Source organism: Gelatiniphilus marinus (assembly GCF_042684345.1).
GTDB classification, from domain to species: Bacteria; Bacteroidota; Bacteroidia; order Flavobacteriales; family Flavobacteriaceae; genus Gelatiniphilus; species Gelatiniphilus marinus.
This window is the reverse complement of record NZ_JBHULK010000001.1, coordinates 288,357-346,027: the sequence shown is the minus strand read 5'-3', so window position 1 is coordinate 346,027 and position 57,671 is coordinate 288,357. Positions and strand designations below refer to the sequence as shown.

The window sequence follows — 57,671 nt, the reverse complement described above, 5'->3', positions numbered from 1 at the left end:
ATTAGAAATTATGTATTTTAATTCGGTATCAAATTGCTCTTGTGTAATCATGTTTTAAAATTGTTTCTGCTAAAATAATAAAATGAAAAGTAAAAATTTAAAAAAACAAATTCCAAATTTTTAAAAAACCGGTATTAATGCCCAAGGTATAGAATTTTAAAGCAAAACATGTAATTTTGTTGCATGACCATAAAACTACTTGCTATAGGCAAAACCGACAATGCAGCACTGCAAGCGTTAATTAACGATTACAGCAAACGACTTGGGTTTTACATTAAATTTAACTTAGAGCTTATCCCAGATATTAAAAACTCTAAAAACCTTAGTGAAGCCCAACAAAAACAGAAAGAAGGCGAACTTATTTTAGCAAAACTAAAAGCCACAGATGTTTTAATTGTTTTAGATGAAAAGGGCAAAGCATTCGATTCTGTTGATTTTTCGAATTATTTGCAGAAGCACATGAATTCTGGCATCAAACAGCTTGTTTTTGTTATTGGAGGACCTTACGGTTTTTCTGAAGCTGTTTACAAAAAAGCGAATGGGAAAATATCGTTATCTAAAATGACATTTTCCCATCAAATGATTCGCTTGTTTTTTATTGAGCAACTCTACAGGGGCTTTACTATTTTAAGAAACGAGCCTTATCATCATAGGTAATTGTGAATTCAAAATTTAGAATTCCGAATTTATTAATGCGTTTTATAAACTTCTTTGCGCTTTTTAAGTTGGCGCTCTAAATCGCTTATGGTTTCTCTTACAGAAACCTCGAAATTATGCTCATTTGAAGTGGCAAAAATACGTGGCCCGGGCAAACTTAGCTCGATATTACAGATTTTACCTAAATCGTGCGCTTTGTCATCTTGTTTAAAATACACTTTGGCACTTATTAAAAAATCGTATCTATTAAATAATTTTTGTAGTTTTTCTTCTGTGAAAGCCGATAGGGTTTCACTTACATCTACATCTACATACTGAAAGTTAACTGTCATAGTCATTGGTTTTAATGTTCATTCAAATTTAAAAAAGATTTTAGTTTATAAATGTGATATTTATCATAATAAAATGATAAAAAATGCGGTATCATTCAAAAATCACTTTTTCGCTCATTTCAAACCAAGATGCATAAAAGGGTTGGTGGATTTTTTCTATACTATTGCGTTTTACCTTAAATGATGGTGTAATTAAATTGTTATCAACTGTCCAATCTTCTTTCATAACAATTACTTTTTCAATTTTTTCGTGTTTTTCTAAACTGGGGTTTGCGGTTCTTAAGGTTTCAATCAATAAATTAGATAGAATGTGCTTGGATTTTGCCCTACCAAGATCTGATAAGGTAACCAAAGCAATAGGCTGCGGAATACCGGTACCAACTACGCATATTTGCTCGATAGCTGGGTTTTTAGATAACAACAATTCAATATGCGAAGGCGAAATATACTTGCCTTTATCGGTTTTAAACTCATCTTTTGCACGACCCGTAATGGTTAAATACCCATCGTGGTCGTACTCGCCCTTGTCGCCGGTTTTAAAATAGCCTGCATCGTCGAAAACGCTGGCCGTTAGCTCTGGTGCTTTGTAATAGCCTGTCATTAAACAATTGTTTTTTATTAAAATCTCGCCTTGCGATGAAAACTTCACTTTAACGGTTTCCAGAGCCTTTCCAACAGTTCCTATTTTATTAACTCCCGGTCTTGTGGCATGCGAAATAATACAGTCTTCGGTCATGCCGTAAACCTGAAAAATCTCTATGTCTATTTTTTTAAACCAATGTATTAAGCTCGCCGATAATGGAGCTGCTCCAGAAACAATAAACGTTGCCGCTTTAAGGCCTAATTTTTTCTTTAGTTTGTTTTTAACCAAAAGGTTTACAAAAGGGATGTTTAATAAGATGGTTAATTTTTTCTGCGGAAGGTTCTCCAAGATTTTTTCTTGAAACTTGGCCCAAATTCGGGGTACTGCAAAAAACAAATGCGGCTGGCAAGCCTCTAAATCTGAAGCAAAGGTTTCCAAGGATTCCGGAAAAGAGAATTCTGCGCCAATAACAATACCGTGGGCACCAATACCTACCCGTTCGGCAACGTGGGCCAATGGCAAATACGAAAACAAACGTGGTGTCTCAGGCAACTTAATAACAGATTTAATTACCTGCATGCTTTCCATTATATTACCAACAGTATGCATAACGCCTTTTGGCATGCCCGTTGTGCCAGATGTGTATATAATGGTATGCAATTGGTTGGCATTAATGGTTGGCAGGCTTGCCAAAGGGTTTTGGGTTTTTACTATATCTTCCCATAAATCGCCTTCACCCTCACCAAAAAGCGATATACTTATTTTGTGAATATTGGGAATCCCAGATTTTTGTGACTCGTAATCGTCCAACTTCCCTATTATGATAGCTTTAGATTCGCTATGCTCTAAAATCTGACGGATAGATGTCGCGTTTAAAGTAGGGTAAATAGGAATGGAAACACAGTCTGCCATCATAATTGCCAAATCAGACAACAACCAATGGGCACAGTTTTTTGAGAGCAAAGCAATAGGGCTACGCTCTGGCAAATTATACGATTTTAGTTTGGAAGCGATTTTGCAAACCTCGTCTTTAGCTTCCTTAAAAGTATAGGTTAAAACCTTTCCGTTAACGGGCTGCTTTAAAAAAATACGATTTGGTGTTTTGTTTGCCCAATGCAAAAAGGCTTCGAGGGGCGATTTGAATATTGTCATATAAATTTTGGTTAGATTTTAAAGATATGAAAAAGCTATAAACCTAAATTAGTTTACTTTTGATTATTAATTATTTACACCAACATTTATGCAACTCGTTTTCGCAACAAACAACTTAAATAAATTAAAAGAAGTTCAAGCTTTAATACCGGCGCACATTAAACTTTTAAGCTTAAAGGATATTGGCTGTTTTGAGGAAGTGCCCGAAAACCAAAACACCATTGAAGGCAATGCCAAACAAAAAGCCACTTACATAAAACAACATTATGGTTACAATTGTTTTGCAGACGATACGGGCTTAGAGGTAGATGCCCTAAATGGTGCTCCCGGAGTATATTCGGCCCGATACGCTGGCGAGCAACGAAATGCCAACGACAATACCAACAAATTACTAAACGAGCTAAACCAGACAAAAAACCGAAGCGCCCAATTTAAAACCGTTATCTCTTTACAGCTAAATAACAAACAGCACACGTTTACCGGTATTTGCAAAGGCGAAATAACACATACCAAACAGGGCGAAAAAGGATTTGGCTACGACCCCGTTTTTAAACCCAACGGCTATAGTGAAACATTTGCCCAAATGGACCTAAACCTAAAGAACCGCATCGGGCATCGTGGAAAAGCCATAAAATTACTAGTAAATTATTTAAATTCGTAAAAGTTAAAAGTTCTGCTATAAAAATTTAAAATCTTGTTGTTTGTTAATTTTCTTTATGCTATTTTTAAGTTATGACAGAGGAAGCCATAGAAAAAGAAAACATAGCCATTGCCAAAGCCTACAAAGAGCTGCTAAAAGTAAGTTACCGTACACTATCCAACGAAGACAAAAAACTAATACGCAGCGCTTTTGATGTTGCTATCGATGCCCACAAAGACCAGCGTCGCAAATCTGGAGAAGCCTATATTTTCCACCCGCTGGCCGTAGCCAAAATTGTAGCCCAAGAAATTGGTTTGGATGCCACATCAATAGCAGCGGCCTTACTGCACGACGTGGTCGAAGATAGCGAAGATTATTCTATAACCGACATAGAGGGCATGTTTGGCGAAACCGTTGCCAAAATTGTAAACGGCCTCACTAAAATTTCGTCGCTAAAAAAAGATTTGGATGTATCGCTTCAAGCAGAGAATTTCCGTAAAATGCTGCTAACACTTAACGACGACGTACGGGTTATTATTATAAAAATCGCCGACAGGCTTCACAACATGCAAACCATGGATGCCATGCGCGACGATAAGCGGGTTAAAATAGCCTCGGAAACCTTATACATTTACGCCCCTTTGGCCCATAGAATTGGCTTGTACAACATTAAAAGCGAACTTGAAGATTTAGGCCTAAAATATATTGAACCCGAGGTTTACCTCGATATTCTAAACAAAATAAAAGAAAGTAAAGAAGACCAAGACAAGTACATAGCAGAATTTAGCGCGGTTTTAAAAAACTCGTTGGATAAAGAATTAAGCGATTACACCATTAAAGGACGGCCAAAATCCATTTTCTCAATTCGCAGGAAGATGCAAAACCAAGGCGTATCGTTCGATGAGGTTTACGATAAGTTTGCCGTAAGGATAATTTACAAAAGCGATGAGGCCAACGAAAAGTTTCTGGCGTGGAAAATCTACTCGATAGTAACCGACCACTTTAGACCCAACCCCATTCGCCTGCGCGATTGGATTTCTTCGCCCAAAACAACAGGTTACGAAGCACTGCACATTACAGTAATGGGACCCAAAGGACGCTGGGTAGAAGTACAGATTCGCAGTGAACGCATGAACGAAATTGCCGAAAAAGGTTATGCGGCACACTATAAATACAAACAAAACGACGAAAAAGAAGACAGTCTAGAAGCCTGGATAAACAAACTACAAGAAGCATTGGAAAACCCCGACACCAATGCCGTAGATTTTGTTGAGCAATTTAAACTAAACCTTTATTCCAAAGAAATATTTGTATTTACACCAACCGGAGAATTAAAATCCTTGCCCAAAGGCGCCACTTCTCTAGATTTTGCTTTTAACATACATACAGAAGTTGGCATGAAAACCCGTGGTGCCAAAGTAAACGGGAAATTAGTACCTTTAAGCCACGAGCTGCAAAGTGGCGACCAAGTACATATATTAACCTCTGAGTCTGCCAAACCCAATGCCAACTGGCTAGATTATGCAACAACCGCTAGAGCCAGAAGCAAAATTAAATCGGCTCTAAAAGAAGACAGAAAACGCATTGGAGAAGAAGGCAAAGAAATTTTAAGGCGCAAATTAAAACAGCTTAAAGTTACCCTAAACGAAGCCTCTGTTAACGAGCTAGTAAACTATTTTAAGCTAAAAACAAGTCTCGATTTATTTTACAGGGTAGGCATTGGCACTATAGACAATGCCATGCTAAAAAGTTACGCAGCGTCAAGAAGCAATGCTTTAATGAGTTTTATAAAGAATAAAATCTCGCGGAAGCAGCCCATAAAAAAAGAAGATTTAGAAAAAGACGAAGTTACCGCCAAATACGATTCGCTTGTATTTGGAAAAGAAGAAGAAAAACTGGACTATAAACTATCTAATTGCTGCAACCCTATCCCGGGCGATAATGTATTTGGCTTTTTAACCGTTTCCGAAGGCATTAAAGTACACAAAAACAATTGCCCCAATGCGGTAAGCCTACAATCTAACTATGCCTACAGAATCATGCCTGCAAAATGGATAGACGCATCGCAACAAGAATTTATGGCAAAAATTACACTTTCTGGAATAGACCACATTGGATTGGTTAACGAAATAACGAACATCATCTCCGAGAACATGCACGTTAACATGAAAAGCATAAGTTTTGAAAGTAACGACGGCCTGTTTTCGGGTAAAATAAACGTTGTTGTAAAAAACAATACCATTATAAAAAGACTAATAGATAAGCTTAAAAAAATTAATGGTATAGACAAGGTTATCAGGGTTTAAGCCTCTTAAACAAAACCACCAACCGTTTTAAGCAACTTCCTTATTTTTTGTGTTTTACCATTTATAATTCCAAAGCAAACAGCAGTTAAATTATTGTAAAAAAAATCCACCCACTATTTCTAAACAATCATTAAAAAAAGTGTAAATTTGCCATCTACGTTATGGAAACAAAAGCAGACACCAAAAATCAGGAAATAGTTAAAAGCGTATTTACCAGCTTTTTAGAAAACAAGGGCCACCGAAAAACCCCCGAACGTTACGCCATACTTAAAGAAATTTATATTTGTAACGACCATTTCGATATAGAGTCTTTGTACCTAAACATGAAAAATAAAAACTATCGCGTATCGCGCGCCACACTTTACAACACCATAGAACTGCTCTTGGAATGTGGCTTGGTAAGAAAGCACCAGTTTGGGCAAAGCCATGCACATTACGAAAAATCGTATTTCGACAGACAGCACGACCATGTAATCTTAACCGATACGGGTGAAGTAATCGAGTTTTGCGACCCGCGTATTCAATCCATAAAAAAAACCATCGAAGAAGTATTTGATATCGAAATAAACAATCATTCTCTTTATTTTTACGGAAACAGAAAAAAACCTGAATCAAATCAGGATAAATAAACAACAAATAACATATTAAAAATGGCAGTAGATTTACTACTAGGGTTACAATGGGGAGACGAAGGCAAAGGAAAAATTGTTGACGTACTTACAACCAACTACAATATTATAGCACGTTTTCAAGGTGGCCCAAACGCTGGACACACTTTGGTTTTTAACGGAAAAAAACACGTGCTGCACACCATTCCGTCTGGGATTTTTCACGACGAAGCCACAAATTTGGTAGGCAACGGCGTGGTTATAGATCCGGTTATCTTTAAAAAAGAGCTGGACAAGTTAGAAGAACAAGATATCGATTATAGAAAATCGCTTCTTATTTCCCGCAAAGCACATATTATCTTACCAACACACCGCTTATTAGATGCTGCAAGCGAAGCCTCAAAAGGAAAAGCCAAAATTGGCTCAACCTTAAAAGGTATTGGTCCAACTTATATGGATAAAACAGGACGAAACGGTATTCGTGTGGGCGATCTAGAATTAAGCGATTGGAAAAAACGCTACCGAGCTTTGGCCAATAAGCACGAATCGATGATTGCTTTTTATGATGCCGATGTTCAATACGATTTAGACGAACTTGAAAAAGAATTTTTTGAAGCTATCGAGGTTTTAAAATCTTTAAAACTCATGGATTCTGAAGAATATATATATCAAGCACAAAAATCTGGACAAACCATTTTAGCCGAAGGTGCTCAAGGCTCGTTATTAGATATTGATTTTGGCACCTACCCGTTTGTAACCTCAAGCAATACTACGGCTGCTGGAGCATGTACCGGTTTGGGCGTATCTCCAAATCAAATCGGTGAGGTTTTCGGGATTTTTAAAGCCTATACAACCCGTGTGGGTTCTGGCCCGTTCCCAACCGAATTGTTTGATAAAGACGGGGAAACCATGGCCAAAGTAGGCAACGAATTTGGAGCCACTACTGGACGTGCAAGACGTTGCGGTTGGCTCGATTTAATTGCCTTAAAATACGCCTGTCAAGTAAACGGGGTCACCCAACTTATGATGATGAAAGGCGATGTACTTTCCGGTTTTAAAACCCTGAAAGTGTGTACCGCTTATAAATACAAAGGTGATATTATTCATCATTTTCCGTATAATATCGACCCAGAAAACGTACAACCCGTTTACACAGAATTTAATGGTTGGGCTGAAGATTTAACCGAAATGTCTGAAGCTTCACAATTACCAAAAGCGTTAAACGAATACATAGAATTTTTAGAAAAAGAACTGGAAATCCCTATTACCATAGTATCTGTTGGCCCTGATAGAAAACAGACTATTTTTAGGAAGCAGTTGGTTTCTTAAAAAACATAAGATTTTTTTTTAAAACGCTTCAATCCTTTTAGAAATAAAGTATTGAAGCGTTCTTCATTTCACCATAAATCATAAAAAAAACACAACAGATAATTAAACCTCATTATTATCGTTATTTTTGCTACAAACAAATATTACTTTGAAACTATCACATTTCTTTTATATCCTACTTTTTATTGGCTTTGGCAACTCTAAATTTTGTCAAGCTCAAAAAAAAATAAAAATAGAATACGCAGGTTTTTTCGATATAAATGAAGAGAAATACCCCGGTGCAACCATTCTTACCCGTAACGATCAACAGCAAGTACACATTATTCACGGTGGCATAAACATGTGGTGCGACCAAGCCATACATTTTAAAAATGAAGACTTTGTAGAAGCCTACGGAAGCGTTATTGTAAAACAAGGCGACACTATTAATATGACCTCTAAATATGTTGAGTACAGCGGCAAAACACAATTAGCATTTGCCAGCGGCGATGTGGTTCTAGAAAACCCAGATTCTAAAATCTCATCAGACACCCTGTATTTCGACCGTGTAAAACAACAAGCATTTTACAGAAATGGTGGCCACGTGCAAATCGATTCATCGGGAACCATTACCAGTAAAATTGGACGTTACTATATGGACGCTAAAAAATACCAATTTGTTGAAGATGTGATTTTAACCAACGATAGTACCGTGGTAAAATCTAATTATTTCGATTTTTATGACGAAACCAAACATGCTTATTTATTTGGCCCTTCAACCATAACCACGCCCGAAAGTGTAACCTATTGCGAAAAAGGTTTTTACGATACCGAAAATAAAATTGGATACGCCGTAAAAAAAGCCAAAATAGATTACAACAATAGAACCATAAAAGGCGATAGTCTGTACTTTGATAATAACACCAGTTTTGCATCGGCAACCAACAATATTACCGTAATCGACACCTTAAACAAAAGTGTGGTAAAAGGCCATTACGCCGAGGTTTTTAAAGCAAAAGATTCCATGTTTATTACAAAACGTGCGTTAGCGATTACGGTACAGCAAAAAGACTCGATTTACATACACGCCGATACGCTTATGGTTACGGGCAAACCCGAAAAAAGAATTACCAGGGCCTTTAGAAATGCGCGCCTTTATAAAAGCGATATGAGTGCCAAGGCAGACTCCATACACTCCAACCAAGAAACTGGCTTAACGCAGCTTATAAACATCTCGAAATTTGATAGCAATGATGCCTTTTCGGTAAAACGAAAACCCATTCTTTGGAATATTGAAAACCAAATGACAGGGGATACCATTCATTTAAAATCGAATCCAGAAACCGAAAAACTAGATTCGCTTATTGTGTTTAATAATGCATTCATTATAAGCAAAGACACCTTAGGCACTGGCTACAATCAAATAAACGGGAAAACCCTAATTGGTTTGTTTGATGATAAAAATGAGTTGTATCAAGTCGATATTTTAAAAAATGCACAATCTATTTATTATTTTAGAAATGATGAAAATGAACTGGTTGGCATCGACAAATCGAAATCTGGTAGCATTAAAATTTTAATAGAAAACAGAGACATTGAAGAAGTGCGGAAAGTCAATCAAATAGATGGCGATATTTACCCAGAATCAAAATATCCAGAAAACGAAAAACTTTTAAAAGGCTTCGATTGGCGCGAAGATGAACGCCCAAATAGTGTTGAAGATTTGTTTAAAGACGATCCGCCATTGGTTTTACCCCTTATAAAAGGATTGGAAGATTATGTGCCCCAGGAAGAATTCTTTGATGAAGATATGCTTGAACGTGTTGAAAAAGCAGATAAAGAAGCCAAACCAACCTCGATAGGAAAACCCAAAGAATCAAGAAATTTACCAAAACCTTCCAAAACTAAACTTGTCCCGCCCAAACAAATAGCATCAGAAAAAAAGAAATCATCAAATCCTAATTAATGCTTCAAAAGGAACAGTAATAAATGACATCAGATTTCTTTACATACCAAGCGCAAACCTCACCGCATCCCTTAGCCATGGAGATTTCGCATGCCAATGGCTCTTACATTTACGATACCAACAATAAAGCATACCTCGATTTTGTTGCAGGTGTTTCGGCTTGTACTCTAGGGCACAATCACCCAAAAGTGGTTAACGCCATAAAATCGCAATTGGAAAAATATATGCACGTTATGGTTTATGGCGAATACATCCAAAAACCAGCGGTTGAACTCACGAAGCTTTTAGCAAAACACCTTCCTGCTTCTTTAGAAAAAACCTATTTAACCAATTCTGGTACCGAAGCTATTGAAGGTGCATTAAAATTAGCAAAACGCGCCACAGGGCGAAGCGAAATTATTGCAGCAAATAAAGCGTATCACGGTAATACAATGGGTTCGATGAGCGTTATGGGGTTTGAAGAACGCAAACAAGCATTCCGCCCATTACTGCCACATGTTAAATTTATAGATTTCAATAATAATGAAGATTTGAAACACATAACAACAAAAACCGCTTGTATAATTTTAGAAACCATTCAAGGTGGCGCAGGTTTTATCGAGCCCAAAAACAACTATTTGGAAAAAGTAAGACACCGTTGTAACGAGGTTGGCGCCCTACTCATTTTAGACGAAATCCAACCCGGAATTGGCAGAACCGGTAAGCTTTTCGGGTTTCAGCATTACAATTGCATCCCAGATATTTTAGTTACCGGCAAAGGCTTGGGAGGTGGCATGCCCATTGGTGCGTTTACGGCCTCAAGCAAGCTTATGGATTTATTAAGCAACAACCCTAAATTGGGCCATATTACAACCTTTGGTGGGCATCCGGTTATCGCAGCCTCGGCTTTGGCAACTTTGCAGGAAGTAACGCAAAGCACGCTAATGCAACAAGCTTTGGAAAAAGAACAGCTTTTCCGTCAACTTTTAGTGCATCCGCTCATTAAAGAAATTCGCGGCAAAGGATTAATGCTAGCACTCGTTACACCTTCAAATGCTGTGGCAAATGCACTAATTCTTAAATCGCAAGATGCCGGCTTAATACTTTTCTGGCTGCTTTTCGAGCCCAAAGCGGTAAGAATTACGCCGCCGTTAACTATTTCAAATAAGGAAATCATTAAAGGTTGTACATTAATAATCGATATTTTAAACACTTTACACTCCCCAATATAATTTTCAACCCACTGAAAACCAACACCAAACAACAAAAAAACGGCAATTGCGGCACAACTGTTGATTACTTTGTTAAAAACATTTAATGCATAAGCTTTATAAATTAGAATAGAACCTTAATTTTATTAAAGTTGAAACTTACAACCTGCCTATGGAGTTTAGTCAAAACGACAATAACAATTTACCGCTAACAAAGTTTGAATCGATGCTAAAAACCAACCATGTTTTGTTCTTCGATTCAGAAGAATTTGAAAACATTATTCACCACTACCTCAACCAAGGTAAAGTGGCTTTGGCCAAAAAAGCGATTAAACTGGGTTTAGACCAACACCCTACTTCAATCAATTTAAAGCTCTTTAAAGTAGAGGTTTATGTTTTTGAAGACAAACTCTTGGAAGCCGATGCTTTGTTAAACGACCTTTACAGTTTAGACCCCCTAAATGAAGAGATTTACATTCAGAAAGCCAATATATTATCTAAAAAAGACGAGCATTTAAAAGCTATAGAGGTTTTAAAACAAGCATTAAAACTTACAGATGATGTAATAGACCTGTATGCACTAATAGGAATGGAGCATCTTTTTTTAGACCAATTTGAAGAAGCTAAGGCATGCTTTATAAAATGCCTAGAGCAGGATATAGAAGATTATTCGGCACTTTACAACGTAATTTATTGCTTCGAGTTTCTTAACCAAAACGAAGACGCCATAGCTTACCTAAATACATTCTTAGACAAAAACCCTTATTGCGAAGTCGCTTGGCACCAATTAGGAAAACAATATGTGGCTCTAAAAAAACACAAAAAAGCACTGGCTGCTTTCGATTTTGCCATTATATCAGACGATACCTTTGTTGGTGCTTATTTAGAACGCGGAAAGGTGCTCGAAAATTTAAGGCGCTTTGAAGATGCCATTGAAAACTATAATATGTCGCTTCAATTGGATGACCCCACATCTTTTGCCCTGTTGCGCATTGGCAAATGCTACGAAAAGTTAAAACAAGACGATTTAGCCGTTCAATACTATTACAAAACCGTTCACGAAGACCCATTGCTCGATAAAGGATGGATTGCCATTACAAAATTCCACATCAGAAAAAAAGATTACAAAAAAGCCCTTTACTACATAAACAAGGCTATTAATATAGACTCGGAAAACGTACACTACTGGAAAGCTTACGCTTTAATTAACCAACGCTTAAATTTATTTGAAGAAGCAGAACGCGGTTATAAAAAAACCCTGGAATTGGGCAATTACGAATTAAATACGTGGTTGTCGCGTGGTGATATACTTATTAAATTAGGCGAGCTAGAAGCTGCAATTTATAATTTTGAACAAGCTGTAGAGTTCTATCCAGATAATGCCGAAATAGAATACCGATTAGCCGGACTCTATTTTTCTATAAACGAAATAAACAAAGGAACATTTTATTTAAAAAACGGGCTAAGGCACAACCAAGCATTTAACTTTATAATCGAAGAGCTTTTCCCTGAAGTTTCTAACAAAATTATTGTAAAAAACTTACTTAAAACAAATCTTTAATCCAACGATAATTTTAACCATCAGTAATTTTAAACAAACAAAGCGCATTTTTTTTTTCTAATTAGAAAGCTAAAAAGAGGACTTATCGCTTGCTTTAGCCTATTTATATTTTTAGCAAAAAAGAAAAAAGAATGTGTTATTACGGCCTTTTCAGATAGAAATTGGTAGTAAAATGCATACCTTTGGCCTCTGCTTAAAAAACAACTTATGCAAAGACGTTTTAAAGATTATTTAGTGGTTTCCTTAAAAGGCATTGCCATGGGCGCAGCCGATGCGGTTCCTGGCGTATCTGGCGGAACCATAGCTTTTATCTCTGGTATTTACGAAGAATTAATTGCTACTATAAGCAATGTTAATCTTTCATTGTTCAAAACCCTTTTTACCAAAGGTTTAAAAGCGTTTTGGCAACAAGCCAACGGCAACTTTTTAACTGCGCTATTAATAGGCATCATTGTAAGTTTTGTATCGTTTATGCGGCTTGCCAAATATTTATTAGAGTACCACCCCATTCTCATTTGGTCGTTTTTTTTCGGCCTAATTGTAGCCAGTATCTATTTTGTGGGCAAACAAATTACCAAATGGAACCTTGCCGTAATCATATCCTTAATTATTGGTGCTTGCATTGCTTTTTATATTACAACGCTGCCTGCTTTGGCAAATAACGATAACCCTTGGTTTTTATTTTTGGCAGGTGCCATTGCTATTTGCGCCATGATACTTCCCGGTATCTCGGGCTCTTTTATTTTAATAATTCTTGGTGCTTATAAAACATTAAGTGATGCTTTACACGATTTTGATATAAAAAAAATAGCCATTTTTACATTTGGTGCCATAATAGGTTTATTAAGTTTTAGTCGTGTTTTAAAATGGCTGTTTAAGCATTATCACAATATCACATTGGCGTTACTTACTGGGTTTATATTTGGATCTTTAAATAAAGTTTGGCCTTGGAAAAGAACCCTAACATGGCACACCAACTCAAAAGGCATAAAAAATCCTCTGCAAGTAGAGAGCATCTCCCCTTTTTCGTTTAATGGCGACAACCAATTTAACATGGCCTTAGGTTTAATGCTTCTCGGTTTTTTAACTATTTTTATTCTTGAAAAATTAGGCTCTAAAAAATTATAATGCAAAGCACCCGAACCTTTACAGACAAGCTTTTCCTTATCCTAAAAGGGTTGGGTATGGGTGCTGCCAACAAAGTTCCCGGGGTTTCTGGTGGTGTTGTAGCCTTTGTAGCTGGTTTTTATGAAGAGTTTATCTACTCGCTTCAAAAGGTAAATAGTAAAGCTTTCAAACTACTTGTTAACGGACGCTTTAAAAGCTTTTATCAATATATTAACGGACGTTTTTTGGGCCTGCTCTTTTTTGGGATGGTAGTAAGCTATTTTAGTGTTTCGAAAATATTGGATTATTTAATAAAACATTACGAACTGTTTGTTTGGAGTGTTTTCTTTGGCATGATAATCGGTTCAATTTATTACATCTACAAAGATTTTGAAGATTGGAATTACAGAACATATCTATCATTATTCATAGGAATTGCACTAGGTGTAAGCATCAGTTTTTTAAATCCTGCTAAAGAAAACGATAACCTTTGGTTTGTGTTTTTCTGCGGAATAATTAGCGTTTCGGGCATGACGCTTCCGGGGTTTTCTGGCTCGTTTATTCTTATTCTTTTGGGTAATTATGTGTTGCTTTTAGTCGATTCGGTTAACGCTTTATTCGATACGGTTTCAGATATTTTTAGAGGCGATTTTAGTTTTTTTGAAAACCCAGAACGCATTAGAATGCTAAAGGTGCTCACTGTTTTTACCTTGGGTTCGGTAACTGGTTTGGTAACGTTTTCGCATTTGCTCAATTATATTTTAAAACATTACAAAAGCATCACTCTTTCTGCTATTATTGGTTTTATTGTCGGGTCTTTAGGTGTGGTTTGGCCCTGGAAAAAAACCATTTACCAAATAAACGACAACGGCAGTTTTATATTAGACTCAACCGGAGAAAAAATAATTGCTAATTACAAACGCTTTGTGCCAGAGCTAAACACAGAAACCTTTTATGCTACATTATTTATTATTTTGGGTATTGGTATTGTTTTAGCACTTGAAATTTACGGTAAAAAAACACGAAAAATAAAATGAACAAATTAGGGCTTTTAGGTAAAAACATATCCTACTCATTTTCAAAAACATATTTTAAAAAAAAGTTTGAAGATGAAAAAATAGATAATACAACTTACGAAAATTTTGATATAGATTCTATAAATCTGTTGCCTTCAATCATAAAAAACACCCAAGGTTTAAAAGGGCTAAATGTTACCATTCCGTACAAAGAACAGGTTATCCCGTTTCTTGATAAACTAAACAAAAAAGCCAGTGCCATTGGTGCGGTAAACACCATAAAAATAACAAAAAAAGGCAAGCTTGTAGGCTATAACACAGACTGCTACGGCTTTAAAAAATCATTAAAACCTGCATTAAAATCGCAGCATAAAAAAGCATTAATCTTAGGTACGGGCGGCGCCAGCAAAGCTATTGCTTATAGTTTAAAAGAACTCGATATTGCTTATAGCTACGTATCCAGAAAAGCTTCAAAAGGCATAGATTTTACATATCGCACACTTTCTGAAGACATTGTAAAAGAGCATCAAATTATTATCAACTGTACGCCATTGGGCACATTTCCAAACCTAAGCGACTGCCCAGATATTCCGTATAAAGGCATTACAAAAAACCATATTTTATTCGATTTAATATACAACCCCAAAGAAACCCTCTTTCTTAAAAAAGGTAAATCAAGCGGTGCAAAAACCATTAACGGATTAAACATGCTTAAATTTCAAGCAGAAAAGGCTTGGTCTATATGGAATTTGTAATAAAAAATCTACCGAAACCATTAAAAGCAGCACTAACACTTTGTAAATACTAGAGTTGTTACTATCTTTAAACCTTAAAGCATATTACGAACCTAAACATTTTTTAAAATGTCTGAGATAGATAACCTGCAAAAAGCAGACGGAAAAGAAGAAAACAAATTGCCCATTGCAAATGAAGATACCGGTGAAAACACATCATTGGAAAACAATACCGCATCTACTGAAGAACCCCCTACAGCAATTAATAAAGAAGAGCCTTCGGTTGAAATCGCCAAAGAAAGCAAAACACCCGAAGATGAAGACGTAATAAACGAGATTGAAGAATCGAATGCTGAAGATGCTGAAGACGAAGGCAATAAAGAAAGGCACAGCATTGCAGTAAAAGAATACGACAAAATGTCGTTGGAATCTCTTGCCATAGAGTTGGAAAAACTGTTGAAAAACGAAAAAATCCAAGCTATAAAATCTCATGTAAACGATATAAACAATGAGTTTAAAACAAAATTCCAGGCTTTTTTAGACGAGAAAAAAACAGAGTTTTTAAACGATGGTGGCAACGAAATAGATTTCTATTACTCTTCACCCGTACAAAAACGATTTAAAACAGCTTACAAAGCCTACCGAAACAAGCTAAACGAACATTATAAAAGTTTAGAGAAAAACCTAAAGCAAAATTTAGCCGACAAGCTTGAAATAATTGAAGAGCTAAAAGGTTTGCTTAACGTAGAAGAAAACATAAACACCACATACAAACATTTTAAAGAACTACAAGAACGCTGGAGAAACACAGGTCCAATTCCAAGAGACAAATACAACAATGCCTGGAACTCTTACCACCACCACGTAGAGCGCTTTTATGATTTTTTACACCTAAACAGAGACCTACGCGATTTAGATTTTAAGCATAATCTAGACAAAAAATTAAAAATAATCGAGCGTGCCGAAGAGCTGGCCAAAGACGATAATGTAATGCGTGCTTTTAGAGAGCTACAAGAGCTTCATAAAATGTGGAAAGAAGAACTTGGTCCTGTATCCAGAGAACACCGTGAAGCCATCTGGGAGCGTTTTAAAGCAGCTACAAAAATAATTAACGACAAACGGCAAGAATATTACAAAGAAATCGATAAGGTTTACGAAAAAAACCTTGAAAACAAACTCGAAATCATTTTAAAAATAGAAGCCATAAGCCAACAAGAAAGCAAAACCCACAGTGCTTGGCAAAAAAGGATAAAAGAAGTAGAAACCTTGCGAAACGCCTTTTTTAATGCAGGGAAAGTGCCCCTAAAAGTTAACGAATCCACTTGGGCAAAATTTAAAGATTCGGTTAGGGCTTTTAACAAAAAGAAAAACGCATTTTACAAAGGCTTAAAAAAAGAACAATACGACAACCTCCAGAAAAAATTAGAGCTCATTAAAATTGCCGAAGACAACAAAGACAGCGAAGACACAAAAGTTACTACGGCCTTAATGAAAAAAATACAAAGCGATTGGAAAAAAATTGGCCATGTACCACGAAAAGACAGCGATAAAATATGGAAACAATTTAAAACAGCTTGCAATTATTATTTTGATAAATTAAACGCCAACAGAAATGCAGCAAGCCAAGAACAGCATGATGCCTATAATAAAAAACAAGAGCTATTAAATACTTTAAAAGACCTAAGTTTAACAGGCGATAAAGACAAAGACCTGGCAACACTTAAAACCCAAATAGATGCCTGGAAAAATATTGGAAGGGTACCAAACGACAAGCGCTACATTGAAGGTAAATTCAATAAAACACTTGAAGGTTTGTTCTCAAGTTTGAAAATGGACAAGAACACTATTGAGATGATTAAATACGAAAACAAATTAGACAACCTTAACAGTAGTGACAACAATACCAGAAACCTTGATAACGAACGCGTTTTTATAAGAAAAAAAATAGACGAAGTTAAGAGCCAAATCAACCAATTGGAAAATAACTTGCAGTTTTTTACAAACGTAGATGACGACAACCCGTTGGTAAAAGAAGTACACAACAATATTGCTGAGCACAAAAAAGCCCTTGCTCTCTGGAAAACCAAACTTAGTAAAGTAAAAGACCTATATTAAAAGGGAGCACCACAATACATTTACAAGTTTAAAAGAGGCTGTCTGAAAAGTAATTTTACAGTGTTATATTTAGCGCAGTCGAAATATCTTAGAAAAATTTATACATAAGATTCTTCGAATGCGGCCAGAATAACAAACTACATTTTTTGTCTTTTCAGACTGCCTGTTTTTTTTCACTTACAACATTACAAAGCACTAATAATATCGTATTTAGTAATAATTTGGTGTGTTCCATTTTCCAGTTTTACCAAAACCGCATTATTATCTCTGTTGAATAATTTTGAGAGGTCTTCGATAGCTGTGTTTTTACTTACCACAGGGAATGGTTTATGCATCACATCTTTTATAGGTAAATCTGAAATATTCTTGTTTTCAATAAACATGCGCAACAAATCAGCTTCGTCAATAGCGCCCACAAATCCTGTTGAATCTTCTACGGGTATTTGAGATATTTTATATTTTTTCATGCGCTCGATAGCATGCGAGACTAATTCTTCGGTTTTAACGGTTACTAAATCTTGAGTTTCGGTGTTTTTAACAAGGTCTTCTGCTGTGGTAATTTTGTCTTCAATAAATCCGCGTTCGCGCATCCACTCATCGTTAAACATTTTACCAACGTAGCGGCTTCCGTGGTCGTGAAACAGTACTACAACTACATCGTCTTTTGTAAAATGTTCTCTTAATTGCAGTACGCCTTTTATGGCTGCACCAGCCGAATTCCCTAAAAACATACCCTCTTCTTTGGCTAGTTTTTGGGTGTAAATAGCGGCATCTTTATCGGTTACTTTGGTAAACCCATCTATTAGGCTAAAATCTACATTTTCTGGTAAAATATCTTCACCAATGCCTTCGGTAATGTAGGGGTAGATTTCGTTTTCATCAAACTCACCGGTTTCGTGATATTTTTTAAACACCGAACCGTAAGTATCTACGCCCCAAATTTTAATATTTCTCCCAAAGCGTCGAGATTGTTCTTTTAAATATTTACCAACGCCAGAAATGGTACCGCCTGTACCAACGCCAACTACAAAATGCGTGATTTTGCCATCGGTTTGTTTCCATATTTCCGGCCCTGTGCTTTCGTAATGTGCTGCGGCATTACTGGGGTTATCGTATTGATTTACGTACCATGAGTTTGGGGTTTCTTCGCTCAATCGTTTTGAAACCGAATAGTAACTTCGTGGATCTGTTGGCTCTACATTTGTTGGGCACACCACCACTTTGGCACCAACGGCACGCAGAATATCCATTTTTTCTTTGGATTGTTTATCGCTTATTACAAAAACACATTTGTAGCCTTTTACAATAGCTGCTAAAGCTAAACCCATACCGGTATTGCCCGATGTGCCTTCAATGATTGTTCCTCCTGGTTTTAAACGCCCGTCGGCCTCGGCATCTTCAATCATTTTCAGGGCCATCCTGTCTTTTGTGGAATTGCCCGGATTAAAGGTTTCGTATTTTGACAGCACCAAACATGGCAAGTCTTTGGTTATTACATTTAGTTTTACCAAAGGTGTATTGCCAATGGTTTCTAGTATGTTTTTAGCGTATTCCATTTCTGATTTTATTTTTTTTTTAAAGGTGAAATGTGTTCGCCTTTGAAATTTTTAGTTGAATTCTGAATCTTTAATTCGGCTCTATTCTTAGCCACAAATTTAAGGTTTTACTACGACTATTATTATAAGTTTATGAATGCATTATGAGTAATAAGTTTTTTTAGACCTGTCTGGTTTGATACTGAAACAAGTTCAGCACAGGAAACCTGACAGGTCTCCAATTCTAAAATGGCTACATTTATTTTAGCTTAAACCTTATTTTTTATGATTGAAAATGGCGATTAATACTGAAACATAGCAAATATGCCCGCGCTAGGGATTGCAGCGGCATCCTTTTTAAAGACAAAAAAGAACTGATTTTGGCTAAGAACTGAACTTTAACAGATTGCCACGTCCTTCGTCCTAGCAATGACGCTTTAAAAAGATATAGCGGAAAGCCCGACCCTTGTGGTAGCGCCCAAAAAAGAGTATCGCTTTCATTTCGACAAGTTCAATGCCACGTGCGGAAATGACAGTTTAATGGTTTTCTAAACTATTAATTTTAGATTTTTTGTTTTAAATTATTGGAACCGAATGGCTTTTACTGGCGATATTTTTGTGATGATGTACGAGGGTACCAAAAGCATGAGCAGGCACAGCACCAGTGTGCCGATGTTTAGGGCAACGATGTAACTTAAACTTATGTAAACTGGGGCTTCGGAGACATAATACACGTTTGGATCGAGTGGAAATAGTTTAAAATACTTTTGCGCAAACAAGATGCCCAAACCTATGATATTACCCCATAAAAGCCCTAGAGATATAAGATAGGCCGCATTGTAGATAAACAGTTTGCGAATGCTGAAATTGTTGCTTCCAAGGGCTTTTAAAACGCCTATCATTTGGGTGCGTTCGAGTATTAAAACCAGTAGCGCGGTAATCATGTTAATACCTGCTACGAGTATCATAATACCAATGATGCCGTAAATGTTTTTATCGAAAATCTTGATCCATTCTAAAATGGAATAGTATTTTTCGGCTATGGTTTGTGTGTTTAATGTGGATGGCGTGTTTTTATAAATTTCGATGCCTTTTTTTTGCAGTTCGCTGTAATCATCTATAAAAATTTCGAAACTGCCAATTTGGTCTTCGCCCCATCTGTTAATGCGTTGCAAATGCCGAATATCGCCTATAAGATATTGTGCATCAAAATCTTGAAATCCGGAATTATAAATGCCAACAATGTTGTATGTTATGATGTTTGGGAGTTTGTTTGGGTCGTGTTTTTTAAATATCATTTGAAATGTATCGCCCAATTTAAACTGCAATCGGTTTGCCAAATATTTCGATATTAAAACATCTTCGTTGCGTTTATCGCTGTAATCTGGCAGTCTGCCTTCTATTAAAAATTCTTTAAAATAATCCCATTTATAATCTGCACCAACCCCTTTTAAAATGGCTCCTTCAAAATCGGTTTCGGTACGAATTACTCCAAATTTTGTGGCTACGGCTTGAATGTGACTGATGCCTTCAACCTGTTTAAAATCGGGGTAAAACTCTTGGTTTTTTGAGATGGGAAATGCGCTTTCCTGCGAGTTATTGCTATCGTAATTTGTAATATTTATATGCCCGTTAAACGCCACGACCTTATCGCGGATTTTTTGCTGCAAGCCAACGCCGGTAGCAATGGCAACCATCATTACCACAATGCCAATGGCAATGGCCGCAATTCCTATTTTTATTATTGGTGCAGATATGCTACTTTTATACGCTTTACTGCCAATAATGCGTTTAGCTATAAAAAACTCGTAATTCAATTTATATGATGATTTTTAATGCCCTCAAAAATACAGTTTTATTCTCGATTATTATTGGGATTGTTTTAATGATTTCTTGTGGAAGTAAGTCGAAAGAAAAAGACGGAATACAGATGCAGGACGACCGAAGAACTAACGATCAAGTTATGATCGTTAATAATATTAAAGATGACGAAGCTATTATAGTTGGTGCAAATCAGACCGAAGCTTATTTACATTTACTACAAGGTAAACGTGTTGGTGTTGTGGCGAATCAGACGAGTGTTATTTTTAAAGATGAAGCACTTGATAACGAACAGATTGCCACGTCGCAAAAAGCTCCTCGCAATGACGATTACACACATTTAGTAGATTCTTTATTGGCTTTAAATATTGATATTAAAAAAGTATTTGCGCCCGAACATGGGTTTCGTGGTACTGCTGATGCTGGCGAACATGTTAAAGATGATATTGATACCAAAACAAATTTACCTCTTATTTCGTTACACGGAAAACACAGAAAACCATCACAACAACAACTTGAAAATATTGATATTATGATTTTTGATATTCAGGATGTTGGCGTTCGTTTTTATACTTATATCTCCACATTGCACTATGTTATGGAAGCTTGTGCCGAAGCAGAAATCCCACTAATAATTTTTGATAGACCAAACCCAAACGGACATTATATTGATGGCCCAACTTTAGAGATTGAGCACCAAAGTTTTTTAGGTATGCACCCTATACCCTTAGTACACGGCATGACCATTGGCGAATATGCCCAAATGATTAATGGCGAAAAATGGTTAACAAATGGATTAAAGTGCAATATTACCATTATACCCGTTAAACACTATACGCACGACACTTTTTATAGCTTGCCCATTAGGCCTTCGCCCAATTTACCAAACGACCAATCTATAAAACTATACCCAAGCTTGGGACTTTTTGAGGGTACAAACGTAAATGCTGGTCGTGGTACCGAATTTCAGTTTCAACGCTACGGTGCTCCTTTTTTAGATAAAGAAAACCTTACATTTACTTATACGCCTGTTGCCAATTTTGGTGCTAAAAACCCAAAGCATAAAAACAAATTATGTTATGGCGAAGATTTAAAAGATGAAGCGCTTAATGGTGTTATGACTCTTAAATGGATTATGAAAGCTTATGAACATTCCACCGATAAATCCTTGTTTTTTCTAACCAATGGATTTACAAAGCATGCTGGAACAAAGCAACTACAAAAACAAATTGAAGCGGGTTTAAGCGAAGACGCTATTAAAGAAACATGGCAAGAGAATTTGAAAGCGTTTAAAAAGGTACGAGAAAAATATTTGATTTACGATTAACTATCAAACTCGGTTGGTTTTCTGTATTTCTGAAACGGTTGCTTCAACAAATCCTTAATATTGCTATTTTCTTTTTCATCTGGAAACACATCAACGCCATAAACAATTTTATCGGTATCCAATTCCATGTACGTGCCCAATAACCTATCCCAAACCGAAAAAATATTGCCGTAGTTAGAATCGGTATAAGGCATTTTATAATGATGGTGCACCTTATGCATATTTGGTGAAACCAATACGTAGCTAATTAACTTATCCGCCTTTTTTGGCAACTTAATATTAGAATGGGAAAACTGGGTAGAAACAACAGATAACGATTGATACAGCATAACAATACCAATGGGTGCACCAATAATAACAACGCCAATTAAGGTAAATAAATAACGAATAAGGCTCTCAATAGGGTGATGTCTGTTGGCTGTTGTGGCATCGACTTTATGGTCGGAATGATGTACCAAATGCACCATCCACAGCGCTGGCACCTTGTGCTCGATTAAATGTGGCAGATAAGCCCCAAAAAAATCCATTAGTAATACGCCCAGAAAAATATAAAGTCCCAAATCCATATCGGGCAGCCAATTTAATATACCAAAATTGTTAACCGACACCCAATCGGATGTTAGTAGCAAAAGAAAAGCCAAAGGTAAATTTACTAGTATGGTGGTAATGGTAAAAAAAATATTGGGAACGGCATGTTTCCATTTTTTATAATTGAAATTAAACAAAGGCATGGCGCCTTCTAAAAGCCAGAAAAAAGTTAAACCTCCAACAATTATTAGTCCGCGATGCAGTGGTGGAATGGTTTCGAAATATTGCAATAAGGTATCCATGTAATCAAATTGTTGCTTTAAAGATAAAAATATAATCTCGCAAAGCCGCTAAAACGCAAAGTTTCAATTACTGCGACTGGTACTGCTAACTAAACTTTAACTCTTTTTTTCATTTTCTCAACAATATTAAAAGCCGCAGGACACATCGCCACATTTTTTAAAGTGAGATTAGAAATTTGCTGAAACTTTTTTCTGTCGGTATGCGGAAATTCCCTGCATGCTTTTGGCCGCACCTCGTAAATCGAGCAATAATTATCGTCGCCTAAAAACACACACGGAACCGTTTGCAAAACATAATCGTTGTCCTCATCAATTCGTAAATACTGTTCAATAAACTGCTGTGGTTTTTGTTTAAAATGTTTCGAAATTCTATCAATATCTTTATCGGTAAATAACGGGCCTGTGGTTTTACAACAATTTGCACAAGTTAAGCAATCGGTTTTTTCAAACTCGGCATCGTGCAATTCTTGCATCATATAATCTAAATTTTTTGGTGGTTTCTTTTTTAGCTTCGCAAAGAATTTCTTGTTTTCGTTATGCTTATCTTTGGCACACTTTGGAAGGTTATTAATGATATCTTGCATGGTGTAAAAATAATACTTTTCGTTATTACGAAGGAAGTATCACAGAAGTAATCTTTAAAATTGAAATACTTAATTAATAAATTGCCCCGACTAAAAAGTCTCGCAAATGACATAAATTATGAAAGACCTTTTCGGAAACGCTTTATTGGATTACCACAACGGAAATTACACCGAAGACATTATCACTTCAACCAGTATTTCTGATGACGATGTATTGCCACTACCATACTTATTCCGCCGTTTTAAAAACATGCCAAAATTGGAGCAAAAAGCTTTAAAATTAGCAAAAGGCTGGGTTTTAGATGTGGGTTGTGGCACCGGAAGCCATAGTTTGTATTTACAAGAAAAAGGTGTAACAGTTAAAGCCATAGATATTTCAAGAGGCGCTATTGAAGTGGCGAAACAACGTGGTGTTTTACATGCCGAAGTAAAAAATATTTTAGCAGAAACCGATGCGTTTGACACCATTTTATTATTAATGAATGGTACTGGTATTTTTCAAGAGTTATCACAAGTTTCAAAATACTTATCGCATTTAAAACGCCTTTTAAAACCAAACGGACAAATACTAATTGATTCGTCGGATATTAAATATATGTACGAAGATGAAGATGGTGGCCTATGGCAAGATATGAATGCGAATTATTATGGCGAACTCGATTATTTTTTAAGCTACAAAGGTGAAAAAGAATTGCCAATGAAATGGTTGTATTTAGATTTTAATACACTATTAACTGTTTGCACTTCGGTTGGATTAAAATGTGAATTAATTTTAGAAGGCGAGCATTTTGATTATTTGGCACGATTGAGTTTATAGATTAAACCGATAATGCCCAATAATTTTAAAGCTAAAAAGGCAATCTTCTAAAACTTGTCCACTGCCAATATTATGAACGATTAAATGGCGTTTCCCATCGTTCGATTTTTTGTTTACCACAATACCAATGTGCGATGCAGCGTCTTTTAAATCCCAACAAACCAGATCTCCGGGTTTATAATCATTTGCGTTGTTTGTAATGGGTTTTTCAGCACCTTTTCGCTTAAAATAGGTCATTAAATTGGGCACGCGTCTGTGATCGATATTTTTATCGGTTGTTTTTAAACCCCATATTTTTGGGTATGCATTAAAGTTAGCCTTCATGTCTTCGTGGACTTCCTTTTGTAAATCGATACCCAGTTTTCGGTACGCCCTAATTATAACATCGGTACACACGCCTTTATTACTTGGAACATCGCCATTTGGATATGCGATTGAAAAGTAGCTGGGGTCGTATGTTACTTTTTGATGCGTTAATTCCAGAGCAGCTTCAGAGAGGTTTAATTTTTGTATTTCGGTTTGTGAAATGCAAAGATTGAAACAGAAAAGAAGTAAAATGAATTTTATCTTTTTCATTAAAATATAGATTTTAATTTGAAAGATTCCCGCCTACGCGGGAACTAGAAATCAAACTTAAAAGTAGCGCCAGCTAAAAACTGAATACTTTGCACTGGGAAATTTTGCCAGCGTTGATACGCTTCATTATTAATATTATTGGCTTTTGCAAATACTGAAATTTTATCGTTTATATGATAGCCTAAATGCGCATTGGCATCAAAATAACTATCTAAATCCATGATGAATGGCGTGCTAATAGTTATGCCATCATTTAAGAAAAACTGATCTTTACGTTCTCCAACATAAAACAGATTTGCTCCTGCAAACCAATGTTCGTTTATTTGATAATCTAAAAATAACGAGCCTTTTATATCGGGTAAATTCCAAGCTTCTGTTTCGGTATCGGTTGTGTATTTAAAATATTCAGCTTTTATACCTAGTTTAAAATTTCGGTTAACATCAACATTAATTTCTCCTGCAACGCCAAAGGTATCAACATCATCATAAACAATTCCAAAGGAATTTCCGTAAGCATAATTTTGGTTTGTCAGCGTTATTTCATTATTTCTAAACAGCGCTTTATTTCTGTCGGCCAAATATCGTCCGCTAATGTTATAACTCATATTGCTGGACAATTTTCCCTTTAAACCAATATATGCGTTGTATTGCTGATCGGTGGGCATTACCACTAAAGTTGGTGACACAAACGGGTTTTCGGTGGCAAATCCGTGGTATGAATTTTGAATTAACTCGCCTTGAATTCCGCCGTAAGCAATCAATACATCGTTAACCAATCGGTAAGTTGCGGTAATATTTGGATATAAATAAATATTGTTTTCTTTAGATTCTGAATCTCTTAAATACGATACCGAGATCCCTAAATTAAGTGTTAAATCATCCTCTTTTAACTCATAAGTTGGAGAAACTCCTATTTGAAAATTGCCGTGTCTTAATTCATCAGTAGTAAAATAATTTCTATCGAATGTTCCATTTATATAATCGAATTTAAAATCGGTTGAAATTTCCTCGTCATTAATTGGTATATCAATTTTTGCTTTGGCTACAAACCTATTTTCTCCAGAACCTTGATTATCTCCAAAGCGTCTGAAAAAGAAACTTCCGGAGTTAATATAGGTATCTTCGAAAGTAATATCGCCCCCAAAATGCGCACTGTAAAACGAATGATCTACCTCAATACCATTGGCCTGAGCTTGTGCCAATTGCGATGGTGGCACGCCGTACCAATTGTACATTTTTTGCAGAAAACCACCTTCGACATTCCAAGCCAAATCCCGTAATCGACTGGAATAATTCGCATTGATTTTTGTGGTTGAAAAATTATCATCAAAAGATAAACCATCAATACCGCCCTGCGATGAGTGATGACTTACGTAACCGCCCACGCTTTCGGTCCTGCTAATAGCATGGTTTAAATACACTTCGCCCAAAATGGTGGTATAGGTACCAACGCCCAAAGTGGCGTAATTATCGTATAACTTTACAGGTTTAGCTTTTTCTACAACTGCTGCTTTTCCTTTTGCCGGTGTAAATGTTGATGCTACTGGAAACGAGAAAATATTATATTTAATTTCTTTTTTGGTCGCCGTTTCTTCATCATCTAACGATGGGATTTCCTTTACCTTAAAAGCATCAGAAATTGATGGCGTATATGGTTTTACCACATCGATTACGCCGGTTTTAATAGTATCATTCTTTCTGTCTTGAGAGGAAACTGATGTTATACTTAAAGTTACAATGGCTAATAAAAAATATTTTGTGTGCTTTCGCATAGGACTTTATTTATGTTTAACCCTTCGACTAGCTCAGGGCAGGTTTACGATTGATGAATTTAATTTTCTTCAGTTTCAATTGACGAGTTTGTTTTGGCCTCTTCTACTTTTATTGTCTTTAATTCTGCTTTGGCCTCATCGACAACATCATCAAATTCCACAAAATTTTCTATAACACTTTCTAAAATATAAGTGGCTTGAAACGCATCGTTTAAAGCATAATAATTCTTCGCCATAAGCACCAAACCTTTGGCGCTGTAATATTTATAACCTGAAAAATCTTTGGCTAATTTTTGAACCGATTTATTTGATGCCGCATGCTTGCCTTCTTTATTTTTAAAATAAGCATTGTAATACAAGGCCTCTGCAGCCGTTTCTCCTGTTGCCACTTTTTCTACTCTTGCAAAAGCGGTTTTTGCTTTGTCTTCATCGCCCATTTTAATAGCTGAACGTGCGATTATAATGTGCGCATCACTTTTAATTTTATTATCAATTTTAGAATTTGTAAGCACTTTTTCGGCATAAGAAACCGCATCATTATAATTTTCTAATTGGTAATGGGCCTTCATTAAATTAGACTGTGCAAACACCGTATTTTGCGGAAAATTGGCTTCGGTTTCCAATCGCAACAATAGCGGAATGGCTTGGTTCCAGCTTTTGCTTTCAAGATAAAATTGCGATAAACGCGATAAGGATTCCTCGGTGTATTCGCTTTGCGGTGCCTCAACAATATATTTATAATGCGGTGCGGCATTGGCCAATAAATCTTTTTTGTAATACAGTTGAGCCAAGTAAAAATGCGCTTGTAAAGCGTGCAACCCGTTGGGAAATTCATTCAAATAGCCGTTAAATTGCTTGATGGCTTTATCGGTATTACTGTCTAAATACTGTTTTTCGGCGGCCTCGTAAGTCGTATTGTCCAAATCGGCATCGGTTACTTCAACATAATCCAAGGTTTTTACCCAATTTGCATAATCGTTAACCCGACCCAAATCGATATAAATTAAACGCGCTGTTGAAACCGATTGAACCGCTTCTGGCGTTCCTGGATAATTACTAGCAATGTTCTTAAATTTGCTCAAGGCTTGTTCATTTTCACTATCATTGTAATATACCAAACCTTGACGTAATAAGGCTTTTGGCACGAATGAACTCATTTTATATTCGCTATTTAAACGATTATACATTTGCATCGCTTTATCTTTTTCGTTTGCTTTTACATAAGAATTTCCTAATTCGTACATAGCATCGTCTCGTAATTTTGACTTCGGATAGGTTTCAATAAACTGTTCTAAAGCGGCAATTTTTTTTGAAGATTGCCCAGTATAACCCACACTAATGGCTTTTTGAAAAAACGGATAATCGGAATCGATTTCATTCATTTCAATGGCTTTTTCGTAAGCTTTAATGGCATTGCTATATTGGCTCGATACGAAATGTCCGTCACCCAATCTTAAATAGGCATCATTCAATCTTATTTTATCATCTTTTTTATTAGAAATAAATTGATTGAAATGCTTTGTGGCTTGCGGATAGTTTTTTTGTTTGAAATAGGTATAGGCCAAATTATAATCTATATTTTCAATTTCAGGAGTTGAAGCAGATGCTGTTTGCTGCTGAAACTGTTTAAAACCAATCAAAGCATCATCGTAGTTTGTTAAATTATAATCGGCTTCGGCTTTCCAAAAGGTTGCTCTTGCGGTGTATTTTGAGTCTCTTGGTTCGGTTAATGAGGCATCGAAAAGCGATTCGGCTTCTAAATATTGCGTGTCGTTATACAACTCAATACCTCTATAAAATGCTACTTTTTGATATGCTACTTTGTTTTCAAAGCTCTTTTTGCCTTCTAAAAGTTTAAGCGCTTCTTTGTAGTTTTTTGAGGTGATGTACGAATCGATCAAAAGGGTTTCAATTTCTTCTTTATAGCCTGTGTTTGGGTATTTATCTAAATAAGCTGCTAAAACCTGCGGTGCCGATTGGTACGGATTACCAATTTCGTAACTGATTTTCGCATAATTTAACCAGGCATCTTCTTGAATTTTTAAATCGAAACTCATTTGCGATGCGTTTCTAAAGGCATTTAAAGCCTCTTGTTTTTTATTTAAATGAATATAGCTTTCGCCTAAATGATAATAAGCGTTTTGAGCAATAGCATTGTTGCCACCAACTATTTTATTAAATTCCGAAATGGCATTTTCGTAATCTTTTTGTTTGTAATATGCGTAGCCCAATTGGTAAAAATCGGTGTTATTCCACTTTGCATTTCTATCGCGTTTTCCTTTTTTGCCTTTATATGCGGTTAAATACGGGATAGCTTCAGCGTATTTTTCTAAATTGAAATAACTTTCACCTATGATTTTTGAGAGTTCAGATACTTCGGCGTCATCGCTGGTTTCCAATCGGTCTTTTGCCAATTCGATGGCTTTTTCAAATTTTCCGAGTTTAAAATGAAGATCGGCTTGGTAATACGACAGCTTTTCTTTGTAACGTTCTTGGTCGCTTACTTGATCGAAATACGCATTTGCTTCATCATAATCATCACCTTCATAAGCCATAAAACCAATGTAATATTTAGCTTGCGAACCGTATTCTTGAGAATTCTCGACACGAGATAAATACTTTTTTGCTACTTTATATTGTTTTACCGAAAATGCCGAATACCCATTGTTAAAATTAAATTTTTCTTTTTCTTTTTTAGCCAGAGCCGCTTCGTTTACCTTATCGTACCACTTTCTTGCGTGCGGATATTTACCGTTTACAAAATAATAATCTGCAACATCAACAAAGGCGGTATTGCGTTTGGTACTGGTTGGGTAATCTTCTACAAAATCCTCTATAAGCTGGTCGGCATTTTGCTGGTTTAGCCTTACTGCGCAATTGGCTATATAATAGGCGCAATCTGATTTTAATATAAATTCTTTTGCATCCTTTTTAACACTTCTAAAAAGCGATTGGGCAGCAAGATATTGTTGGTTATTAAATAGAGAAAGTGCTTTTTGATAGTCCACCAAACTACTGGTGTAAGTGGCAGACTGTTGTGCCATGATTTGGAAACTAAAACTTAGGGCCACAAAGAGGCATACAATATTATTATTACTCATTAACAATTCGTTTTTTAATTAAATCAAAGATAAATATAAGGTTTTAGGTTCCCGTCTTCGCGGGAAGGACAATTTCAATTGAAATCAAGATATAATATCTTGAAGATTTATTCAACTTATAACGTAATAATCGTGCCATAATTATAAACTGCGCTGTAAAAATACGTTTTAAGTCGCAGTCTCAGTTTTAAGTAACCATAAATTCAGTTAAAAACTTTTAATGCTTAACTTTTCTCTTTTAACTTATTAATAATACATTTACAGCACATTAAATTTAATCTGTTTTTATGTCGAACCCTATTTTACAACTAAAAGATGCTGCCATTTACCAAGGCGACAGTTTGGTGCTTGCCAACGTTAATGTAGAAATAAACAAAGGCGATTTTGTGTATTTAATTGGAAAAACAGGAACTGGAAAAAGTAGTTTTATGAAAACGCTTTATGGCGATTTGCCTTTAACCGAAGGCGAAGGGCAGATTGTAGATTACAATTTAAAAACCCTTAAAGAAAAAGAAATCCCTTTTTTACGACGGAAATTGGGCGTGGTATTCCAAGATTTTAAATTACTTACAGACAGAACGGTAAACGATAACCTGCTTTTTGTTTTAAAGGCCACGGGCTGGAAAGATAAAAAGGAAATGAAGTTACGGGTTGAAGAAGTTTTAGATAAAGTAGATATGAAAACCAAAGGGTTTAAATACCCGCACGAACTTTCTGGTGGCGAGCAACAGCGCATTGCTATTGCAAGAGCTTTACTAAATAACCCAGAATTAATACTCGCTGACGAACCCACGGGCAATCTAGATCCGCAAACCAGCGTTGAAGTGATGGAGGTTCTGCAAGACATTAATAAAAACGGCAACACTATTTTAATGGCAACCCACGATTATGCTTTGCTACTTAAATACCCAAGCAAAACGTTAAAGTGCGATGATAACGCGGTTTATGAGGTGGTGCAGCGCAAGGGGTAGTTTTACTAAAAAATATGCGATTAATAACTATAGATGACTTTATTGATTTATATGCAAAATTAAAACAAAGAGGTTTAAGTTTCATTGTTTCGAAATTTAGTTTCCACAAAATTAGGCGAACCAAAAGTGCATTTAACCAAGTGGATATTGATGCTTCAAATTGGTGGGCAATACCAAAAGTTAAGCAGAGATGGAATGCTATGATTACCTCCAATGAATATATTGAATATGAAGAATTTGTAGTTAAAAACTTCCTGAACAACAACCAAAGATTAAAAATGCTATCTATTGGCAGCGGCATTTGTAGCCATGAATTGAAATTTGCAAAATATAAAAACTTTGAAGACATACTATGCTTGGATATTTCAGATAAACTTTTAAAAAAAGCAAAAGATACAGCTACCCAACAAAATTTAAACAACATTACATTTAAAGCTCTGGATATATATGATTTTGAGTTTCCTGAAAATTACTACGACATTGTTTTTTTTCATGCCTCGCTACACCATTTTAAAAACATAGATCATTTAATTGGAACATTAGTAAACAGAACTCTAAAAAAAAACGGTAAATTAATAATTAATGAGTTTGTTGGGGCAAACAGGCTACAGTTTCCTGAGCATCAATTAAAGGCAATAAACACAGCCTTAAAAATGCTTCCAAAAAAATTCAAGAAAAGATACAAATCAAGTTTTTACAAAAAAAGAGTTTATGGCTCGGGCTTGTTGAGAATGATAATTGCCGACCCATCTGAATGTGTGGAATCTAAAAACATTTTACCTGTTATCCATAAATACTACAAAACCATTTACGAAGCCCCCTATGGAGGCAACATACTAATGACGTTGCTCAAGGACTTATCGCAGCATTTTATAAATTTGGATCTTGAAAAAAAAGCCTTGTTGGATAGATTATTTGAGTTTGAAGATAATTATATAAAAAACCATGCAAGCGATTTTGTTTTTGGAATTTACCAAACCACAAAAAAAACAGATAATTAACCTAATATGCTATCAATTTTAATACCAGTTTACAACTGCCATATAACCCCTTTAGCAAAAGAACTTTACAGGCAAGTTTTAGACTGTGGTATTAATTTCGAAATATTGGTTTACGACGATGCATCTACACATAATGTTGCCAACAACAAAACAATAAACCAATTTAAAAACACAACCTTTAAAATACTTCCTGAAAACATTGGCCGAAGTGCCATAAGAAATTTGTTAGCACTTAACGCAAAACACGAATGGTTGTTGTTTTTAGACGCAGACACGTTTCCTGTAAACAAAGATTTTATAAGGCAATATCTATCTAATTTAAATTATAATATTGTAGTTGGCGGAATAGCTGTTTCAAAAAAACCAAAAAAAAAAGCCTGCAAGCTCCGATGGCTATTTACAAAAAAGAGAGAGACAAAAGAAAATTCTTCAGCAAACTTTATAATTAAAAAAAGTGTATTTAAAACCTTTCCTTTTGATGAATCCATAAAAAAATACGGCTACGAAGATGTGTTGTTTTTTAACACTTTAAAAAAAAACAAAGAATATGTTCACAATATTGAAAACCAAGTATATCATAATACCGAAGAAGGTGCTGATTCTTTTTTAAAAAAAACCGAAACTGCTATTGAAAACCTTTTGTATTTACAGAAAAACAATAAAATTGAAAATGAGTGGTCTAAAATACTACAATACTATTATAAATTAGAAGCATTAAAATTAACCCAATTTACGGCTTATTTATTTTTGGCATTAAAAAGTTTATTGGTAAAAAACCTAAACTCTTCCAACCCATCGTTATTATTGTTTGATTTTTATAGATTAGGCTATTTTTGCTTAATAAAAAAGAGCCCATGAAACCTTTTTTCTCAGTTATAATACCTTTATTTAACAAAGAAGCCTTTATTGAAGCTACTTTAAAAAGTGTTATTGAGCAATCCTTTAAAGATTTTGAGGTTATTGTTGTTAACGATGGCAGTACGGATAGCAGTTTAAAACGGGCACAATTAGTACAAGACGATAGAATAGCAATAATTACCATAGCTAATTCTGGCTTATCTGTAGCCAGAAATACCGGTATTAAAAATGCAAATGCAAGTAACATAACCTTTATTGATGCCGACGACCTTTGGCTAAAGCACCATTTAGAGCAATTGCACGATTTAATTCATCTTTACCCAAACATGGGGCTATATGCAACTGGATATACCCTGCAAAAATCCAATACTAAATTTCACAGGGCGCACTTTAATGATTTACCAGAAAACTTTGTTGGTGTTGTGCCTAATTTTTTTAAGCATTCCTTACAACATTGTATAGCTTGGGTAGGGTCCATTTGTATTCCAAAACATGTTTTTGATACCATTGGAAATTTCGATCCTGAAATTTATTCTGAACAAGACACCGATTTATATATAAGAATAGCGCTTAAATACGATATAGCTTTAGATAACAGTTCGGTAAGTGCTATTTATAACAGGACAATGGATGATAACATGTCTAACTTCACGCAAAAGAAAAAGATTCCTAAATTTTTATATGCCTACAAAGATATAGAATCTACAAACTTTCATTTAAAAAAATATTTGGATTTAAACAGATTTTCTACGCTTGTATTCTTTAAATTATCGACTAATAAAGTTTTAGAGAAAGCACTAGTTAAAGATATAGACTTGAACAATTTAAATAGAATACAACGCCTTTTAATTTATTTGCCGAACGGCACTTTACGCTTTTTGTTTAATATTAAAACCAAACTCAAATTAAATCCTTTAATTGTTTTTAGGTCTAAAATTTAATTGGATTCTAGTGCATTTTTCCATTTTTGAGAAATACTTTCCAAAGTAAAATTCTGGACACTTTCTACCGCATTTGCTCTAAACTTTTTTAAAGTTTCTTTTTCGTATGTAATTTTCTGCAAAGCAAAACTCAGTTCATTTACATTGTAGGTTTCCAACAACAACCCATTAACATTATTTATTATAATTTCTGATGGCCCCGTTTCGCAATTAATGGCTACAACTGGTGTGCCGCACGCCAAAGATTCGGCCAAAACCAATCCAAATCCCTCATAATAACTAGTTAATATAGTGCAAATTGCATGTTTCATATAAACATAAGGATTCTTGGTAAATGGTTTAAATATAACGTGGTCATTAATTTTTAAATCTTCAATTTGTTTCTCGTACAATTCCCTGTCGTCTCCCTCGCCCAAAAGTATTAATTTGATACCGTTCATGTAAATTTTAGATTTACTATATGCACGAATTAACAATTTAATGTTTTTACATTTTTCATCAAATCTGCCACAGAATAAAATATATTTGTACGCGGTTTCAAATGGTTTATTAGCCATATTATTTATAGCATCGATATCTACCGCATTTGGTATGCACAATAATTTGTTTTGATTATAAAACTGTTTTAAAAAAACCAATAATCCATCGCTAACTGTTATTATTTTAAAGGCGTTACTTAGCAACCATTTTTTTAAGTAGGTGCTTTTAATGATTTCCTGTTTATAAGAAGCGCTATGTACCACATACAAAACCTTAAAGTTTCTATAAATATATTTGCATACAGCAAGTTCGTTTAACAAACCACTGGTTCTTAAACGGTTATCTATTACGGCATCAAACTTATTGTCCTTTAAATATTTTCTGAATAAAATTGTTCTTTTTATTTTACCAAAAAACGTGTTGTTTTTGTCTTTTAATTTTCCCAGGTTGAAAATGGTTCCTTTATAATCAAACACTATAATATTGGAAATTAATACAATATGTACCTTGTAACCCAATTTGGATAGTATGATGGATTGCATTGCGGCGGCTTTTTCGGCTCCCCCAATCCCTAAAGATGTTGTAACAATACAAATTTTCATAACATCTTAGTTTTTATTTTCAATGGCGTACAACGAATCGTAATCTTTATTATTCAAAATAATTCTTTTTCGCTTTTTAAATGATTTACTGAAAATACTCTTTTCCAAATTAACGTATTTACTTTCAACTCCGCATAAATGGGCGATGCTATGAAACAAGTCATCTGTCATGTAAGGTCTGTCTAAATCAATTTCAACCGGATTGCTTTGTTTATAGCTGCCCGATTGCCACAATAAAAAAGGTATTTGAAACATGGGCAAGGTACCAACATCATCATTATGTCCAGCAAAGCTTATGGTATGATATACTTCTTCTCCATGATCGGAAAAATAAAGAACAAAACTCTCTGAATTTTGGTTTTTAATTTTGTCTATAATATGGTTTACAATAAAATCATTATAAAGCACTGCATTATCATATGCATTAATGGTTTCATACTCTTTTTTATACCTAGCTATATTATTTTTTGGTTTTCCTTTAAAAACATTGAATGTGTCGGGATATTTATTTTCGTAATAGAAATGAGTTCCTTTTAAATGTATAAACACTACTTTACTTTTATCAATATCATGGTTGGTTATGTCGTTTAACGTATCAAATATTACCTCATCATATAGATTCAATCCCTCGGTGTCTTGAGTATTTAAATAAAATTTGTTTTTGCACGCGTAAACCAATTTGGTAATTTCGGTTTCGGCAAACCCTACGGGTTGTTGGTTGGATACCCAATAGGTTTCATAGTTTGCCGCATTTAAAAGCTGTACAATGGAGCCTTGGTGTGTTGAAGACTGTTCGTGATTTTGCAAGCTAAAAGCTTTAGTTAAAGAGGCTGTTGTTCCGGCATGCGGACTTATAACATCTTTAAAGACACTTAAACCCTCTTGCTTTGATAGCAATGGGTTTGTTTTTCTGTAATAACCATACAACGACATATTGTTACTTGTGGTGGACTCACCTATTATTACAACATACAGCTTGTTTTTATTATTATTTGCTGTTTTTGTGTTGTTGAAAATTCCTTTTTCACTTTTATAAGCACTAGCATTTACAACACCAGATTCATAATACACTACATAAAAGGATTTAAGCAATAAATAAGGTAAGTTTTGATGCCTTAACGGTGTTGCTTTTAAAACAAATAAAACCACAATTAAACTTAACACTAATGGTATAGCGCCAAAAACCGGTTTTTTAACATATAACAGTTTTTTGTTGTTTGCCAGAATACTTATAATAACCAACAGAAGCAAAAAGAGACCATAAACAATTATGTAGGCATCTAGATAAAAAGAAAGAAACTCTTTAACTTCTATATTATTGGTTTCTAATAAAACATAAATAGCAGATGGTGATATATCTACATTAAAAATATAATAATAGGAAGTTTCAAAAAACAATGTCATATTAAAAAGGACAAATACAACATTGAAATAAAAAATCCCTGTTTTTTTACTATTTAAAAAGCAAAGCGGAATTATTAAAATTAATGCAAATGAAATGTTTTCAACAAAATTTAATAATCTTTGAAACCCAAATTCACTAAATATTAATTCAAAAGCAAAAGTTATTATAATAGAAATTACAAACAACAATTCTATGCTAAGTTTTTTTTTACTCCTGTTATTTAGCAGCATGTCTCTTGAATAATTCATTTTTAAAAACATAAAACATAAGCAATGTATAAAATATATAGCTAAAAGCATGAGCCTTAACTGCTCCTAAAACACTCAAGTAATTTACCAAATAGATGCTTGACAAATAAATAAGTGCCATCAATATTATTTCGCAAGTTAAATATTTGAATATCATTTTTTTTGCAAAAAACTGGTATGCCATTGTGAGCGATATTATTCTAAAAAAATCTCCAATAAGTTGCCAACCAAATAATTCTTGCATGCTTAAAAACTCATTAGTAAAGACAACTCGAATTATAAAAAACCTAAGAAAATAAATACCTATAAAGCCCAACAATACTACTGGTAAAATACTTTTATAAAAATTTGAAACAATGCTTTTAAACCTTGTGTTATTTAGGTCTTCTGATAATGTTGGCAACAAATATATATTAAACAAGGTATAAATAAATAACATGTAATAATTAGATATTTTTCTTGTTGCTTCCCAATAACCTGCTTCTGAGACTCCAACAGTATCGATAATATGATTTCTAATCAATAAAAATATAATAGGAAACATGACTCCTGAAAATAAAGTCATTGAAAAAAAAGATGTAATTTTAAGCACATAAGGTTTTGAAGTTGAAACGAAACTAATGTTTTTGATTATTTTATATGCTAACTTAATCCTTGTTAAAAGTGACAAAAAAAGAATAAAGGGTGTTAATACAATAGAGAGCAATGCGCCATCTAACTGGTTTCTGCCCATTAAAAAAACGATTAACAATGCAGAAAACACATACCCTACTATATTAATTACAACTAAATCCTTAATTTTTTTTAAACCCGTAATTACTGCTATAAAAAAAATGTGCAAAGCAAAAAAAGGCATCATTACACCTGATACCTTAAACAAAATAGAATATTTGAACGTACCGAACACAAATTGACTTAATGAGCTAGAAAACAAAAGAAGAATAAATGCTGTTAAGACGCCAATACCAAGTGAAATTAAAAACCCAGCAGAGACTACTTTTTTAAATTGAAGCTTGTTGCCCTTAGATTCGGCTATGTATTTAACAATGCCATTTTGGAGGCCTAAAGCAGATAAGCTCTCAAAAGATTGCATAAAGTTTGATAAGTTACCCGATAGAGCCATACCAGATGGACCTATAAATACAGCCATAAATTTAGACACAGCAAACCCAGTAATTAATTTTGCTAAAACATTTATTGAGTTAAAAGAAACAGCTTTAAACAAAACACTTCTTTTTAGTTGCTCTTTTGCCTGTTTTAACATTAATTATTACATTTAAGTTTTACTGTTTGTAGTATTTTCAACCCCAAAAAGCGAGCTTCCAAATATTAATAAAATTATGCCATAGTACATTAAGTAGCTTACAAAATGCCCAATAACAGCACCTTTTACGCCAAAAATATCAATAAAATATATACTGGCTATATATAATATTATTATTAAAAATGCTTCGGTTATAATGTAATGCCAGAACATTTTTTTTGCTAAAAACTGGTAGGCTATTACCAAAGCCAACACCTTTAAAAAATCGCCCAGCAATTGCCACATAAACAAATCCTCTACCGGTTTAAACGCTTCAGTAAAAACAAATGTTACTATATATGGCTTAAAAACATATATTAAAAACAGGGCAAGGGCCAACAACGGGATTATGGTTTTATAAAAGCCGAACACCTCTTTCCTGAATTCTTTAACCGTATCGATTTCAGAAAACCGAGGCAAAATATAAAGGGCCATTAAAGAGCTAACCAACATTAAGTAATATTTAGATATGCGCGTTATGGCCTCCCAAAAACCGGCATCTTTATATCCTATGTTATCAATGATGTACGATCGAATAGCCAAAGCTACCAAAGGCAACAAAACAGCCGAAAACAAAGCCATAACCGAGTACGAGCCCAAGCGCTTAAAATAGCCCAAACTTACTTGCCTTACTTGGATAAGCGGTATTAAACTACGCCTATTAACAATACCAACCAGAGTAATTAAAAACACCAACGACTCTGCGATTACAACCGATATCAAAGCACCATCTATATTGTTCTGGTATATTAAAAGCAAGGCTATCGATGCTCCTAAAATCTGGCCGATAATATTTATTACAATAAGTATTTTATATTTTGAAAAGCCATTCATTATCGAAAACGAAAACATATTCAAAGCATAAAATGGAAGTACTATGGCAAATATTTTAATTACATAAGCGTAGTTATTGTAATTTGGAAAGATGATATTGTTGATGCTTTCGGCATTAAAATAACATAAAAGCGATACTATTATTGAAGATGCAAAACCAATATAGTAAACCGTAGAAAGGATTTTGCTTAACCTAACAATATTATCTTTATAGGCTGCTATATACTTTACCGCACCTTTGTAAAACCCTAATATTGCAACAGATTGGACCGAACTAACAAAATTGCGCAAATTGCCAATTAAGGCAAGGCCTTCGGCTCCAATAAAAACAGCAATGGCTTTAGATGTTAAAATGCCCGCTATTATCCTGGTTAAAATTGCGGCTGTTTTTAGCGCGGTTACTTTTATTAAAACATTTTTGTTTATATAATCTATTAATTTTTTCAATTAATATGGATTTACATTTCTTTAATATTGGTAAATGTGTTTTTTTCATGCATTGCAAAGCATGTGTTATTTTTGAATGAGCCAAATATACAAAATCATTTAACGTTTAATGCCAATAATTAGTATAGACAAGTTACTACGGCAGCCAAATAAACATTAATCTGTTTTAAGCACGCTTAAAAAACAAGTAGTACATATTAACCGAGAAAATAGCGGAATTGGCAATAATTATTGGCAAACCCACCCTTAGTGTTGGCATTAAAAACCCATAAATTATAAATAAAATACAACCAGCCATATTTACAAACCGCAATGTTTTTACGTTTTTCATGGTAAAAGATATAAGTACCATTAGCGATGCCAAATAGCCAATATACTCTGTTGCTGTTATACCGAATAGTTCCATATTAAATATCGAAAAAAAAAAAAGAAACCCTATTTAGAATTTCTCTTTAAATAATTTTTTACCACTGCAATCCATATTAGATTGATTTATTTCGTTTGCGCTCTACTTCTGTTAAAAATATTTTACGCAAACGCAGGTGTTTTGGCGTTACCTCTACATACTCATCTTTTTGTATATATTCCAACGCTTCTTCCAAACTAAACTTAATAGCGGGTACTATTTTGGCCTTGTCATCTGCTCCTGCAGACCGTACATTGCTCAGTTTTTTGGTTTTGGTTACGTTAACCGTCATATCGTCGCCTCTCGAGTTTTCTCCAATAACTTGACCTTCATAAATATCTTCTCCAGGGTCTATAAAAAACTTGCCTCTATCCTGCAGCTTATCTATAGAATACGGAATGGCCTGTCCTGTTTCCATAGAGACCAAACTACCATTTTGGCGCTCTGGGATACCACCTTTTAAGGGTTGGTATTCTTTAAATCGGTGTGCCATAATAGCTTCTCCTGCCGTAGCGGTTAACAATTGGTTACGCAAGCCAATAATACCCCTCGAGGGCACGATAAACTCACAAACCATCCGGTCGCCTTTGGCTTCCATACTTAGCATTTCGCCTTTACGTAGGGTAACCATCTCAATAGCTTTACCTGAAACTTCTTCGGGTAAATCAATCGTCATTTCTTCAACTGGTTCGCATTTTACACCATCAATTTCCTTAATGATAACTTGCGGCTGCCCAATTTGAAGCTCGTAACCTTCGCGACGCATCGTTTCGATTAAAACCGAAAGGTGCAAAACACCACGGCCAAAAACCATGAATTTATCGGCACTATCGGTTTCTTCTACTCTTAGCGCCAAATTCTTTTCCAATTCCTTGGTTAATCTTTCCTTTATGTGTCGCGATGTTACAAACTTTCCGTCTTTACCAAAGAATGGCGAATCGTTAATGGTAAACAGCATGCTCATCGTAGGCTCGTCTATGGCAATGGTTTTCAATCCTTCAGGGTTTTCCCAATCTGCTACGGTATCGCCAATTTCAAAACCTTCAAGACCAACAATGGCGCAAATATCGCCCGTTTGCACCTCATCTACCTTTTTACGGCCTACACCTTCAAAAACATGAAGTTCTTTAATCTTATTTTTCACAATAGAACCATCACGCTTTACCAACGAAATGTTTTGCCCTACCTTTAATTCACCTCGGGTTAAACGCCCAATGGCTATTCGTCCTGTAAACGACGAAAAATCTAGTGAGGTAATTAACATTTGCGTGGTGCCTGCTTCAATTTTAAGGTTCGGTATATGTTCTACTACCATATCCAACAGAGGCTCTAGGTTATCGGTTTCGTCTTGCCAATCCTCGCTCATCCAATTGTTTTTTGCTGAGCCGTAAACCGTAGGGAAATCCAATTGCCATTCTTCTGCCCCCAATTCAAACATTAAATCGAACACCTTTTCGTGCACCTCGTCTGGTGTACAGTTTTCTTTATCAACTTTATTGATAACAACACAGGGTTTCAAGCCCAAATCAATCGCTTTTTGCAACACAAAACGCGTTTGTGGCATGGGCCCTTCAAAGGCATCAACCAACAGCAAAACACCATCGGCCATATTTAAAACACGCTCTACTTCTCCACCAAAATCGGCGTGACCAGGTGTATCAATAATATTAATTTTTGTGTCTTTATAGATTACAGAAACGTTTTTAGAGGTAATGGTAATACCACGTTCGCGCTCTAAATCGTTGTTATCTAGAATTAAATCACCTGTGTTTTCGTTCTCTCGAAATAACTGGCAATGGTACATAATTTTATCAACCAAAGTGGTTTTACCGTGATCGACGTGCGCAATAATTGCAATGTTTTTAATGCTAACCATAATATGTGCTCCATTTTTTTGGGCGTGCAAAGTTAATTATAAATAATGAATAAATTATTCTATTTGATAATTGAAAAATAAAAAACCTTAAATTTAGAATTCTGAATTAGTATCTTTGTGGACTTAAAATTGCTGAAACCATTTTTTATGAAACTTCTAGATATTCCGAAAATAAAACATACCAACTCAAACAACTTCTTCCTTTTATGCGGCCCCTGTGCCATTGAAGGCGAGGATATGGCGTATAAAATTGCCGAAAAAGTTGTTAGCATAACGAACAAGTTAGAAATACCTTATATTTTCAAGGGTAGTTTTAAAAAAGCAAACAGAAGCAGAATAGATAGTTTTACTGGAATAGGAGACGAAAAAGCTTTAGAGATTCTAGCAAAAGTATCAGAGAAATTTGACGTTCCTACGGTTACCGATATCCACGAGGTTTCTGATGCTGCAATGGCAGCGCAATATGTTGATGTGCTGCAAATTCCAGCTTTTTTGGTTCGCCAAACCGATTTGGTGGTTGCCGCCGCCAAAACAGGTAAAGTGGTGAATTTAAAAAAAGGCCAGTTTATGAGTCCGGAGGCCATGAAACACGCCGTACAAAAAGTTAAAGATACGGGCAGTAACAAAGCGTGGATAACCGATAGAGGCACCATGTTTGGCTACCAAGACATGATTGTAGATTTTCGTGGCATTCCAACCATGCGAGAGTATGCTCCCACTATTTTAGATGTCACACATTCCTTACAGCAACCCAATCAAAGTGCAGGTGTTACTGGAGGCAGACCAGATATGATTGAAACCATCGCTAGAGCTGGTATTGTAAACCATGTGGACGGTTTGTTTATTGAAACCCACTTCGATCCCGCAAATGCTAAAAGTGATGGTGCCAATATGTTGCATTTAGATAATTTAGAACCGTTATTAACTAACCTAGTTTCTATTAGAAAGACGGTAAATAATTTATAAATAGTCGTAATTTGGTTTTATAAAAAGTAAAAACTAAAATTATGGTTAATAATAAACGAGGCGGAGACACTCCAATACAATGTGATTTAGAAGCTAACAAAAATTACGCGTGGTGCACCTGTGGGCATAGTGAAAATCAACCTTTTTGCAATGGATCTCACAAAGCAGCAAAAGCAACAACACCAATAGTTTTTTCTGTTGAAGAGGCTAAAACAGTTTACCTCTGTACCTGCAAACAAACTAAAAATCCGCCATACTGTGATGGGTCTCACCACTAGAATTTTGTTTTAAAATTTACTTATTATAAAACGATTTTCCTTTTTGCTTTTCGGCTTCCTTTAAAATGGCTATAAAGATAGTCTCGTCTATATCTTCTAAAGAATGATAACGAAGCGATTTAACCACTTTGCGGTTCTCGCTAACCAGATGTTCATCAAATTGTAAAAGGTATGCCGAGTGCCAAAAACCTACATCTACAAATTGCTTTTTATGGCTAGCGTTTAAGTAGCAAACAGGTGTTTTACCTAAGTAATAACAAGGCATTCGCCATTTATATTTTAATTCAGCCTCAGGAATAGTGTGCTCTATAATCACTTGAATGTGCATTAAAATAGAGCGATAGGGTTCGGGTTGATTTAATATGTAATGTTCGGCTGGATTTACCATGCTAATTTAATAATTTAAGCGAATACACTAAATAAAGTGGTCTATGTTTAGTGTAAATACTTTTATTAAAATCCGCTTTATTTTATTTAAATTTTATGGAAGTCGTGCACCTAAAAAGGCATCTGATTTGTTTTTTTACTTCGATTTTTTTGGTAATACTTCTTCAGGGAAGGGGAACAAAATGGTTGAGTTCTTTTCTGCCGCTATATTAGACAAGGTTTGATATAACCTTAACTTTATCGCCGATGGTGATTGGTCTATTAATTTACCAGCTTCTAATAATTTACCTGCTGCCTGTTCTTCTGCCAAGGCCAAAATAATTCGTGCCCGTCTAGAACGTTCTGCTTCTGCCTGATTAGCCATCATCCGTTTCATATTTTCGGGTAGCTGAATGTCTTTTATTTTTACATCAATTATATCGATACCCCAATCTTTGGTTTCAACCTCTACTATTTTTTTAATATTATTCCCCATTTCTTCACGTTTAGACAAAATGGTATCTAACTCGACTTTTCCACAAACATCTCGTAAGGCCGCTTGCGACAATTGTGTGATGGCGAAAGTATATTCTTCTACTTCTAATACCGCCATTTCTGGATCGATAACCTTAAAAAAAACAACACCGTCAATACTACAGGGTACATTATCTTCTGTCATAACCTCCTGAGAAACTATATTAATGGTAATTACCCTAATATCGACAACCTGTATGGTTTCTACTAGAGGTATAATCCATCTAAACCCTGGCTGTAATGTTTTAATATATTTCCCAAACCTAAATTTTAAAGCTCGTTTGTATTCAAAAATTACTCGTATTCCCGAAAGTAAGAATACGCTTAAAAATATCGCAAATAGTAATAACAGATTCATGACGCTTTATTTATTTTATTAAACACTATTAAGATAGTGATTTTGAATAAAAAGCGTTACGATTTAACACAAAATTATGCTATTAAAAATAGGAAAATAACAAATCTATTGTTAGTTATTTTACATCTAAACCCGATGGTATATGAGCAAAAAGGCTATTTTGTAATAACAGATTTTTATAAGGCATTACACCTGCGACTTTATATTTCTTGTTTTAGCTATTTTTTTAAAAGAAAAATTTTATTCCTTACCATCAACAAAACCTTGTAAATAGGCAAATGATTTTGTGAGTTTTCCGTTTTCGGTAATTTTGGCACGTTGTAGTACACCATCGGCATCGTTGTTAAAAAATGCGGGGATGACGTGTTCTAAAAACATATCGCCAAAACCTTCGCTGGCATCTTTTGGGAGTTCGCATGGTAAATTATCTACGGCCATAACGGTAATGGCGTTTGGAGCATTAAAAGCGACTTCGCTCTCAGATTGTGCATCGTATCCGTAAAAGGGCTCTGCAATGGTTGAGGCGCGTAATGTTGAAGCGACTGGCCCGTCGACATCGCAAGAAATATCGGCCACCAAATTAATTCTAAAATCTGGGTGTTTGGCATCGGCTCTAGTAAATAAATAAGGCGCATTATTACCATAAAAGTGCCCGGCTATAAAAAAGTCGGTTTCTTTAGCATAAGGCATAAAGTTACTTTCGTAGCCCGTTGGGTCGTTAATAAAGGCCCACTTATCGCCTACTTTACCATCGGTTCGTTTGTTGTATTCCATAACATCGACCATACAATACACGGGCTCGGTAAATTGCGAGGTTAAATACATGGCATCTGTAACTTGTTTTATTTGCAGATGGTCTAGTATTTCTTTGGCGCCATAGGCCACTTTTCCGGATCCGGACAGTAGTATTTTTATGTTTGGCAGCGTGATTTTGTCTAATTCTGCTTTCACGGCATTTAAATCAGCTAGGGTTTCTACCTTAGGTAAGTTAAATAAATTATCGCGCAAACCCAAAGCACGAAAACCATTGTAAGCGCCCACTAAACCGGCGTAACGCCCAAAACCTATTAACCTAAAGCCTTCTTTATTAACTATGGTTTCGTGATCGTAAAGTGTGATGTTCTTATCTAATATTGCACGTAATAAATCACGGTTATAAGGCTGTTTTTTTATGGTGTGCGAAAAGAAAAAATAGCTTTTGTTAGGCACTAAATTTTCGATAGGCACTTCTTTAACACCAATTAAAACGTCACAATCGGACACATCGTTAGTCACTTCAAACCCTTGATCTTGATACTGCTTGTCTGTAAACACCCGAATAGTTGAGGACTCTACTTTATAAGTCGCGTTTGGATAGTTTAATTGCGTTTCTTTTAATTTTTCTGGTGAAAACACGACACGTCTGTCTGGTGGGGTTTTCCGTTCTTTGATTAAGGCGAATGTTGTGCGCATGGATTTTATAATTTGGGCTAATTTCATGATTTTTTTATAATCTGACAACTTATTTTTTTGGTATAGTTTTTGTAAATGGTAGTCTGGGTTTTGCTTCGTTATTGAATTTTTTTGGTATCTTTGCTGCCCGCGTTAGGGATTGAGGCATTTGTTGAAGCTCTTTTTTGTTTTTCTCAAAAAAAGCGACTGCCGAAAGCCCGACCCAGTTTTGCCACTAAAAGCAAAAGTGGGTAACGCCCAAAAACCTATGCTTTTTTTGATTAAAACGCATTTAAAAAAAACAATTAATTAAGGGGTCGACTGGTTTTGACAGCGAGATTAATTGAACGGTAAGCACGTCGTGTAATGGCATTGAAACACGTTAAAGGCTAGACCAAATTTTAAACGGCGAGAATAACTACGCTTTAGCTGCATAATCTGAATTATAGTAAGATTGGCCTAGGTACACCAGGTGTACAAGCTTTATGTCTCCGGAAAGCCTTGATTGACGGCGTTCCATTTTGAGGCATCGTAAATGTCAATATAGATGAGGTAGTGCTTTGATGCCTTTTCGAAATTAAAGAAGCTAAGCTAAAAGTGGGTTGTCTTTAACCAGCTTCTAGTCGAAAACCCAAGAAAAGAATAAACGTGTAGAAAGCTCTTTGGTTACTTGTTTGGACGAGAGTTCGATTCTCTCCGACTCCACTAAAAACCCTTGTAAATACCAATGTTTACAAGGGTTTTATATGATTAGTTGAAATAAAGAATAATATTTCTTTGCGAAGGGTTTTCTAAAGATGGAATGATAAGCCATCCCGAATCACCATCAGTCATTGTTTTAATATCCAAATTTGGAATTTGCTCTTTTGATTCTTGAGATAATATTGAAAGCTGGGGCACAAAAATTATTGTGGGATTTTGATTATTTTTATCTTCTTCCCAATGCATTTCAAAAGATTTTTCATCGAAATTGTTTTTATATTTAAGCAAGGCACCGTTAACAGCAACCGGATAAGATCGCACCAAAACCTCATTAAAATATCGCAAATTTCCAGTTCCGGGGTCATAGGACCAATACGCATTTCCAAAAAGGTGCTTTTCAATAAGCGATATGGCATTTTTTGCCACAGGAATCACACTTTCTGAATTGCCGTAAAACGCGCCCCACTCGCCAAGCCACACGGGCATTTGCAATTGTTCCCCTTTACTTTTTATTTGATCGTAAATATAAGCCACCCGCTCGTTAGAGGCGTTTGCCACGGCATCGGTATCGGTTACCAAATCATAACCATGTGGTGCATACGCTACCAAGGGATCTGGTGATCCATCAGCCAAGGTTGTTCTTTCAATACTACTTGCCACACCTGTATTGCTGTAGTAACTGTGCTCTAAAAACAGGATGTGTTTTGTATCTACTTCCCGTATTGCCGCACTTACCTTTTGATACATTTTCTGCAAATGGTTAACCTCAAATTGCCTGTTAAGCTCAAACAATTGGCTAAACACAAAATGATAATTTTCCTTGTTTGATAGAATTTTTAAAGCCTCCATTCTACCTTTTTCATCGCTCCACATGCCTCCCAGTTGCTTATCGGTAAGTACTTCGCCCGTTAATTTATAGTGCAGCTGCCCATAGGCCGAAAGCAAAACCATGGTGGATTGCAATCCAGATGAACCTGGAAAAGGTTCATTCATAATGTCGTAACCAATTACCGTAGTGTTATCGGCATACCGTTTGGCAATGTGTTTCCAAAGGGCGGCATAACGGTCTTGAATTCCAATACCGTCTAAAGCGGGTTTGTTTTTCCAAAAATTATCAAATGCTGTTTGAACGGCTTCACTTAGCATATAAGCATCGCTCCAAATGGCACCTTCAGTATGTGGTTTACTTTCATCTAAAGTAGCCCATTCCGGAGCGCCATCGCTATATTTTACGCTGAAAAGATCTTGGTGCATATCCAGAACCACAAAAATATTGTTCTGTTCTGCCCATTTGATTCGTTTATCAATTTCTTTTAGATAGGCTTCGTTGTAAACACCGGGCTCGGGCTCTAAGCCATCCCAAATTATGAGAAATCGAATGCAATTAACGCCCCATTTCTTTAAGTTTTCATACAACTCCGGACCGCTCTGAAAAATGTAGCCTTCCGCTTTATTCTTACTACCAATGTTAATTCCATTAAGAATGATTTCCCTCCCCTCTCCATCAACAAACTTATCGCCTTTAATGGTTATGGTTTCTGGTAATATGGTTTTTGGTGTTGCGTTTTCTTCACAAGACACAAATAAATTCATGGTTAAAATAGCTATAAACACATAACTGAAAAGCGTTATTTTTCTAATTTTCATATCTAATTTATTTTTCTAATTGTTATTGGAATCGAACAGGGTTGTAATCTCTACCGCATTTATATCTATAGAACTAGAAACAGAAACGTTTTTATTCCCCATATTACAAGAAACAAAAATGAATAAAAACAGAAGTCTTGTTAAAAATTGAAATTTAGTTTTTAGATGTCCCATGTTTATTTTTATTGAACTTTCTAAATACAAGAGTTACTGTTTCAATCCAGTTACGGTGCCATCCAGATTCCATTCGTCTTTTAAATCAATGTTTAAATGTTTTAGAGCCGTTACCGCCACATCAATAACATAAACTTGTTTTTTAATTTCGCCTTTCTCAACATCTTTTCCCGAAGCTATATAAAATATGGTAGTGTGCTCCGGAATGGCCTTTCCGTGATTTGTGCCACTTCCACCATGATCTGTTGATACTAAAATGAGCCAGTTTTCATTAGCGTAATTTTTTCGTTTTTGAAGCGCTTTGACTATTCTACCTATTTTTTTATCGGTTTTTTCAATAGACTCAATATATTTCACATTGTCAGGCGCGTACCCATATTTATGACCCGCATGATCTACATTATCCAAATGCACAAACATCACATCAACATCTTCTTTTTTAAGTGTTTTTACGACACTTTTGGTTACCAAACCATCTGTTAGTTTATGTTTAGCAACTGTGGCATCATTGTCTTGAAGAATTTTATGAACTGGTGACCAGTTAGCTATGGAATAGGTACGTAAATCCGGTTGCTGCCGCTTTGCCAAATTAAAAAAATGGGGATATACTTTAATGTTTGGGTTTAAATATTGATTGCCCATTACTTATGCTTATCCTTCCAAACCCCGGTAAGCATACCGGTCCAACAAACACCGCTCCAACTTAAATCATCGGTTTTTGCTTTAAATGAATACGCTCCGTTTTTCCACAAATTATCTAAATGAGGTGTTTTGGCAGCCAACAAAGCATCCGGACGGCAACCATCAATTCCTAAAATAAGGACTTTGTTTTGTGCTTTAATTTCGGAGAACGAAAACACGATGGTTAATGCCAATAAAACGTAATATTTTAATTCTACTTTCATAGATCTTGTGATTATTTTTTTAATTTTTATTTGAAAACTCATAAATACCATCGGCATTTAATTGAAATTTAATGATGTTTTTATTTGCTTTAAGTTTAGATGATTGATTGGGTTTGCCCTTAATTTTAGCATTAATAACATGGCCATCTTGCCATTGAATATCGACCTCAAAACCACCGCGAGCCTTTAACCCTTTTACTTCTCCTTGCTGCCATACATCGGGTAATGCGGGCAACAAATCGATAATTCCCGATTGCGACTGCAACAACATTTCCACCATTCCTGCAGCACCGCCCATATTACCATCAAGTTGAAATGGCGGGTGCGCACATAGTAAATTGGCATAGGTTCCACCGGCTGTGGACATCTCAACCTTGGTGCTGGACACCGGCTTTAATAAGTTTTTAAGCATTTTATGCGCCCGATTGCCATCATTTAAACGTGCCCAAAAGTTAAGTTTCCATGCGCGCGACCAACCTGTACCACTATCACCACGAGCATTTAACGTTATTCTGGCAGCTTCGGCCAATTTGGGTGTATGCGTGGTTGATATTTGATTTCCGGGATGCAGTGCAAATAAATGTGAAATGTGGCGGTGCTTATTGTTGGGGTCATCAACATCTTCGGCCCATTCCTGTAGCTGCCCCCAAGACCCAATTTGAGGCGGCAAAATAGCATCTCTGGTTTGTATTGCTTTTGTTGTGAATGCATCATCAATTTCTAAAACCTCAGCGGCTTTTATACAGTTGTTCAGTATATCCCAAGCGATTTGATGATCCATTGAAGCACCCTTTGAAATGCCTCCGTGCTCGGGTGAATACGATGGCATAGAAACCAATTTACCGTTTTCGTCCTTTGTAAGATAATCGATCCAAAACCATGCGGCTTCTTTCATTACGGGGTAAGCCCGTGTTGTTAAAAACTCTTCGTCTTGTGTAAAATCATAATGATCCCAAAGGTGTTGGGAAAACCATGCAGCTCCACCGGGAAAGAACCCCCAAGGAATGCCCCACCCTGGCGATGTGTAACCATAGGCATTGGTCATGGTATTTGTCATCCATCCTCGGGTATTGAAAAATTCTTTAGCTGTAAGTTTACCGGGTTCAACCAGACTTTCAATAAAATCCAAAAATGGCAGGTGGCATTCTGACAGATTCGTTAATTCTGCCGGCCAATAAATCATTTCTAAATTGATGTTGCTGTGGTAATCGGCTGCCCAAGGCGGATTTGTGGAGTTATTCCATTTACCTTGCAAATGCATGGACATACTGTTTGGGCGACTTGCCGAAATCATTAAATAACGTGCGTATTGAAAGTATAGACTTTCTAAGCCCGCGTCTTCCGAACCGTTAAAATAAGCCTGCAATCTTTCATTTGTGGGGACAGCGGGCTGAGTACTTTTTCCCAAATTTAAACTAACACGATTGAATAAATTTGAATAATCACGAAGGTGTTCCCTTTTTAAATCATTAAAAGATTTACTTGCCAATTCTTGCAATACTTTTTCGTTATCAGCTTTATAATCGTTCCCTTTATAGGTTGGATATGTTAAGGTATAAGCCGTAGAAGATGTGTTTAACAGCACAACATCTTTAGCGTCCTTTATATAAATGACGCCATCTTTATACGTTATTTTTCCGTCGGATAATTTTAAGGCTATTTTGGTTTCGAATGGCATTCCGTTATCGGCAACTTTACCTTCAAAGGCATACACCCCATCGTTAAAATTTTGAACGATTTTTGTATGCGGACTCTTAAAACGAATTTCGTAATCGGTTTTAACCGAGCTTTCAAAACGATAGACCATAACCTTGCTGGGATAATTACCAAAAAACGTGCGGCGGTAATTTTTATCATCAATACTATATTCAACCTTTCCCAAGGCTTTACCAATATCAAGGCTTCGTTTATAGTTTGAAACTTCTCCCGAATGGCCTACTTTTACATAAATATCGCCCATGGTTTGTTGGGCGCCATAATCGCCAAAATCAGCATTGTACTGTTTTCCTGTATTAATGATTCCTGTAAATTCGGACTTTGTAATTCTATCTGCCTCATCCGATTTTCCTTCTTTTAAAAGTTTTCTAACTTCTGGCAAAAAACTATGGGCATTTTTTCTGATGCCAATATTGTAATCCGGATTGGAATCGGGGCCACCAGACCAAAGCGTTCCTTCAGAAAATTGAATATGTTCTTCCTGTATCCCTCCAAAGAACATGGCACCCACGTAACCATTCCCTATGGGCAATGCCTCGGTCATCCAATTGCTCGCTGGTTCGTTATACCAAAGTTCTAACGCATTGTTTTCCTGAGCAAAGGAAAATACCGTTATTAAAATGAGATAGGTCCTTATTGATAGTTTTATTATTTTTTTCATTGTTTTCTTTATTCAAACATTAAGGTAACCATGACTGCTTTATGGTCTGAGGGCCATTCCAAAGTATCTGCCATAAAATTCTCTTCCGAGGTAAAAGTCGTCACCAATTCATTATAGGCATAGGATTCTTTTGGGCCTACCATAGTAGCCGATGTGGTTTTTATATTATGGCCTTTATAGAAAATAAAATCAATTCTGTCGCGTTCATCCGAAAGTGGTGTCCAGCTTGTTGAATCTTTGCCGTGAACTTTTGATGGCCATGTGATTCCGGGATGTGTAAGTTCATCGGGGTAGAAATTTCTATAAGCATCAATAAATCCTTTTTGAAAAAGTGTATAAGTACTTGGCCAGTTAATAACCACACCATTATGGTCAAAACGATTTGCGGCTTTTTCGGTCCAATCTAAATGCGACGGCTCGTAGAAATCGCCCATTAAAATAATAGGATTTGTTTCGGTTTTTATTGAATTTAAGAATGCCGCGATTTGTTCGTCCCGAGTGGATTTTTTGTTATAAGCTAAAATTTCATCAACATTGGTAACTGGTGATTTGTTGCCATTTTCATCTTTAATAAGATTCCAATTTGGAGTACCGCCATAATATCTGCGAGGTAAATAACAGGCGTAACCCTTATAATCTAAATGCGCTGCTGCCACTACAATGGTTTTGGAATTTAGTTTTACATTGTACTTTACCACAGAGCCTTCGCCGTTATAAACAACTTTGGATGCGGTAATGGGATATTTACTTATTAACGACACATCGCCACCGGCAAACTTGCCAAAATAATCAACGCCTTTATCTTTTAATTTTTTTAAAATTTTAGTAGTCCAGTCTTCGTCATTGTAATTTCTAACTTCGGTAAAGCTTACAATATCTGGGTCGGTGGCCAAAATAATGTCTCTTATTTTATCTAATCCATTGGCTACCATGGTGCCTTCTTGCCAAATATTAAAGGTCATTACTTTAAGCGCTGCAGGTTTTGGTATTGTAACTTCTTTTTCCTTCTTTTCATTTTGCGTGTTATGGCAAGATGAACAAACAAGAACAGTAAATAATAATAGTATGTATCGACTCATAAATGATTTTTTAAAATAATTTCCAATTCGTTTTTCCAATGTTGATAGGCTTCTATATAGGGTTCTCTGTTTTTTAACAACTCGAAGGTTTGGGCATGATCATTTTTATAAATGATGTCTTGGTATTGTTTAAAATCACCAAGGTGCAAACAACAAGCTCGAGCAGCATTAACTGCCAAATCGGTGTTATAAGTTTCAATTTTCAACTCGACTAACGAAGTTAAGGTATTTACAAATACCTCAGATTGAAATAACATATCGTTTACCGCGTTAATGGTATGTACCTCAATTCCGTTGGTTTTTAAATTTTCCATGGCATAAACCATAGCAAATGCAATCCCTTCTAAAGTTGCTCGAAATACGTGTCCTTTTGAATGATTTTTTAAATTTACACCTTTAATAATCGTGCCAATATTTGCATTTTTCAACATGTGTTCAGCACCATTTCCAAAAGGAAAAACGGTAACGCCCTCTGCCCCAATAGGAATTTCGGAGGCCTTGCGATCCATGATGTCATAAGAGCTTTCCTTAAATTGTTTTTTTAACCACTCGTACTGCAAATAACCGCCTTTGAAAACTACCGATTTCCCGATTGGTACATTATAGCCAATACTTATATTTTGATTCGGGTTAGACGAATTGGTTAAGGCATAAATTCGTGTTGGCGATTGTGTTGATATGGCTACTTCGCCGGGGTTAAAAATATTTGTGGCCAGTGCCGTACTCGCTTGATGTGCTGCCCTGAACAGTATGGGCGTTCCAACCGGTATGCCTGTGTCTTGGGAAGCAGCCGGGGTAACCAGCCCTTGGTTTTTAAAATTTTCGACTATTGTGGGTATCATGCTTTTTTTAATCTGATAACGGTGCAAGGCATCTTCATCCAACGCATCGGTTTCACAATGCCATAAACCCAGTTCTGAAAGTCCATCTTTTGTGGTAGAAATAGTATGGGTTAATTTAAACGTTATAAAATCTCCGAGAAAATAAATTTATCAATTTGATTATATTTATTTCGGTCATTTTCCGATAACCACTTCAAATCCGAAACCGATAAATTTTTAAAAGCTACCGTTTCTTTTGTTTGTTGAGGGTCTGCATTTATAAGAGTCAGTTCTTGCATTTGATAGGAAATTCCAATCCCTGAAATCTTTTTCGCATCAATTTTTGAGTCGGTTATCAAATTCTTAATTGCCGAACAAACCATAAGCCAATAATTTTCATAATCAGCACCAGTCCCTTCACTTTGAAATGATTTTATTTCATTTATAGGCACTTGAAACGTATTTACTTTTTCGCCTGAATGCCAGTTGGTTAATGCAACTTTTATTGTTGAATTTGCGACGTCCAGACCTAAGTAATACATTTTTTTATTTCTTTAAACTGATTGAAAAATGAATTCATCTCTACTTTATGAGTGTTGTGAAATTGGCAAACAAAAAAGGGGAAGAAGAAAAACTAACAATCTTCTTCCCCAAAACATAACACTATTTAAAAAACTCAATTCTTATGGAAGCTTAAATTTATTGGTGATGGTGTACCAATACACCCAGTCGCCTCCAGACTCGTAAACCACATCGTATTCTACGCTAACTGTTCCTGAACACACATCGTAAGTACCTTCTCCAACTTGACTAAAGGCATAAACATACCCATCGTTATCGGTTCCGGCAACTTGTTGATTGAAGGTTGCGCTCCCCTTTGTAGCACCTTGTGCCACCGGCGTTAAGGTAATATCAACTTTTACATTAGGGAAAGGGCCATAGGCAATTAAATCGCCCTGAAAGGTTACAACGTCTCCATTAACACTTCCCACGACTGGGAAGGTGCCCGACGGCGTTTCGTTTTGCACGTTTGAAGAATTAAAAACATCGGTGGTCGAGCTGCACTCGTCATCGGCAATGTTCACTGTTATAAATGCTTTTGTGGGACTGTCCAAACCTAATCCGATATTCAGGTTAGGGTTACTGGTACTTTCTATATAGATATCGATACTTCTATCCTCCAAACTACCGGTTACATTGTCGATAGTGCTTATTAACAAAGGCTCGGAGGTGTAATTCCCTTTTTCTATCAATAAGGTTTTAGTTGACAAAGTATAATCTACGCCTTCTGTCGCATTGTTTTCTACAACTGAAAGATTAATGGTAATATCTTCTTTGGGTTCATAACCCAATAAATCAATTACAATGGGCTCCGGTGATGTGCTGGCATCAAATTCGTTTATGGTTACCGATTCGGCTTGAAACGCAATAAACTCATATACGGGATCTGTAATACTATCGTCGCTGCTACAAGAAACAACTGCAACCAGAGATAGTAAAAAGATGAATGATTTAATATTTTTCATTGTTTAGGTATTTATTATTTATTCATTTTTAAGTAACCACATGTCACCGTTTACAGTGTCTCCATTAGGATATTGACTGCTAATGGCGGCTTCAAGGTTTTCTCTGTTTGACTGAATTTCGCTTTCTGGATACATCCATCGTTTCGGGATCATGCCGTCATTTAGAATGCCCGGTCCATCGGTAGAAAATTCTGGAAATCCGGTTCTTCTTTGGTTGTAAAACGCTTCCCAACCTGAGTTCATAAAAAATGATAAATATTTCTGTGTTATTATCATTTCAATGCCTTGCGATGCATTGTAAACTATTTGCGGATTTGATAAGTACGTATTAATGGCAGCGCTGTCTATATTATAAAACTCCATTGAAGCACGTCACGGACTACATCAACCTAGAATACAAGACTAAGGATATTCCAGTAAAAGATGTTGACCATAAATTTATTTCAGGATTAGAATATTATTTAAAGACAGAACGAAAGTGTGCGCATAATACAGCTATTAAGTATGTAACCAATTTTAAGAAAATTGTCCGCATCGCTTTTGCTAACGATTGGATTAGTAAAGACCCATTTTTGAATTGGAAAGCGAAACTTAAAATTGCTTTCTTCATCTTTTTAAAATTTAATAATTATTAATCTATTACTTGTTCTACTTCACCACATTTTAGCATTGCATCACCAAAATATGGATTTAATATTTGTTCCTCCTTGCTTAACCAGAATCCTCCATTGTTATTATCTACCATTGGACAAAACTGTACAAAGAGTTTATCATTTACTTTATCAAAGCTTCTAACCATTTCTATAAGCTTATCTGAAATAATTTGAAACTGTTTGCGCTGTTGTTCCAAACTCACCTTATCATTTATTCCTTTAGATGTTTTATGCAAAATAGCCAGTAATTATGAGTTTGTACTCTTTGATTTTCTGGTATTTCTTCTAATGCTTTCCTGAATGCTTCGCTTTTTGTTGATGCTAACGATACATCGGACTGAATTAAAGCATCTTTAAGATTGATATATGCGTCAATAATAGGTTGAAAAGATGCTTCAACAATACTATTAAAATCAACTTTTTCAGTCATCATATTCATTGTATGACCTTCGTGACCTGTCATTACTTTATCACTACCTTTATTCATCATAGATTTTTTACCTTGTAATTGAGCTGCTGCATCAACTGTAAATGTACCGTTTGTTACTATTTCATTGTCAATTTGTTTATCTATATCTCCTTTTTATGCTATTAATTAGTTTTCAGCATTTTGTTGCGTAACCCCATTGATTGTAAATACATAGTCCCTGCCTTGAGTAATTCAATTAATTCTTGTTTGGCCATATCATTGTTCATTTAATAAACTTCTGCAGTAAAATAAGGAAATAAAAAAATACTTTAAAATTAGAAAAACATATCTTACACTACTAAATTTAAATAGAATTAAGAGTAATTACTAAAAAATCTCTTTTAAAAGTTAAATCTTTATAAATCGAATATGAATTATTTATCTTTTTTAGACTATTTTTGTAATAATAGTTAACACTCCCACAGAATGAAAGAAGAATCAACTCAAGAAGCAGAAAAGCAATTAAACGGTAAGTCTAAAGACGCCAATTCTAAAATTGATGCCATAAAAGAACTTATTTTTGGAGAAAATATTCAGGCGTACAACTCTGAGTTTGAAGCGGTAAAAGCAGATATTATCGCAAAAAAAGAAGAGTTACAAAATTTAATTAGCATTGTTGAAACCGAACTTTTACAAAATATTGATACTTTAAGTACCGATATAAACATTAGAATTACAGACCTTGAAAACACTTTAAACGATAAGATTGAAACACTTGACGATAAAAAGGTAAACCGTAAATTATTAAGCGATCTGCTTATTAAAATGGGGCAAAAAATTAGTGAATAAACCTTACAGCACTAATGAATCAAGATGAAAAACTAAGTATCATTAAAGATATTCTGCTTACCGACGAGCGAGAGTTTGTTTCTTCTATTGAAAAAAAAATAAAAATTCTAGAACATACTGTTAACGAAAAAAAACAGTTATCTGCAAAGGTAAACCCCATTATTGATGAAAAATTGCAGCAATTTATAAAGGAGATCCCAAACTCACTTGGACCAACTATTACCAAAACTTTACAAGAAGAAATTAAAAACTCTCAAGATGCCGTTGTAGAAGCGTTATTTCCTATTTTAGGAAAAATGATTAAACGCTATGTACAGCATGAAATGAAATTACTCTCTGAAAAAATAAACAATCAAGTAAACAGCACCTTCTCTTTTAAACGTTTTTTTAGAAAAGCAAAATATAAAGCATCTGGTATTGATGAATCTGATTTAATAATTCAAGAACAAACCAACACAAAAATAGAACAGGTAATCATTATTGAAAAGGCCTCTGGTATGGTTCTGGCAGAATATTCTAAAACAAAAATGGCTGATGAAGACATGGTAGCTGGTATGCTTACAGCCATTAAAAGTTTTGTTGAAGATGCCTTTATTAAAGAAAGCCAAGATCTACATTATATAGAATACGACCTGTACCACATTCATCTTCAAAATTTTTCTTCGTTTTATATAGCAGTAGTTATTTCTGGTGCATACAACGTAATATCTAAAGATAAATTGGAAGACAAAATATTCAAGTTCGCAAACAAACACAAAGTAGTTAACCTACTAAAAAACAAAAGATTGCTTACCCAAAAACTAGAAGACTTTTTTAAAAATGGAAGTATCTAAAAAAATTGTTTTAATAGGGCATTTTGGGGTTGGAAAAACCTCATTGATAAGACGCTTTGTTGAAAATACGTTTTCTGAAGATTACAAAGTTACCATTGGGGTTCATATATCTAAAAAAACCATAAATATTAGTAACGCTAATAAATCTGTATCGCTAATTATCTGGGATCTAGAAGGGCAAGACGATATAAAAAAAACACGTACTTCTTACTTGCTAGGTACCCATGGGTTTATTTATGTATTCGATTTATCAAGACCTATAACGTTTGAAAATCTGGATTCTGTATTAAAATTTATAAACCAAAATTACCCAAAAACACCTGTTAAAGTAGTTGGAAACAAAATGGATTTAGTTAATAAAGCTTATTTATCACAATACAACGATGTTTTAAATCCGTTTGTCGATTTTTTTGTTAGTGCCAAATCTGGTAGTAAAGTTGAATCTCTTTTTTCTAAATTAGCTAAAGAGTTAATTTAAGAACCTGTTTAATTAAATGCTAGAGAGTTACAAGAAAAAATACCATAAAAATAATCTTCAATATATCTTAATCGATCATTTAGGAAATATTTTAGAAAGCGACAATGCTTTGTTTACTATTGCGTTTCCAAATAAAATTCAAAACATCCATCCGTTTTTTGAAATCCTCAATAGTTTGCTTTTAATTAAAAACGAGCATTTCGAGTTTTCATGTATTAATCTAGAATTAAAATCTGCAGCACTAATTACAGATATTTCCATACACATAAATAGCA

54 protein-coding genes, 1 other RNA gene and 1 pseudogene (2 of these 56 cut by a window edge) are annotated in these 57,671 nt (G+C 35.3%); 26 read left to right on the top strand and 30 right to left on the bottom strand.

From position 1 onward, the window contains the following. Positions 1–51, bottom strand: partial view of a carboxylating nicotinate-nucleotide diphosphorylase gene (gene nadC, locus ACFSQS_RS01535; protein WP_388013014.1) — the 5' end (the start) only. Its footprint begins 810 nt before the window's first position; the window shows 51 of its 861 coding nt (coding positions 1–51); its start codon is at positions 49–51; its stop codon lies off the left edge, out of view. A gap of 132 nt (positions 52–183) precedes the next feature. Here nadC and rlmH point away from each other — a divergent pair, with 132 nt between their 5' ends. Beyond that, positions 184–657, top strand: coding sequence for a 23S rRNA (pseudouridine(1915)-N(3))-methyltransferase RlmH (gene rlmH, locus ACFSQS_RS01530; protein ID WP_388013011.1), 474 nt, complete (start codon positions 184–186; stop codon positions 655–657). A 32-nt stretch (positions 658–689) separates the two neighbouring features. On the opposite strand, the gene hpf is transcribed toward rlmH, so the two are convergent. Beyond that, positions 690–989 carry a ribosome hibernation-promoting factor, HPF/YfiA family gene (gene hpf / locus ACFSQS_RS01525; RefSeq protein ID WP_388013008.1) on the bottom strand — a complete coding sequence of 100 codons (300 nt, stop codon included), beginning with the start codon at positions 987–989 and terminating at the stop codon, positions 690–692. A 91-nt stretch (positions 990–1,080) separates the two neighbouring features. Beyond that, entirely contained in the window at positions 1,081–2,724 is a 1,644-nt protein-coding gene (locus tag ACFSQS_RS01520; protein ID WP_388013005.1) for an AMP-binding protein, read from the bottom strand. 88 nt (positions 2,725–2,812) lie between these two features. On the opposite strand from ACFSQS_RS01520, the gene ACFSQS_RS01515 reads away from it, so the two are divergent. From ACFSQS_RS01515 to ACFSQS_RS01465, 11 genes are all read left to right on the top strand, one after another. Further along, on the top strand, positions 2,813–3,385 hold the full coding sequence (locus ACFSQS_RS01515) for a non-canonical purine NTP diphosphatase (RefSeq protein ID WP_388013002.1): 573 nt from the start codon (positions 2,813–2,815) through the stop codon (positions 3,383–3,385). Between the two features lie 71 nt (positions 3,386–3,456). Further along, positions 3,457–5,670, top strand: a complete 2,214-nt coding sequence (locus ACFSQS_RS01510; RefSeq protein WP_388012999.1) for a RelA/SpoT family protein — start codon at positions 3,457–3,459, stop codon at positions 5,668–5,670. 161 nt (positions 5,671–5,831) lie between these two features. Next, positions 5,832–6,299 carry a Fur family transcriptional regulator gene (locus ACFSQS_RS01505; RefSeq protein ID WP_388012996.1) on the top strand — a complete coding sequence of 156 codons (468 nt, stop codon included), beginning with the start codon at positions 5,832–5,834 and terminating at the stop codon, positions 6,297–6,299. Positions 6,300–6,320: 21 nt separating this feature from the next. Further along, positions 6,321–7,607: an adenylosuccinate synthase gene (locus ACFSQS_RS01500; RefSeq protein WP_388012993.1), complete on the top strand. Its 1,287-nt coding sequence runs from the start codon at positions 6,321–6,323 to the stop codon at positions 7,605–7,607. Between the two features lie 148 nt (positions 7,608–7,755). Further along, complete coding sequence (locus ACFSQS_RS01495) at positions 7,756–9,552, top strand: OstA-like protein (protein WP_388012990.1); 1,797 nt, start codon at positions 7,756–7,758, stop codon at positions 9,550–9,552. A gap of 23 nt (positions 9,553–9,575) precedes the next feature. Further along, complete coding sequence (locus tag ACFSQS_RS01490) at positions 9,576–10,763, top strand: aspartate aminotransferase family protein (protein ID WP_388012987.1); 1,188 nt, start codon at positions 9,576–9,578, stop codon at positions 10,761–10,763. Between the two features lie 151 nt (positions 10,764–10,914). After that, entirely contained in the window at positions 10,915–12,303 is a 1,389-nt protein-coding gene (locus ACFSQS_RS01485) for a tetratricopeptide repeat protein (protein ID WP_388012984.1), read from the top strand. A gap of 207 nt (positions 12,304–12,510) precedes the next feature. Then, positions 12,511–13,431 (top strand): DUF368 domain-containing protein, encoded by a 921-nt coding sequence (locus ACFSQS_RS01480; RefSeq protein ID WP_388012981.1) that lies wholly within the window; start codon positions 12,511–12,513, stop codon positions 13,429–13,431. Further along, positions 13,431–14,447, top strand: coding sequence for a DUF368 domain-containing protein (locus ACFSQS_RS01475; protein WP_388012978.1), 1,017 nt, complete (start codon positions 13,431–13,433; stop codon positions 14,445–14,447). Before ACFSQS_RS01480 ends, ACFSQS_RS01475 begins: the two co-directional genes overlap by 1 nt. Next, a complete protein-coding gene (locus tag ACFSQS_RS01470) occupies positions 14,444–15,181 on the top strand; it encodes a shikimate dehydrogenase family protein (RefSeq protein WP_388012975.1) in 738 nt (245 codons plus the stop codon). Before ACFSQS_RS01475 ends, ACFSQS_RS01470 begins: the two co-directional genes overlap by 4 nt. A gap of 108 nt (positions 15,182–15,289) precedes the next feature. Beyond that, positions 15,290–17,275, top strand: a complete 1,986-nt coding sequence (locus ACFSQS_RS01465) for a DUF349 domain-containing protein (RefSeq protein WP_388012972.1) — start codon at positions 15,290–15,292, stop codon at positions 17,273–17,275. Between the two features lie 185 nt (positions 17,276–17,460). On the opposite strand, the gene ACFSQS_RS01460 is transcribed toward ACFSQS_RS01465, so the two are convergent. Further along, a complete protein-coding gene (locus tag ACFSQS_RS01460; protein WP_388012969.1) occupies positions 17,461–18,831 on the bottom strand; it encodes a pyridoxal-phosphate dependent enzyme in 1,371 nt (456 codons plus the stop codon). Between the two features lie 560 nt (positions 18,832–19,391). Further along, positions 19,392–20,627 carry an ABC transporter permease gene (locus tag ACFSQS_RS01455; protein WP_388012966.1) on the bottom strand — a complete coding sequence of 412 codons (1,236 nt, stop codon included), beginning with the start codon at positions 20,625–20,627 and terminating at the stop codon, positions 19,392–19,394. Positions 20,628–20,632: 5 nt separating this feature from the next. Here ACFSQS_RS01455 and ACFSQS_RS01450 point away from each other — a divergent pair, with 5 nt between their 5' ends. Beyond that, the gene (locus tag ACFSQS_RS01450; RefSeq protein WP_388012963.1) at positions 20,633–21,958 is read left to right on the top strand and encodes an exo-beta-N-acetylmuramidase NamZ family protein; all 1,326 of its coding nucleotides are present in this window, start codon (positions 20,633–20,635) and stop codon (positions 21,956–21,958) included. On the opposite strand, the gene ACFSQS_RS01445 is transcribed toward ACFSQS_RS01450, so the two are convergent. Together ACFSQS_RS01445 and ACFSQS_RS01440 are read right to left on the bottom strand one after the other, a co-directional pair. Further along, positions 21,955–22,788, bottom strand: a complete 834-nt coding sequence (locus ACFSQS_RS01445; RefSeq protein WP_388012960.1) for a sterol desaturase family protein — start codon at positions 22,786–22,788, stop codon at positions 21,955–21,957. The two genes, ACFSQS_RS01450 and ACFSQS_RS01445, sit on opposite strands and share 4 nt — an antisense overlap. A gap of 89 nt (positions 22,789–22,877) precedes the next feature. After that, entirely contained in the window at positions 22,878–23,372 is a 495-nt protein-coding gene (locus tag ACFSQS_RS01440; protein WP_388012957.1) for a YkgJ family cysteine cluster protein, read from the bottom strand. A gap of 118 nt (positions 23,373–23,490) precedes the next feature. On the opposite strand from ACFSQS_RS01440, the gene ACFSQS_RS01435 reads away from it, so the two are divergent. Then, positions 23,491–24,189, top strand: a complete 699-nt coding sequence (locus ACFSQS_RS01435; protein WP_388012954.1) for a class I SAM-dependent methyltransferase — start codon at positions 23,491–23,493, stop codon at positions 24,187–24,189. On the opposite strand, the gene ACFSQS_RS01430 is transcribed toward ACFSQS_RS01435, so the two are convergent. The 3 genes from ACFSQS_RS01430 to ACFSQS_RS01420 are packed head-to-tail and all read right to left on the bottom strand — an operon-like array spanning position 24,184 to position 29,638. Then, complete coding sequence (locus ACFSQS_RS01430; protein WP_388012951.1) at positions 24,184–24,765, bottom strand: DUF1287 domain-containing protein; 582 nt, start codon at positions 24,763–24,765, stop codon at positions 24,184–24,186. The two genes, ACFSQS_RS01435 and ACFSQS_RS01430, sit on opposite strands and share 6 nt — an antisense overlap. A 44-nt stretch (positions 24,766–24,809) precedes the next feature. Continuing rightward, positions 24,810–26,537 carry a TonB-dependent receptor gene (locus ACFSQS_RS01425; protein WP_388012948.1) on the bottom strand — a complete coding sequence of 576 codons (1,728 nt, stop codon included), beginning with the start codon at positions 26,535–26,537 and terminating at the stop codon, positions 24,810–24,812. 59 nt (positions 26,538–26,596) lie between these two features. Beyond that, the gene (locus tag ACFSQS_RS01420) at positions 26,597–29,638 is read right to left on the bottom strand and encodes a tetratricopeptide repeat protein (RefSeq protein ID WP_388012945.1); all 3,042 of its coding nucleotides are present in this window, start codon (positions 29,636–29,638) and stop codon (positions 26,597–26,599) included. 287 nt (positions 29,639–29,925) lie between these two features. Between ACFSQS_RS01420 and ACFSQS_RS01415 the strand changes: the two genes are divergently transcribed. The 4 genes from ACFSQS_RS01415 to ACFSQS_RS01400 are packed head-to-tail and all read left to right on the top strand — an operon-like array spanning position 29,926 to position 33,409. Beyond that, entirely contained in the window at positions 29,926–30,609 is a 684-nt protein-coding gene (locus ACFSQS_RS01415; protein WP_388012942.1) for a cell division ATP-binding protein FtsE, read from the top strand. 14 nt (positions 30,610–30,623) lie between these two features. Beyond that, positions 30,624–31,610 (top strand): class I SAM-dependent methyltransferase, encoded by a 987-nt coding sequence (locus ACFSQS_RS01410; protein ID WP_388012939.1) that lies wholly within the window; start codon positions 30,624–30,626, stop codon positions 31,608–31,610. 6 nt (positions 31,611–31,616) lie between these two features. Further along, complete coding sequence (locus ACFSQS_RS01405) at positions 31,617–32,468, top strand: glycosyltransferase family 2 protein (protein ID WP_388012936.1); 852 nt, start codon at positions 31,617–31,619, stop codon at positions 32,466–32,468. Continuing rightward, positions 32,465–33,409, top strand: coding sequence for a glycosyltransferase family 2 protein (locus tag ACFSQS_RS01400; RefSeq protein ID WP_388012933.1), 945 nt, complete (start codon positions 32,465–32,467; stop codon positions 33,407–33,409). The genes ACFSQS_RS01405 and ACFSQS_RS01400 overlap by 4 nt, the downstream gene beginning before the upstream one ends. Here ACFSQS_RS01400 and ACFSQS_RS01395 read toward each other — a convergent pair. From ACFSQS_RS01395 to typA, 6 genes are all read right to left on the bottom strand, one after another. Continuing rightward, the gene (locus tag ACFSQS_RS01395; RefSeq protein WP_388012930.1) at positions 33,406–34,491 is read right to left on the bottom strand and encodes a glycosyltransferase; all 1,086 of its coding nucleotides are present in this window, start codon (positions 34,489–34,491) and stop codon (positions 33,406–33,408) included. The genes ACFSQS_RS01400 and ACFSQS_RS01395 overlap by 4 nt on opposite strands. A 6-nt stretch (positions 34,492–34,497) precedes the next feature. Further along, positions 34,498–35,895: a phosphoethanolamine transferase gene (locus tag ACFSQS_RS01390; protein ID WP_388012927.1), complete on the bottom strand. Its 1,398-nt coding sequence runs from the start codon at positions 35,893–35,895 to the stop codon at positions 34,498–34,500. Positions 35,896–36,112: 217 nt separating this feature from the next. Next, a complete protein-coding gene (locus ACFSQS_RS01385) occupies positions 36,113–37,408 on the bottom strand; it encodes an O-antigen translocase (RefSeq protein ID WP_388012924.1) in 1,296 nt (431 codons plus the stop codon). A 12-nt stretch (positions 37,409–37,420) separates the two neighbouring features. Beyond that, positions 37,421–38,728, bottom strand: coding sequence for an O-antigen translocase (locus tag ACFSQS_RS01380; RefSeq protein WP_388012921.1), 1,308 nt, complete (start codon positions 38,726–38,728; stop codon positions 37,421–37,423). Positions 38,729–38,894: 166 nt separating this feature from the next. Beyond that, entirely contained in the window at positions 38,895–39,134 is a 240-nt protein-coding gene (locus ACFSQS_RS01375) for a uroporphyrinogen decarboxylase (protein ID WP_388012918.1), read from the bottom strand. Positions 39,135–39,210: 76 nt separating this feature from the next. Continuing rightward, complete coding sequence (gene typA / locus ACFSQS_RS01370; protein WP_388012915.1) at positions 39,211–41,010, bottom strand: translational GTPase TypA; 1,800 nt, start codon at positions 41,008–41,010, stop codon at positions 39,211–39,213. Positions 41,011–41,157: 147 nt separating this feature from the next. On the opposite strand from typA, the gene kdsA reads away from it, so the two are divergent. Next, positions 41,158–41,976, top strand: coding sequence for a 3-deoxy-8-phosphooctulonate synthase (gene kdsA / locus ACFSQS_RS01365; RefSeq protein ID WP_388012912.1), 819 nt, complete (start codon positions 41,158–41,160; stop codon positions 41,974–41,976). A gap of 41 nt (positions 41,977–42,017) precedes the next feature. Then, positions 42,018–42,254 (top strand): CDGSH iron-sulfur domain-containing protein, encoded by a 237-nt coding sequence (locus ACFSQS_RS01360; RefSeq protein WP_388012909.1) that lies wholly within the window; start codon positions 42,018–42,020, stop codon positions 42,252–42,254. Positions 42,255–42,270: 16 nt separating this feature from the next. Here ACFSQS_RS01360 and ACFSQS_RS01355 read toward each other — a convergent pair whose 3' ends face one another. The 3 genes from ACFSQS_RS01355 to ACFSQS_RS01345 form a co-directional block, all read right to left on the bottom strand. Then, positions 42,271–42,642, bottom strand: coding sequence for a DUF1801 domain-containing protein (locus ACFSQS_RS01355; RefSeq protein ID WP_388012907.1), 372 nt, complete (start codon positions 42,640–42,642; stop codon positions 42,271–42,273). Positions 42,643–42,777: 135 nt separating this feature from the next. Continuing rightward, entirely contained in the window at positions 42,778–43,512 is a 735-nt protein-coding gene (locus ACFSQS_RS01350; RefSeq protein ID WP_388012905.1) for a slipin family protein, read from the bottom strand. A 240-nt stretch (positions 43,513–43,752) separates the two neighbouring features. After that, complete coding sequence (locus ACFSQS_RS01345; RefSeq protein WP_388012902.1) at positions 43,753–44,991, bottom strand: NAD(P)-dependent oxidoreductase; 1,239 nt, start codon at positions 44,989–44,991, stop codon at positions 43,753–43,755. A gap of 265 nt (positions 44,992–45,256) precedes the next feature. On the opposite strand from ACFSQS_RS01345, the gene ssrA reads away from it, so the two are divergent. Then, positions 45,257–45,651: a transfer-messenger RNA gene (gene ssrA, locus ACFSQS_RS01340) on the top strand. 42 nt (positions 45,652–45,693) lie between these two features. Here the strand turns inward: ssrA and ACFSQS_RS01335 are convergent. From ACFSQS_RS01335 to ACFSQS_RS01290, 10 genes are all read right to left on the bottom strand, one after another. Further along, on the bottom strand, positions 45,694–47,292 hold the full coding sequence (locus ACFSQS_RS01335) for a cellulase family glycosylhydrolase (protein WP_388012899.1): 1,599 nt from the start codon (positions 47,290–47,292) through the stop codon (positions 45,694–45,696). Positions 47,293–47,307: 15 nt separating this feature from the next. Next, on the bottom strand, positions 47,308–47,466 hold the full coding sequence (locus ACFSQS_RS01330) for a hypothetical protein (RefSeq protein WP_388012896.1): 159 nt from the start codon (positions 47,464–47,466) through the stop codon (positions 47,308–47,310). A gap of 33 nt (positions 47,467–47,499) precedes the next feature. Then, positions 47,500–48,108 (bottom strand): alkaline phosphatase family protein, encoded by a 609-nt coding sequence (locus ACFSQS_RS01325; RefSeq protein ID WP_388012893.1) that lies wholly within the window; start codon positions 48,106–48,108, stop codon positions 47,500–47,502. Further along, complete coding sequence (locus ACFSQS_RS01320; protein ID WP_388012890.1) at positions 48,108–48,371, bottom strand: alkaline phosphatase family protein; 264 nt, start codon at positions 48,369–48,371, stop codon at positions 48,108–48,110. Before ACFSQS_RS01320 ends, ACFSQS_RS01325 begins: the two co-directional genes overlap by 1 nt. Positions 48,372–48,390: 19 nt before the next feature. Then, positions 48,391–50,748: a glycoside hydrolase family 95 protein gene (locus ACFSQS_RS01315; protein ID WP_388012887.1), complete on the bottom strand. Its 2,358-nt coding sequence runs from the start codon at positions 50,746–50,748 to the stop codon at positions 48,391–48,393. An 8-nt stretch (positions 50,749–50,756) separates the two neighbouring features. Then, complete coding sequence (locus ACFSQS_RS01310) at positions 50,757–51,827, bottom strand: endonuclease/exonuclease/phosphatase family protein (protein ID WP_388012884.1); 1,071 nt, start codon at positions 51,825–51,827, stop codon at positions 50,757–50,759. Continuing rightward, positions 51,824–52,669 carry a hypothetical protein gene (locus ACFSQS_RS01305; RefSeq protein WP_388012881.1) on the bottom strand — a complete coding sequence of 282 codons (846 nt, stop codon included), beginning with the start codon at positions 52,667–52,669 and terminating at the stop codon, positions 51,824–51,826. The genes ACFSQS_RS01310 and ACFSQS_RS01305 overlap by 4 nt, the downstream gene beginning before the upstream one ends. Positions 52,670–52,791: 122 nt before the next feature. Then, the gene (locus tag ACFSQS_RS01300; RefSeq protein WP_388012878.1) at positions 52,792–53,190 is read right to left on the bottom strand and encodes an FGGY family carbohydrate kinase; all 399 of its coding nucleotides are present in this window, start codon (positions 53,188–53,190) and stop codon (positions 52,792–52,794) included. 141 nt (positions 53,191–53,331) lie between these two features. Continuing rightward, the gene (locus ACFSQS_RS01295) at positions 53,332–54,174 is read right to left on the bottom strand and encodes a hypothetical protein (RefSeq protein WP_388012875.1); all 843 of its coding nucleotides are present in this window, start codon (positions 54,172–54,174) and stop codon (positions 53,332–53,334) included. 18 nt (positions 54,175–54,192) lie between these two features. Next, on the bottom strand, positions 54,193–54,537 hold the full coding sequence (locus tag ACFSQS_RS01290) for a SusD/RagB family nutrient-binding outer membrane lipoprotein (RefSeq protein ID WP_388012872.1): 345 nt from the start codon (positions 54,535–54,537) through the stop codon (positions 54,193–54,195). On the opposite strand from ACFSQS_RS01290, the gene ACFSQS_RS01285 reads away from it, so the two are divergent. Further along, positions 54,537–54,809, top strand: a complete 273-nt coding sequence (locus tag ACFSQS_RS01285; protein ID WP_388012869.1) for a phage integrase SAM-like domain-containing protein — start codon at positions 54,537–54,539, stop codon at positions 54,807–54,809. The two genes, ACFSQS_RS01290 and ACFSQS_RS01285, sit on opposite strands and share 1 nt — an antisense overlap. Here the strand turns inward: ACFSQS_RS01285 and ACFSQS_RS01280 are convergent. Then, positions 54,806–55,383 (bottom strand): annotated as a pseudogene (locus ACFSQS_RS01280) (hypothetical protein); the annotation flags it as partial. The gene ACFSQS_RS01285 and the pseudogene ACFSQS_RS01280 overlap by 4 nt on opposite strands. Before the next feature lie 339 nt (positions 55,384–55,722). Between ACFSQS_RS01280 and ACFSQS_RS01275 the strand changes: the two are divergent. The 4 genes in view from ACFSQS_RS01275 to ACFSQS_RS01260 are tightly spaced (at most 16 nt apart) and all read left to right on the top strand, a layout consistent with a single transcriptional unit that may run on beyond the window. Then, positions 55,723–56,085: a fructose 1,6-bisphosphatase gene (locus tag ACFSQS_RS01275; protein WP_388012866.1), complete on the top strand. Its 363-nt coding sequence runs from the start codon at positions 55,723–55,725 to the stop codon at positions 56,083–56,085. Between the two features lie 14 nt (positions 56,086–56,099). Beyond that, positions 56,100–56,918, top strand: a complete 819-nt coding sequence (locus tag ACFSQS_RS01270) for a cell envelope biogenesis protein OmpA (RefSeq protein ID WP_388012863.1) — start codon at positions 56,100–56,102, stop codon at positions 56,916–56,918. Further along, positions 56,905–57,396: a Rab family GTPase gene (locus ACFSQS_RS01265; protein ID WP_388012860.1), complete on the top strand. Its 492-nt coding sequence runs from the start codon at positions 56,905–56,907 to the stop codon at positions 57,394–57,396. The genes ACFSQS_RS01270 and ACFSQS_RS01265 overlap by 14 nt, the downstream gene beginning before the upstream one ends. 16 nt (positions 57,397–57,412) lie before the next feature. Continuing rightward, positions 57,413–57,671, top strand: partial view of an ATP-binding response regulator gene (locus ACFSQS_RS01260; RefSeq protein WP_388012857.1) — the 5' end (the start) only. 1,256 nt of this gene lie beyond the right edge of the window; only the first 259 of its 1,515 coding nucleotides appear in the window; its start codon is at positions 57,413–57,415; the stop codon falls past the right edge of the window.

What these genes read in the sequence shown, in the direction of transcription:
- rlmH (WP_388013011.1), top strand. Translation starts at nt 184, where the DNA reads ATGACCATAAAACTACTTGCTATAGGCAAAACCGACAATGCAGCACTG.
- hpf (WP_388013008.1), bottom strand. Translation starts at nt 989, where the DNA reads ATGACAGTTAACTTTCAGTATGTAGATGTAGATGTAAGTGAAACCCTA.
- ACFSQS_RS01520 (WP_388013005.1), bottom strand. Translation starts at nt 2,724, where the DNA reads ATGACAATATTCAAATCGCCCCTCGAAGCCTTTTTGCATTGGGCAAAC.
- ACFSQS_RS01515 (WP_388013002.1), top strand. Translation starts at nt 2,813, where the DNA reads ATGCAACTCGTTTTCGCAACAAACAACTTAAATAAATTAAAAGAAGTT.
- ACFSQS_RS01510 (WP_388012999.1), top strand. Translation starts at nt 3,457, where the DNA reads ATGACAGAGGAAGCCATAGAAAAAGAAAACATAGCCATTGCCAAAGCC.
- ACFSQS_RS01505 (WP_388012996.1), top strand. Translation starts at nt 5,832, where the DNA reads ATGGAAACAAAAGCAGACACCAAAAATCAGGAAATAGTTAAAAGCGTA.
- ACFSQS_RS01500 (WP_388012993.1), top strand. Translation starts at nt 6,321, where the DNA reads ATGGCAGTAGATTTACTACTAGGGTTACAATGGGGAGACGAAGGCAAA.
- ACFSQS_RS01490 (WP_388012987.1), top strand. Translation starts at nt 9,576, where the DNA reads ATGACATCAGATTTCTTTACATACCAAGCGCAAACCTCACCGCATCCC.
- ACFSQS_RS01485 (WP_388012984.1), top strand. Translation starts at nt 10,915, where the DNA reads ATGGAGTTTAGTCAAAACGACAATAACAATTTACCGCTAACAAAGTTT.
- ACFSQS_RS01480 (WP_388012981.1), top strand. Translation starts at nt 12,511, where the DNA reads ATGCAAAGACGTTTTAAAGATTATTTAGTGGTTTCCTTAAAAGGCATT.
- ACFSQS_RS01475 (WP_388012978.1), top strand. Translation starts at nt 13,431, where the DNA reads ATGCAAAGCACCCGAACCTTTACAGACAAGCTTTTCCTTATCCTAAAA.
- ACFSQS_RS01470 (WP_388012975.1), top strand. Translation starts at nt 14,444, where the DNA reads ATGAACAAATTAGGGCTTTTAGGTAAAAACATATCCTACTCATTTTCA.
- ACFSQS_RS01465 (WP_388012972.1), top strand. Translation starts at nt 15,290, where the DNA reads ATGTCTGAGATAGATAACCTGCAAAAAGCAGACGGAAAAGAAGAAAAC.
- ACFSQS_RS01460 (WP_388012969.1), bottom strand. Translation starts at nt 18,831, where the DNA reads ATGGAATACGCTAAAAACATACTAGAAACCATTGGCAATACACCTTTG.
- ACFSQS_RS01450 (WP_388012963.1), top strand. Translation starts at nt 20,633, where the DNA reads ATGATGATTTTTAATGCCCTCAAAAATACAGTTTTATTCTCGATTATT.
- ACFSQS_RS01445 (WP_388012960.1), bottom strand. Translation starts at nt 22,788, where the DNA reads ATGGATACCTTATTGCAATATTTCGAAACCATTCCACCACTGCATCGC.
- ACFSQS_RS01440 (WP_388012957.1), bottom strand. Translation starts at nt 23,372, where the DNA reads ATGCAAGATATCATTAATAACCTTCCAAAGTGTGCCAAAGATAAGCAT.
- ACFSQS_RS01435 (WP_388012954.1), top strand. Translation starts at nt 23,491, where the DNA reads ATGAAAGACCTTTTCGGAAACGCTTTATTGGATTACCACAACGGAAAT.
- ACFSQS_RS01430 (WP_388012951.1), bottom strand. Translation starts at nt 24,765, where the DNA reads ATGAAAAAGATAAAATTCATTTTACTTCTTTTCTGTTTCAATCTTTGC.
- ACFSQS_RS01425 (WP_388012948.1), bottom strand. Translation starts at nt 26,537, where the DNA reads ATGCGAAAGCACACAAAATATTTTTTATTAGCCATTGTAACTTTAAGT.
- ACFSQS_RS01420 (WP_388012945.1), bottom strand. Translation starts at nt 29,638, where the DNA reads ATGAGTAATAATAATATTGTATGCCTCTTTGTGGCCCTAAGTTTTAGT.
- ACFSQS_RS01415 (WP_388012942.1), top strand. Translation starts at nt 29,926, where the DNA reads ATGTCGAACCCTATTTTACAACTAAAAGATGCTGCCATTTACCAAGGC.
- ACFSQS_RS01410 (WP_388012939.1), top strand. Translation starts at nt 30,624, where the DNA reads ATGCGATTAATAACTATAGATGACTTTATTGATTTATATGCAAAATTA.
- ACFSQS_RS01405 (WP_388012936.1), top strand. Translation starts at nt 31,617, where the DNA reads ATGCTATCAATTTTAATACCAGTTTACAACTGCCATATAACCCCTTTA.
- ACFSQS_RS01400 (WP_388012933.1), top strand. Translation starts at nt 32,465, where the DNA reads ATGAAACCTTTTTTCTCAGTTATAATACCTTTATTTAACAAAGAAGCC.
- ACFSQS_RS01395 (WP_388012930.1), bottom strand. Translation starts at nt 34,491, where the DNA reads ATGAAAATTTGTATTGTTACAACATCTTTAGGGATTGGGGGAGCCGAA.
- ACFSQS_RS01390 (WP_388012927.1), bottom strand. Translation starts at nt 35,895, where the DNA reads ATGACATTGTTTTTTGAAACTTCCTATTATTATATTTTTAATGTAGAT.
- ACFSQS_RS01385 (WP_388012924.1), bottom strand. Translation starts at nt 37,408, where the DNA reads ATGTTAAAACAGGCAAAAGAGCAACTAAAAAGAAGTGTTTTGTTTAAA.
- ACFSQS_RS01375 (WP_388012918.1), bottom strand. Translation starts at nt 39,134, where the DNA reads ATGGAACTATTCGGTATAACAGCAACAGAGTATATTGGCTATTTGGCA.
- typA (WP_388012915.1), bottom strand. Translation starts at nt 41,010, where the DNA reads ATGGTTAGCATTAAAAACATTGCAATTATTGCGCACGTCGATCACGGT.
- kdsA (WP_388012912.1), top strand. Translation starts at nt 41,158, where the DNA reads ATGAAACTTCTAGATATTCCGAAAATAAAACATACCAACTCAAACAAC.
- ACFSQS_RS01360 (WP_388012909.1), top strand. Translation starts at nt 42,018, where the DNA reads ATGGTTAATAATAAACGAGGCGGAGACACTCCAATACAATGTGATTTA.
- ACFSQS_RS01355 (WP_388012907.1), bottom strand. Translation starts at nt 42,642, where the DNA reads ATGGTAAATCCAGCCGAACATTACATATTAAATCAACCCGAACCCTAT.
- ACFSQS_RS01350 (WP_388012905.1), bottom strand. Translation starts at nt 43,512, where the DNA reads ATGAATCTGTTATTACTATTTGCGATATTTTTAAGCGTATTCTTACTT.
- ACFSQS_RS01345 (WP_388012902.1), bottom strand. Translation starts at nt 44,991, where the DNA reads ATGAAATTAGCCCAAATTATAAAATCCATGCGCACAACATTCGCCTTA.
- ACFSQS_RS01335 (WP_388012899.1), bottom strand. Translation starts at nt 47,292, where the DNA reads ATGAAAATTAGAAAAATAACGCTTTTCAGTTATGTGTTTATAGCTATT.
- ACFSQS_RS01330 (WP_388012896.1), bottom strand. Translation starts at nt 47,466, where the DNA reads ATGGGACATCTAAAAACTAAATTTCAATTTTTAACAAGACTTCTGTTT.
- ACFSQS_RS01325 (WP_388012893.1), bottom strand. Translation starts at nt 48,108, where the DNA reads ATGGGCAATCAATATTTAAACCCAAACATTAAAGTATATCCCCATTTT.
- ACFSQS_RS01320 (WP_388012890.1), bottom strand. Translation starts at nt 48,371, where the DNA reads ATGAAAGTAGAATTAAAATATTACGTTTTATTGGCATTAACCATCGTG.
- ACFSQS_RS01315 (WP_388012887.1), bottom strand. Translation starts at nt 50,748, where the DNA reads ATGAAAAAAATAATAAAACTATCAATAAGGACCTATCTCATTTTAATA.
- ACFSQS_RS01310 (WP_388012884.1), bottom strand. Translation starts at nt 51,827, where the DNA reads ATGAGTCGATACATACTATTATTATTTACTGTTCTTGTTTGTTCATCT.
- ACFSQS_RS01305 (WP_388012881.1), bottom strand. Translation starts at nt 52,669, where the DNA reads ATGATACCCACAATAGTCGAAAATTTTAAAAACCAAGGGCTGGTTACC.
- ACFSQS_RS01300 (WP_388012878.1), bottom strand. Translation starts at nt 53,190, where the DNA reads ATGTATTACTTAGGTCTGGACGTCGCAAATTCAACAATAAAAGTTGCA.
- ACFSQS_RS01295 (WP_388012875.1), bottom strand. Translation starts at nt 54,174, where the DNA reads ATGAAAAATATTAAATCATTCATCTTTTTACTATCTCTGGTTGCAGTT.
- ACFSQS_RS01290 (WP_388012872.1), bottom strand. Translation starts at nt 54,537, where the DNA reads ATGGAGTTTTATAATATAGACAGCGCTGCCATTAATACGTACTTATCA.
- ACFSQS_RS01275 (WP_388012866.1), top strand. Translation starts at nt 55,723, where the DNA reads ATGAAAGAAGAATCAACTCAAGAAGCAGAAAAGCAATTAAACGGTAAG.
- ACFSQS_RS01270 (WP_388012863.1), top strand. Translation starts at nt 56,100, where the DNA reads ATGAATCAAGATGAAAAACTAAGTATCATTAAAGATATTCTGCTTACC.
- ACFSQS_RS01265 (WP_388012860.1), top strand. Translation starts at nt 56,905, where the DNA reads ATGGAAGTATCTAAAAAAATTGTTTTAATAGGGCATTTTGGGGTTGGA.